Origin of the sequence: Bacillus sp. N13C7, from assembly GCF_026790065.1 — a bacterium.
In the GTDB taxonomy this organism is placed as follows: Bacteria; Bacillota; Bacilli; order Bacillales; family Bacillaceae; genus Bacillus.
Map to the genome: position 1 here is coordinate 115,344 of NZ_JALAMO010000004.1, position 57,671 is coordinate 173,014.

Below are 57,671 nucleotides of genomic sequence, written 5' to 3' on the forward strand. Positions count from 1 at the left end.
ATGGTGGAAATGTGGGAGCTTCGCCATCGGAAAATCGGCGACTTATCAGGCGGACAAAAGCAGAAAATCTGTATTGCCAGAATGCTTGCCAGCAATCCGGACCTGTTGATGCTGGACGAACCGACAACAGCCGTTGACTACGACAGCAGAAAAGGATTTTACGAATTTATGCACCATCTCGTGAAAAACCACAACCGCACCGTTGTGATGGTTACCCACGAACAAAACGAAGTACAGCAATTTTTAGATAAAGTGATTCGACTAGAGAGAGGAGAAAAAGGCGGATGGAAATGTTTGACTTGGAATTCATGCGACGAGCTTTTCTAGCAGGCGGCATGATCGCCGTCATGGCCCCGATATTAGGGGTGTATCTCGTTCTCAGAAGACAGGCCTTAATGGCTGACACACTTTCACATATTTCATTGTCAGGTGTTGCCATCGGCTTTTTTCTCAGCACCAATATTACGGCGGCGAGCATAGTCGTCGTGACGGTCGGCGCAATTGGAATTGAATACATGCGGCGGGCATACCGGACGTATTCAGAAGTATCCATTGCCATCTTAATGGCGGCCGGCCTGTCCTTCGCGATGTTTTTAATCAGCCTGTCAAAAGGCACCGCCAATATGAGCATCGATCAATACCTATTTGGATCGCTCGTGACAGTAAACCAGCAGCAGGTGTATATTATCGCCATTATTACACTGCTGATTCTGCTTTACTTTATCGTACTGAGAAGACCGCTCTACCTGCTGACGTTTGATGAAGCAACGGCAAAAACGTCTGGAATCAATACGAACGTTCTGTCGATGTCGTTCAGTATCGTCACAGGCCTTGCGATCTCAGTCATTATTCCGATCATTGGGGTTCTTCTTGTATCAGCCCTGCTCGTATTGCCGGCAGCATTCGCCATCAGAATTGCAAAGGGCTTTAACATGGTTTTTATCACCGCCATACTCATTTCGTTATTCAGCGTATTTATGGGACTGACATCATCCTATCAGCTCGGAACGCCGCCAGGGCCGTCCATTACCCTGCTGTTGATCGTTCTGCTTTTGATTGGATTTGCAGTTCAGGGAGTTTGGATGTTTATCAAAAAAGAAGCTCAGCGTAAAAAAGGGCGCCGCTAACATGAAAAGCAGTTTTCCCCTGGGGAAAACTGCTTTTTTTATAGAAACAATCCGGCAAGACGTTCATAAGTTTCTTTTTTCGCCTCAAAATCAAATACATTGCACAGAACCATGATTTCATTTGTTTCGTAGCGCTCTGTGAGTGATAAAAGCTGCTGTTTGACTGTGCTTGGAGAACCGATCACCATCCGCTCTCTGTTTTCTTCTATGAGTTTTTTATCGGACGCTGTGTAAGGATGCGCTTTTGCTTCCTCGATGCTTGGCACGCGGCTGTCCAAGCCTTTTCCGACACGAAGAAGCCATAAATCCTGGCTTAACGCGAGCTCTTCAGCCTCTTCATCTGTTTTTGCGCAAATGACAAAAATCGTAAACAGTGCAGCCGGAGACGAAAAATGGGCGGACGGCCGGAAGCTCTCCCGGTAGACGCGAACTGCATTTTCTCCTCGCTCAGGATTAATGAAATGCCCAAATACATACCCAATGCCCTGATGCGCCGCGCGTCTTGCGCTGTTTTCACCGAGACCGAGCACCCACAGCTCCGGTGCAGTGTCAATAAGGGGCGCCGCTTTGATTCCGGCATACGGATGGTCGGGAGGAAGGGAATCTGTAAGAAAATAAGAGACATCCTGCAGCTGTCTGTTAAATTCGGTTAAGCTTTTTTTCACCCCGTCCGTTAATGCAAGCCTAGTTTTTGTCGTGCCGCCGGGGGAACGGCCGACGCCAAGGTCAATCCGGTTGGGATACAGGGCCTCAAGCTGGCGAAAGGTTTCGGCCACTTTAAACGGGCTGTATTGGGGCAGGAGCACGCCGCCTGATCCGACACGAATCGTGTTTGTCTGTGCTGCGATGCGGGCGATCATGATTTCAGGCGCTGTGCTTGCCAGTCCTTTCGTGCTGTGGTGCTCGGCAAACCAATACCGCTTATAGCCCCACTGTTCGCTTAATTGAGCAAGCTCAACCGAATGCTGAAGAGTTGTCACAGGGCTTTCTCCTTTAGAAACTGGTGCCTGGTCAAGTATGCTTAAATGAATCAAAGGGCCGCTTCCTTTCTGTCTGTTTTTAGAATGTGACACAAGAATAGGCAAAATGACTCGCTCACGTCAAATGGTTTGTTTAAGAAGTGCACTTTATAGCTTTTGCAAATCATATATCAAATATGGAAGTTTTTTTCGAGGTTTTTCGTCAATTATTCTTAACTTTTACGAAACTTTGATATAATAATAAACGTATATATTAGTAATTTACGGCTTATTTTCCTTATGAGCGTAAAAATAAATGTGACTATCTTCACATTTTGATGAGTAGGAGTGAATCGTGTGGCAATTTCTTTAGAAAAAGGTCAACGAATTGATTTAACAAAAGGAAAAGCCGGCCTGTCTAAATTGATGGTCGGTCTCGGCTGGGACCCGGTGTCCTCAGGCGGAGGTTTTTTCAGCAAACTGCTTGGCGGAGGCGGCGCGAATATCGACTGTGATGCTTCAGTGCTGATGCTGGAAAACGGAAAATTCACCGATAAGAAAAATGTAATTTATTTCGGCAACCTGAAAAGCCGCTGCGGCGGTGTACAGCACACAGGCGACAACCTGACAGGCGACGGTGCGGGCGATGACGAGCAAATTATGATAGATTTAGATAAAGTGCCTGGAAACATCGATAAGCTTGTATTTGTAGTGAACATTTATGATTGTGTCAGAAGAAAACAAGATTTCGGCATGATTCAAAATGCGTTTATCCGCGTAGTTGATCAATCAAATCGTGAGGAAATGCTCAAATACAATCTGAGAGACAATTATGCCGGCAGAACAAGCCTGATTACAGCAGAAATCTACCGCAGCGGCAATGAGTGGAAGTTTGCGGCGATCGGTGAAGGCACAAATGATACGAGATTAGAAGATATTATCAGCCGTTACGCATAAAAGAAAAAGGAGTGGATGAAACATGGCAATTTCATTGGCAAAAGGACAGAAAGTAGATTTGACAAAAACAAATCCGGGTCTTTCAAAGGTTGTTGTCGGTTTAGGCTGGGATACAAATAAATATGACGGCGGACACGACTTTGACCTTGACTCAAGCGTGTTTCTGTTAGACGCTGCAGGCAAATGCGCGTCACCAAACGACTTTATTTTCTACAACCAGCTTGAGGGCGGCAATGGTTCAGTCGTCCATTCAGGCGACAACCTGACAGGCTTAGGCGAAGGCGACGATGAGAATGTGAAAGTGAATCTCAGCGCTGTGCCGGCGAACATTGATAAAATCTCATTTGTTATCACAATCCACGAAGCAGAAGCGCGCAGCCAAAACTTTGGACAAGTATCAAACGCGTTCGTTCGCATCGTAAATGAAGAAACAAATGAAGAGCTCATCCGTTACGATCTTGCAGAAGATTTCTCTATTGAAACGGCAATCATTGCAGGAGAGCTTTACAGACATAACGGCGAGTGGAAATTCTCCGCTATCGGCTCAGGCTACCAAGGCGGCCTTGCCCGCATCGCAACGGACTATGGCTTGCAAGTCGGTTAAGAAAAAGGAAGAGCAGAAAGGAGAGAGGCAGTATGGCCATTCAATTATCAAAAGGACAGCGTATTGATTTAACGAAAACAAATCCGGGACTCACAAAAGCAGTGATCGGCTTAGGCTGGGATACAAACAAGTACTCCGGCGGACACGATTTTGACCTGGATGCTTCAGCCTTTTTAGTTGATGCGCATGATAACTGCGTGAATGATCTCGATTTCGTCTTCTACAATAACCTTGAACATCCGAGCGGCGGTGTCATCCATACGGGTGACAACCGCACGGGTGAGGGCGACGGAGATGATGAGCAGATTATTGTTGATTTTTCGAAAATCCCTGCTCACATTGAGAAAATCGGCATCACAGTGACCATTCACGATGCTGAAGCACGCAGCCAAAACTTTGGACAAGTTTCCAATGCGTTTGTGCGCGTTGTGGATGAAGAGACGCAGGATGAGCTTCTTCGCTTCGATTTGGGAGAAGACTTTTCCATAGAAACAGCTGTTGTTGTTTGTGAGCTTTACAGACACGGCGGCGAGTGGAAATTCAATGCAATCGGCAGCGGTTTTTCCGGCGGGCTGGCTGCATTGTGCCGGAACTACGGTTTGCAAGTGTAAGCGAGTGACAAATAGAGAAGTCACCGTTTCAAATTAATAGGAGGAAAAAACTTGGACTTTTTACATCATATCATGTCTACGTATGCTTCATTTTTCGATTGGAAAATGTGGGGGGAAGTGCTTTCTGATCCCGTTTCATGGGGTTTGATCGGCTCCCTTGTTGTTTTGGAAGGCCTTTTATCGGCCGATAACGCGCTTGTTCTTGCGGTCATGGTCAAACACCTGCCGGAAAAACAGCGGAAAAAAGCGTTAACGTATGGTTTGTTTGGAGCTTATATTTTCAGATTTATTTTCATCGGGCTTGGCATGCTCCTCATTAAGTTTTGGTGGATCAAGGTGCTTGGCGCGCTTTATCTCGCTTGGCTCGTCATTAAGCACTTCTGGATTGGCGAGAAAGAAGAGGAAACGGACGGCATCAAGAAAAACTCTTGGATGGTCCGCACGTTCGGTATCTTCTGGGCGACTGTTATTTCAGTTGAATTAATGGACCTTGCCTTCTCAGTGGACAGCATCCTGGCCGCATTTGCGGTATCTGAAAAAGTATGGGTGCTTCTGATCGGCGGTATGCTTGGTATTCTAATGATGCGTACAGTGGCAAAAGTTTTCCTTGTCCTGATTGATAAAATTCCTGAGCTGGAAAACACAGCATTCGTGTTAATCGGAATTATCGCGCTGAAAATGGCGGCGAGCGCTTTCCATTACGAAATGCCGCACTCTGTATTCTTCATTATCATAATCGCTGCATTTGCGGTCACATTGATCATTCACTACATCAATAAACAAAAGCAGGTGCGCGAACAAACAGCCGCTTCAAAAGAAGAATAAAACAAAACAAGGAGGGAGGTTCAATTTCCTTCCTTTTTTGTTACCGAAATATCGTCCGATGACAAACCGGAAAGGAGGAAATGATGAGACAAGAAGAATTAACCATTCATAAAGCGGTTCCGGCTGATGGAGATTGGAAAAGCCTGCTGTTCCAGCCATTGCCCGAGCGGGAACACTATGAAACAGAACAAGGCCTTTCTTTTTCTCGTCTTGCCGGGCAGGTATTGGGTACGCCTATTGATGAAACGGATTACTATAACGAGCTGTATGAGCTGTCTGTAAACGATCGCATTACCATTTTGAGTGAAACGCTTGATAAAACAATCGAGCCGGAAACATTTCAAAAGCTCCAGCATATTCATTCCATCAATCAGCAGGAAAAAGGGCTGTCAGTCAGCCGCTTCGTTGCCTTTCTGGACGGGGAAAGACTGATTGCGAAGCACTCGAACCCCTTGATGCACCGCCATTTAAGAAAAGCGCTGATGACGCTTTTACATACCTTTGCAGACCAGCATGAGCAGGGGCTGAATCATCCGGATTTTCGCAGAGTGCTGCTGGATGTCTCGAAGTTTTCTTTGAATCACCTGAATCCTTGGCTGGAAAAAACCGATATAGAGCGGGAGATGCCTAAGGTTGTTTGGTACGGGGATGCGACGAAAAGCCAGCTCTATTTCTTATATTATCTGATGTTAGTGGGCTGCGATGTCCTATTGTTCCATCCTGCGGGAATCGATCAGCTGGCGCTTGTTGACCCGAAGCAGGAGCTCAGTTTTACGGAAAAGCTCCCGGATGTTTCGGAGCTTCAGCCGTTTCCGAAAGAAAAACCAGACCGGAAATCAACGGTTGCCTACCGCTCAACAAAAGAAATTGAACATGTGCTGAATCACGAGGAATCCATGCTGTACAAGCCGTGGCAGTTCAGAGATCATACACCGATGTCTGTAACGCTGAAAACGACCTATGATGAACTGTTTTTAATCACGAAAGAGCGTGCCTTTATTCGTCCGAATTTCAAAGCCGATAAACATTCCATCGAGATACCGAATGTATTCGCAAAGATAATGGGTGTGTCGAAAGACAATAAGGAATATTGGAACAGGCTCCATACATTAGCGGATTATCAGGAAACAGAGATGGTAAGACGCTTTCCGTTTACAGAAGAAATAAAATCGAACTATCAATTTCACTACAGCCACGCGCTCGACCATGAAGGGAACATTGATCCGGATAAGCTGATGGCAAGCAATATATGGCAGTATAAGCAGCTTCCTGCGGGCGTTCAGACGGCTATTGCCAAGACGATTTCGAGAATGTGCAGGCACCCGCGGCTTAAGGCTTTGCATCAGGAACAAGTCAAGGATGTTCAAATCTACTTGTTTAAACAAACCACAAACCTGCCTGTTAACCTGCTGAAGTTAATTCAAATGTTCGACTATGCCCAGACTGTTCCGAAACTTGTTTTATATCATACGGAAATGAGCGGCGGACTCACGCGTTCAGATGCTGCTGCCCTGCTGTTCCTGAATGAAATCGGAATCGATATCATCATTTATAATCCTCCCGGCCATCAGGATATTGAGCCGTTTATTGAAGAGGACCAGTATGATATCCATTGGCTGGACGACATGGTGTTTCAGCAGGACTATAAAGAGCCTTCCCTTGTGAAAAGGCTGTTCAGAACGATTACTCAAAAGTAAGGAGAGAAGAAAAGCATGACCACAGAAAATCAAAACCCGCTTGTTCTCGATAAAAACGAAGAAATTTCCCAGCAAAAGGCTGACGATATCCGTCTCCAGCTCCGTCAGGAACCAGAGGTAAAGCGGCTTGCACAGCAGATTGACGTCAAAAACCAAATGGAGCTGCTTGAGTACGGAAAGGAGCCGGCCGTTGAAATTTCCAAGTTCTCTGACCGTATCTTAGGGATGATGAAAACAACAAGCGTGACAGACTCCGGCACAATGCTGACTCAGCTTGGGAAGATCATGGACCGCTTCGACAAAAATGATTTTGATGAGCCAAAGGGATTGATGGCGAAAATTTTCAAACGCGGCGGCAGCATGATTGAAAAAATCTTTAAAAAGTATCAGACGCTTGGCGGAGAGATTGAAAAAATCCACGTTGAGATTTCGAAATACAAAGATGAGATGACGAAGACGAACTACACGCTCGATGAAATGTATGAAAACAATATCAAGTATTATATGGAGCTTGAAAAATACGTCGTTGCCGGACAAATGAAGCTGGAAGAGATGCAGTCAATCCTTCCTTCGTATGAAGAAAAAGCGGCAAGCGGAAACCAGCTGGCGCAAATGCAGCTCGATACACTGCGCAACGGCATTCAGGCCCTTGAGGAACGGGTATATGATTTGGACATGGCACGAATGGTGGCTCTTCAAACGGCACCTCAAATCCGTCTCCTGCAGCGCGGTAATGCAAAGCTGATCGGGAAGATCAACTCCGCGTTTATCATTACCATTCCAATTTTCAAAAACGGCATCATTCAAGCTGTTACCGTCAAACGCCAAAAGCTTGTGGCTGACTCCATGAGCGAGCTTGACCGCCGGACAAACGAAATGCTGAGACGAAATGCCGAAAACATCTCGAGCCAAAGTGTTGAAATTGCCAGAATGGCCGGCAGACCGAGCATAGATATTGAAACGATCGAATCGTCCTGGAACACGATCGTCAGCGGCATGCAGGAAACCAAACAAATTGAAGAAGAAAATAAACGCCTCCGTGAAGACGGCGCAAGACGAATTGCCCAGCTTCAGGATAATATTAAAAAAGCAGCCTTGCAGCAATAAAAAGATCCCCGCTTGTGAAACATAAGCGGGGTTTTTCATTTACATGAATTAGCTAATGACAATGTGTAAAGACAGGTGTAAACTTAAACGGTAATCATTTTGTATATCAGAGGTGTTGGCAATGGGAAAACAACAGCCTATATCCCAGCGTAAACTGCTGGGCGTCGCCGGTTTGGGGTGGCTGTTTGACGCAATGGATGTCGGAATATTATCGTTTATTATCGCCGCGCTCCATGTCGAGTGGAATCTATCGCCTGAAGAAATGAAATGGATCGGAAGCGTTAATTCCATCGGCATGGCTGCGGGTGCGTTTTTGTTTGGTCTGCTGGCTGATCGAATAGGCCGCAAAAAAGTGTTTATCATTACCCTTTTATGCTTTTCGATCGGAAGCGGCATTTCAGCTTTTGTGACGAGCTTATCAGCATTTCTTATGCTTCGTTTCGTGATCGGGATGGGGCTTGGCGGCGAGCTTCCAGTCGCTTCAACACTTGTTTCGGAAGCGGTTGTGCCTGAAAAGCGGGGAAGAGTGATTGTGCTTCTGGAAAGCTTTTGGGCCGTAGGCTGGCTCGTGGCGGCACTGATTTCTTACTTTGTGATACCGAGCTTCGGCTGGCAGGCTGCTTTGCTGTTAACCGCACTGACTGCTTTTTATGCGCTATACCTGCGGACGAGTCTGCCTGATTCGCCGAAATATGAGGCGCTTTCTGACAACAAGAAATCGGTGTGGGAGAATGTAAAAAGCGTCTGGGCAAGACAGTATCTGCGGCCGACAGTGATGCTGTCGATCGTGTGGTTCTGCGTGGTGTTTTCTTATTACGGCATGTTCCTATGGCTCCCGAGTGTCATGCTGCTGAAAGGCTTTAGCATGATTCAAAGCTTTGAATACGTTCTTCTGATGACGCTTGCTCAGCTTCCCGGCTATTTTTCTGCCGCGTGGCTGATCGAAAAAGCGGGCCGGAAGTGGATACTCTTCATTTACCTGATGGGTACGGCAGGGAGCGCCTATTTCTTCGGATCGGCGGATTCCTTAGGCCTTCTGCTTACAGCTGGAATGCTGTTATCGTTTTTCAACCTTGGCGCGTGGGGCGTGCTGTATGCCTATACACCGGAGCAATACCCGACAGCGATTCGCGCGACAGGTTCAGGAACGACAGCAGCGTTTGGAAGAATTGGCGGCATCTTCGGGCCTCTGCTCGTCGGAACGCTCGCAGCCCGTCATATTTCGTTTTCAGTCATCTTTTCAATCTTTTGCATTGCCATCCTGCTTGCGGTAGCGTGTATTTTGATTATGGGAAAAGAAACGAAACAAACGGAACTGGAATAGGAAAAGCACCTCATTCAAGAGGTGCTTTTTTACATTTGCACTCGGGCTTTGGTTTGTCGTTTACCGGTTTTGCTGATTGACTGGTAGAGCGTCATGGAAAGGATGAACAGAACGGCAGTAAATCCTGTAACAGCTCCGAAATGCTGCGTGCTCTGATATAAAAAACCTGCAATACTTGTGCCGATAATGGTTCCGGCATACATAGCGGCATTGGAAAGGGAAGCGATGGTTCCTCGTGCGTTTGGTGAAATGGATTGAAAGACCCCATCATTAACGGAAAGATGATGCCGGCTGTAAAGAAAGTGAGAAAAAGCTTGTTTCTACTAAAAACAAGGTAGGAAAGAAGGGAAGACAGCAATAGAGAGCACCCATCAGCAGCATGCCGCCGATCAAGGTCTTAAATATGCCCAGTTTTGCTGAAATCCGGCTACCGATAAGGCTTCCGAGCATATTTCCCAGACTGAGTACAAGCATCGCGGCCCCGATCTCGACACGTTTAAATGAAAATCCGCAGAAAGCCACGTACCGAGAAAGCTGAACGAAGCAAAATTTCCGGTTTGAAAGAGAAAATAGGCAAGCAGGATAAATGATGTTTTCGGCAGTGAAAACAGCTCACGATATGGTTTGAATATGGACGGACGGTGTGCAAAATCAGAAGGGCGAATATCAGGCATAACGGCCGCCAGCATCAATAGAAGAATAAGAGAACAGGCCGACAGAACAAAAAAGGGTGTATGCCATGTAAAGGAAGCCAAAAATCCTCCGATAGGCAGTCCGAGCATCTGTGAAGCGGCCAATCCTGCTGTCGCAATCCCCATGCTTTTAATGATCTGAGAGGGCTGGACGATGACAGGGATGGACGCCCAAACTTGAGGTGTCACAAATGCAGCACTAACGCCTGCAGCAAAACGGAACAGGCACATGGCGGCAAAAGAGGGAGCCATGCCGCATAAAAACGTGGATACAATAAAGCCTGCAAGTCCCCACAGCATGACTGTTTTCCTATTAAGCCGGTCTGAGAACGGGCCCGCGATCAAAGCGAACAGCGCATAACCGAGCGCATAAGCACTAACCATCCAGCCTGACAAATCGGTAGAGACACCAAACTGATTCTGTAAAAGCGGGAGAAGCGGCGAAAGCAAAAAGGTATCCGTGCCGATAACAAACATCACGCTGAAAAAAGCCAAATACGTCTCAAATAAAATCACTCCTATAGTTTTATAATTTTGAAACTATGAAACAGATAAGTATAGAGAAAACCCTTTGTTAGAGGGTTTCCAAAAAGCCAGGCAGGTATGTTTGAAATGTGTCTTCACGCAGACTGACATATTTTGTCCGCGAATCTCCGGGTTGCCGTTAACCCCGCTTCACGCAGCGTTTTAAAATGATAAGATGCTGTGGTTTTGACAATATTGCATTTTTCACCTACTTCACCGCAGCTGAGTTCTTTTCCGCTGACATAAAGCGTACGAATAATGTAAATATTTTCCAGTCGAGAGCAGGAAGTCATAACATGAAGGAGGAATTCAGTTCCATTTAAAGCGTTTTCAACTAAAGATGGGCGAAATATCACCCGTAAAATACAATTATAAAGGAGGATTACAGAGCATTTAGAAGCATAAATAAGGTCATGTGGTCACATGGATGTTTATAATGAAATGGTACAGAATAAAAGAGAATATGCTGTTTGTGTGGGATGTTACATAAATGTTACGGTAATAAAGATTGCTTAATATGGAGGGAAAATATGAGTGTAGATGAGAAACCAATTAAGATAAAAGTCGAAAAAGTCTCTAAGATTTTTGGGAAACATACAAAGAAAGCAGTTCAAATGCTTGCCAACGGAAAGACAAAAAAAGAGATCCTGAAAGCGACCGGATCAACCGTTGGGGTAAATCAGGCAGATTTTGATGTATATGATGGTGAGATATTTGTCATCATGGGTCTATCAGGGAGCGGTAAATCAACTTTAGTACGGATGTTAAACCGGCTTATTGAACCGACTGCCGGAAATATTTACATTGATGGTGACATGATAACAAATATGTCTAAAGACCAGCTCCGGGAAGTCCGCCGGAAGAAAATCAGCATGGTCTTCCAAAAGTTCGCTCTGTTTCCGCACAGAACGATACTTGAAAACACAGAATACGGACTTGAGCTTCAAGGTGTAGACAAACAAGTGCGGCAGCAAAAAGCGCTTGAGTCCCTAAAACTTGTCGGACTTGAAGGATTTGAACACCAATATCCTGACCAGCTTTCCGGCGGGATGCAGCAGCGCGTCGGCCTTGCCCGCGCGTTGACGAATGATCCAGACATCCTTCTGATGGACGAAGCGTTCAGTGCGCTCGATCCATTGATTCGTAAAGATATGCAGGATGAGCTTCTTGATCTTCACGATAATGTCGGAAAAACAATCATCTTTATTACGCACGACTTGGATGAAGCGTTGCGGATCGGTGACAGAATTGTTTTAATGAAGGACGGTAACATCGTTCAAATCGGCACGCCTGAAGAAATCCTGATGAATCCATCTAACGAATATGTTGAAAAGTTCGTCGAGGATGTTGATTTGTCTAAAGTCCTCACAGCAGGCCACATTATGAAACGCGCTGAAACAGTGCGGATTGATAAAGGGCCTCGCGTAGCATTGACATTGATGAAAAACCTTGGAATTTCTTCAATTTACGCAGTGGATAAACAAAAGAAATTGTTAGGTGTTATCTATGCGTCTGACGCGAAAAAAGCGGCTGAGTCTGATTTGTCACTTCAAGACATCTTGAATACAGAATTTACGACTGTACCAGAGAATACGTATCTGACAGAGATTTTTGACGTTGTATCTGATGCGAATATTCCAATTGCGGTTGTAGATGAGAAGCAAAGAATGAAAGGGATTGTCGTGAGAGGCGCACTGATTGGCGCACTTGCCGGCAATAACGAGTATATCAATGCTGAAGGCACCGACGGACAAACACAAGATCCTTCTGCACAGGAGGTGAAATAAGATGGATAGACTGCCTAGAATACCTTTAGCAGATATCATTGACCGTTTTGTTGACTGGATTACAATGACGTTTGGCGGATTCTTCGATGGAATCGCAAACGGTTTGGCCGCTTTTGTAAATGGAATTGTCAGCGGACTTGGATTTATCCCATCTATTTTGTTAACAATTATTTTCGCTGCACTTGCGTGGTGGATCAGTACAAGGGGAATTGCGTTATTTACGTTGATTGGTTTCCTCCTGATTGATTATTTAGGATATTGGGATCCGATGCTGCAAACATTGGCGCTTGTTTTGACTTCTGTCATTATTTCGATTGTGGTCGGTGTTCCGATCGGAATTTGGGCGTCCCAGAAAGAGACGGTTCGCCGTATTGTAACGCCTATTCTTGATTTAATGCAGACAATGCCTGCTTTCGTATATCTATTGCCGGCGATTTTCTTCTTTAACATCGGTGTTGTGCCGGGGGTTGTTGCATCTGTTATCTTTGCGATGCCGCCGACAATCCGCATGACTGTTCTCGGTATTAAACAAGTGCCGGCGGATCTGATTGAAGCGACTGAGGCGTTCGGTTCTACGACAGCTCAGCGTTTGTTTAAGGTTCAGCTCCCGCTTGCGACAAAAACCATTTTGGCCGGGATTAACCAGAGCATCATGCTTGCGTTATCAATGGTTGTTATCGCCGCAATGGTCGGTGCACCGGGACTTGGTTCTGAAGTATACAGCGCCGTTACACAGCTGAAAACCGGGGTCGGCGTAGAGGCCGGTATCGCTATCGTTATCGTTGCCATTACGCTGGACCGCATTACTCAAAATATTAAAGTGAAGAAGAAAAGCAGGGGGAATGCCTGATGCTTAAAAAAATCATCGGTATCGGCGTTTCCGCCATGCTGGCGCTCTCACTTGCGGCTTGCGGTTCAGAAAACGATGAAAATGCATCCGCAGCAGAACAGGTGAATAAGACCATCATCGGGATTGACCCCGGTTCAGGGATTATGTCCCTAACCGATAAAGCGATGAAGGATTATGACCTAGATGACTGGACGTTGGTTTCGGCGTCAAGCGCCGCGATGACTGCAACGCTTAAAAAGTCATACGACCGTAAGAAACCGATTATCATTACAGGATGGACTCCGCACTGGATGTTCTCCAGATATAAGCTGAAGTATCTCGATGATCCGAAACAATCTTATGGCAGCGCAGAGGAAATCCATACGATTACACGCAAAGGCTTCAGCAAAGAACAGCCGAATGCCGTAAAGCTACTGAGCCAGTTTAAATGGTCGCAAGACGACATGGGCGAAGTCATGATCAAGGTGGAAGAAGGCGAAAAGCCTGCAAAAGCCGCCGCTGAGTATGTGAAGAAGCACAAGGATCAGATTGCGGAGTGGACAAAAGGCGTTCAAAAGGTGAAGGGAGACAAAATCAACCTTGCCTATGTGGCGTGGGACAGTGAGATTGCAAGTACAAACGTTGTTGGCAAAGTCTTAGAAGACTTGGGCTATGACGTAACGCTTACTCAGGTAGAGGCCGGTCCAATGTGGACCGCGGTAGCGACGGGAAGCGCCGACGTATCCCTTTCCGCATGGCTGCCAAACACCCATAAAGCATACGCCGCCAAATATAAAGGCAAATATGACGATATTGGCACCAGTATGACTGGCGTGAAGATGGGGCTTGTTGTGCCTCAATACATGAAAAACGTCAACTCAATTGAAGATTTGAAGAAATAATGAAGAAAGCAGCCTGTAGCCAGGCTGCTTTTTTTGCGTTAAGAAGCGTTAGTGGCAGCAAGTGATTCCGCCTTCTGAAATGTTTTGAGCACGGCGTTCGCTAAAATGTGAATGCCGTTGAACATCGCATTTCTATCAAAGGTCATGTGCGGATGGTGGAGCCCCGGCTGGAGCCCGCAGCCTAGTCCGAGCATCGTTGTTTTCAGATTCGGCACCTTCACGGCGTAAAAATGAAAATCCTCGCCTCCAGTGGTGACAAGCGGTTCATCGAGCTGCTCAGCCCCGATGATATCTGTGATTGCTTCTGCCATGATTGCTTCAGCTTCTTTGTTTTGTGTTGCCGCAGGAAGGCTGTGCTCCTTTTGCAGCTCGATCTTTGCGCCGAATGCCGCAGCGGCCGCTTCACATGCTCTTTCTGTTTCGACGATTAACGTCTCCATGGCTTCATTGGTCTGTGCGCGCAAATCAAGGCTGAACGACGCTTTCCCAGGAATAATATTGGAGCTTTCCCCGCCGGCTTGAAGTTTGGTCATTTTGACGGTATGCGGGATTTTCGGGTCAATATGAATGAGCCCGAGCTTATGTACAAGAAAGGCCGCAACTTCAATGCTGTTTTTTCCAAGATGCGGACGCGCGCCATGGGCCTCCTCTCCGATAATTGTTCCCTCAATATGCTGGCTTGACCCGTGCAGAATAGACGGAGCACAGCGGCCGTTCTGTGTTTCCTGAATCGGACGGACGTGAACGCCGTACAGGTAGTCAACATCATCAAGCACGCCTTCTTCTATCATTTTCAAGGCGCCGCCGCCTTTTTCTTCTGCCGGCTGAAAGATAAAACGGATTGTGCCCTTCGGAAGCTCGGGCTGTTTTTTCAGCAGCATTAACGTGCCCAGCGCCATTGTCATATGTGAATCGTGTCCGCAGGAATGGTTGGCGCGGAATGTGCCATTGACCTCCTGCCACAGCGCATCAATATCGGCGCGTACCGCTACAACCGGTGAGCCTGAACCGATTTCGCCGACAACTCCGGTGCAGTCTGAAAAAGTCCGCGTCCGGCATCCTAAATCCTCCAGCTTTTGTTTAAGAAATGCAGTTGTCTCATATTCCTTCCAGCTGACTTCAGGGTTCGCGTGCAGGTGTTCGAAGATGTCCATAACAGCTTGTTTCATGTCATCGGAAAGCTTTTGCATGGGAAGAAGTACCTCCTTCTATCAAAATGAATTTCTCTTCTTTCCTTTATTTATATTGAAACAGGAAGATAGGCTGTATATAATATAGCACATATTGCAACTTTTCAGAATAATGATTATATTCAAACAGAGGGGATGGATCGAACATGAGTATGCCAGCAGCCGAAGCACAGCCTAAGAAAAAACGAACGACATTTAAAATGCCTGACGCCTATGTCCTCTTATTTATCATTGCTTTCATTTGCGCCGTTGCTTCATATGTTGTGCCGGCGGGAGAATTTGACCGCGTAACAAAGGGGGATGTCACGACTGCTGTTCCGGGAAGCTATCATTCAATTGAACAGTCTCCGGTCAGCCTGATCAGCTTTTTTACTTCTCTTCAGGATGGAATGGTCGGATCAGCGCCAATCATCTTTCTGATTTTATTTACAGGCGGCACCATTGCCATTTTAGAAAAAACGGGTGCCATCAACGGCCTGATTTACAATGTCATCAGCAAATTCCGCACCAAGCAATTATTATTTATTTGTATTGTCGGCGCATTGTTCTCCATTCTCGGAACAACCGGGATTGTCGTGAATTCAGTTATCGGTTTTATTCCCATCGGTATCATTGTTGCACGATCCTTAAAATGGGACGCGGTCGCTGGCGCCGCTGTTATTTACATCGGCTGCTACGCTGGATTTAACTCTACTATTTTATCACCGTCCCCCCTCGGTTTATCGCAATCCATCGCGGAGCTGCCGCTTTTTTCGGGGATTGGCCTGCGTGTTGTGATATACATATGCTTTTTGCTGTCTTCTATTATTTATATCTATCTTTATACAAGAAAATTAAAAAAATCAAAGGATGCCAGTGTGTTGGGGACAAATTGGTTTCCGGCGGCAGGAATGGGTCAAGCTGATCCAGAAGAAGATCAGTCAGTGCCGTTTACTGTTCGACATAAGCTGATTTTGGCTGTCGCGGGATTGTCGCTGATCGGGTTTTTATACGGCGCTTTAAAGCTGGGCTGGTCTGATTCCCAAATGGCTGCGACGTTTATTTTTATTTCTGTCCTTGCCGGTTTAATAGGCGGGCTTGCGGCAAACGATATTGCCAAAACCTTCATTACGGGCTGCCAAAGCCTTGTATATGGGGCACTGATTGTCGGGATGGCACGAAGCATTTCTGTCATTCTTGAAAATGGCAAGCTCCTCGATACAGTCGTGAATGCTTTGGCATCGCTTCTGGATGGATTCAGCCCGGTTGCCGGGGCGATCGGCATGTATATCGCCAGTGCGCTGCTTCATTTTCTCATCTCTTCAGGGTCTGGAGAAGCCGTTGTATTTATTCCCATCCTGGCACCGCTCGCTGATTTGATGGGAATTACGAGACAGGTTGCAGTGGAAGCGGTTATGCTTGGAGAAGGAGTCGTCAACTGTGTGAACCCGACATCCGGCGTCCTCATGGCGGTGCTTGCCGCCAGCGGCATTCCGTATATCAAGTGGCTGCGGTTTATGGTGCCGCTTGCTCTGATTTGGTTTTTGATCGGGCTTGTCTTTATTGTGATTGGCGTCTTGATCAATTGGGGGCCGTTTTAACGATTGCTGCCCGCCGGCTTGTACGGCGGGCTTTTGAGTTATTCATTGCAGAAGCGCAGGCTGTTATTGTAACATGTAAGCCATAAGCCATTCGTAAAATTGCGGGAGGAAGGTCATGAATAATCTGCGTAATAGACTTTCAGGCGTGAATGGGAAAAATAAGAGAGTAAAAGAAAAAGAACAAAAAATCTGGTCGGAGATTGGGATGATAGCGGGTGCTTTTGCGCTTCTTGATGTGATGATCCGCGGCATTATGTTTGAATTTCCGTTTAAAGAATGGGCTGCAAGCCTTGTGTTTTTGTTCATGATCATCTTATATTACTGCATCAGGGCAGCGGCATCTGGAATGCTCATGCCGAGAATAGACACCGAAGAAGAACTGCAAAAACGGGTGAAGCAGCAGCGAATAGAATCAATTGCGGTCGCCTTTGCAGTAGTGGTGCTTACGATGTACGACAGGGGGATTCCCCATACATTCTTCGCTTGGCTGAAAATGATCCTTCTTTTTATCGTCTGCGGCGGCGCTCTGTTTCTGCTTCGGTATGTGATTGTGAAGCTGGCTTACAGAAGGGCGATAAAAGAAGAAGCAGAGAAGAAATCATCTTAGTGAGATGGTTTCTTTTTTTTGTTTGTGAGGGGAACGTCTCACAGTTCGGGGGCAGCGTTTTCTATTTGGATAGGAATATAGATTTGAATTCTCTCTATCAAGTTGTTTTGCTGGGATGAATGTGATAATTTGAAATGTAAGCGTTAACAAAATTCTCCAGACTTCACATTCGTTTGAAAGGAGGAAGCGGAAGAATTAGTAAGAGGGATTTTTGACTCCACAGTAAGTTTTTAAAAATCAAATAAGGAGTGTCAAGAATGCTTGGAAAACGTTTTAAAACCTCTTTACTGCCGTTATTCGCTGGGCTTTTATTGCTGTTTCATTTGGTTCTGGCAGGACCGGCGGCTGCGGGTGCTGAAACGGCGAACAAATCGAATGAGCTTACAGCACCGTCGATCAAAAGCGGAACCATTCTCCATGCATGGAATTGGTCGTTCAATACGTTAAAACACAATATGAAGGATATTCATGATGCAGGATATACAGCCATTCAGACGTCTCCGATTAACCAAGTCAAGGAAGGGAACCAAGGGAATAAAAGCATGTCAAACTGGTACTGGCTGTATCAGCCGACATCGTACCAGATTGGCAACCGTTACTTAGGGACCGAGCAAGAATTTAAAGACATGTGTGAAGCCGCTGAAGAGTATGGCGTAAAGGTCATTGTTGATGCGGTCATCAATCATACCACCAGTGATTATGCTGCCATTTCCAATGAGATTAAGAGTATTCCAAACTGGACCCATGGAAACACACAAATTAAAAACTGGTCTGACCGATGGGATGTCACGCAGAATTCATTGCTGGGGCTGTATGATTGGAATACACAAAATACACAAGTGCAGTCCTATCTGAAACATTTCTTAGAAAGAGCATTGAATGACGGCGCAGACGGATTTCGATTTGATGCGGCCAAACATATAGAGCTTCCGGATGATGGGAATTACGGCAGTCAGTTTTGGCCGAATATCACAAATACATCTGCGGAGTTCCAATACGGAGAAATCCTGCAAGATAGTGCCTCCAGAGATGCTGCATATGCGAATTATATGAATGTGACAGCATCTAACTACGGCCATTCCATAAGATCTGCTTTAAAGAATCGCAATCTGAGCGTGTCAAATATCTCCCATTATGCATCTGATGTGTCTGCGGACAAGCTAGTCACATGGGTGGAATCGCATGATACGTATGCCAATGATGAGGAAGAGTCTACATGGATGAGTGATGACGATATTCGGTTAGGCTGGGCAGTGATTGCTTCTCGGTCAGGCAGTACGCCTCTCTTCTTTTCCAGGCCTGAGGGCGGCGGAAATGGTGTGAGATTCCCAGGGATAAGCCAAATAGGCGAGCGAGGAAGCGAGCTATTTAAAGATCAGGCCATCACTGCGGTCAACACATTTCACAATGTAATGGCTGGCCAGCCTGAGGAACTCTCGAATCCGAATGGAAATAACCAGATATTCATGAATCAGCGCGGGTCACATGGCGTTGTGCTGGCAAATGCAGGTTCATCCTCTGTCACCATCAATACGTCAACGAAATTACCTGATGGCAGGTATGCTAATAATGCTGGTGCCGGTGCATTTCAAGTAACGGATGGCAAACTGACAGGCACGATCAATGCCAGATCTGTGGTTGTTCTATATCCTGACGATATTGCAAATGCGCCTCACGTCTTCCTTGAGAATGTCAAAACAGGAGTCACCCATTTTTTCAATGATCAACTGACGATTACCCTGCGTGCAGATGGGAATACAGCAAAAGCTGTGTATCAAATCAATAAAGGGCAAGAGACAGCGTTTAAGGATGGAGACCAACTAACGATAGGAAAAGGAGATCCATTTGGAAAAGCATACACCATCACATTAAAAGGAACGAACAGTGAGGGCGTAATGAGGACTCAGGAATACAGCTTTGTAAAAAGAGATCCGTCTTCGGCCAAAACAATTGGCTATCAAAATCCAAACCATTGGGGCCAAGTAAATGCTTATATCTATAAACATGATGGGGGCAGGGCGATAGAATTAACCGGATCCTGGCCCGGAAAACCTATGGCTAAAAATGCAGATGGAATTTACACGCTGACGCTGCCTGCGGATACGGATACAACGAACGCCAAAGTGATTTTTAATAATGGCAGCGCCCAAGTGCCCGGTCAGAATCAGCCCGGCTTTGATTACGTGCAAAACGGGTTATATAATGACTCAGGCTTAAGCGGTTCACTTCCTTATTGAGGGCAAGCGATCAGAGGAAAAAACCAAAAGAAACCATCCTAGATGGTTTCTTTTTTGTTCATAAATCAGACAAAACTTTTCTCTTGCAATAGTTTGTGAAATGTTGCACAATATAAATGTGAAATACTTCACAAACAACATCAGAGAAAAACATACCCTGGAAGGATGATTAATGATGAACAAACATGTAAATAAAGTAGCTTTAATCGGAGCGGGTTTTGTTGGAAGCAGTTATGCATTTGCGTTAATTAACCAAGGGATCACAGATGAGCTTGTGGTCATTGATGTAAATAAAGAAAAAGCAATGGGCGATGTGATGGATTTAAACCACGGAAAGGCATTTGCGCCGCAACCGGTCAAAACATCTTTCGGAACATATGAAGACTGCAAGGATGCTGATATTGTCTGCATCTGCGCCGGTGCAAATCAAAAGCCTGGTGAGACACGCCTTGAATTAGTAGAAAAGAACTTAAAGATTTTCAAAGGCATCGTCAGTGAAGTCATGGCGAGCGGATTTGACGGCATTTTCTTAATCGCGACAAATCCTGTTGATATTCTGACTTACGCTACATGGAAATTCAGCGGCCTGCCAAAAGAGAGAGTGATCGGAAGCGGCACAACACTGGATTCTGCGAGATTCCGTTACATGCTGAGCGAATACTTTGGCGCAGCGCCTCAAAACGTGCACGCGCATATTATCGGAGAGCACGGTGATACTGAGCTCCCTGTCTGGAGCCACGCGAATGTCGGCGGTGTGCCTGTCAGTGAACTCGTTGAGAAAAACGATGCGTACAAACAAGAGGAGCTAGACCAAATTGTAGATGACGTGAAAAACGCAGCTTACCATATCATTGAGAAAAAAGGTGCGACTTATTATGGCGTTGCGATGAGCCTAGCCCGCATAACAAAAGCCATTCTTCATAATGAAAACAGCATTTTAACTGTCAGCACATATTTGGACGGGCAATACGGCGCAGATGACGTGTACATCGGCGTTCCGGCTGTCGTAAATCGCGGAGGTATTGCAGGCATTACTGAGCTGAGCTTAAATGAGAAAGAAAAAGAACAGTTCCTTCACAGCGCAGGCGTCCTTAAAAACATTTTAAAGCCTCATTTTGCAGAACAACAAGTCAACTAAAAATGCAACTATAGAGTAAAGGGCTGATTGTCAATGTGGGAGCAGTTGTATGATCCGTTTGGAAACGAGTATGTGAGCGCACTCGTGGCGCTCACTCCGATTCTCTTTTTTCTATTGGCTTTAACTGTTTTTAAAATGAAAGGCATTCTTGCGGCATTTCTTTCCCTAGCCGTCAGTTTCTTCGTCTCTGTTTTGGCATTTCATATGCCGGTTGAAAAAGCAATTTCTTCTGTTTTACTTGGAATCGGGAGCGGGCTATGGCCGATTGGCTACATCGTCCTGATGGCGGTGTGGCTGTATAAAATCGCAGTGAAAACCGGTAAATTTACCATTATTCGTTCCAGCATTGCCGGCATTTCGCCTGACCAACGATTACAGCTATTATTAATTGGTTTTTGTTTTAACGCGTTTTTGGAAGGCGCGGCCGGTTTTGGTGTTCCGATTGCGATTAGTGCGGCACTGCTCGTCGAACTTGGATTTAAACCGTTAAAAGCGGCGGCGCTCTGCTTGATTGCCAACGCAGCCTCCGGAGCCTTTGGGGCGATCGGGATTCCTGTGATCACAGGGGCGCAGATTGGTGATTTGTCTGCTCTTGAGCTGTCACGGACTTTGATGTGGACGCTGCCGATGATCTCATTTTTCATACCGTTTCTGCTTGTTTTCCTATTAGACCGAATGAAAGGAATCAAACAGACATGGCCTGCCCTGTTGGTTGTGAGCGGTATCTATACAGCGGTTCAGACGCTGACAATGGCGGTGCTCGGGCCGGAATTAGCAAACATTTTGGCGGCCTTATTCAGTATGGGCGGGCTTGCGCTCTTCCTCCGCAAGTGGCAGCCGAAAGAGATCTACCGTGAGGAAGAGGCCGGCGATGCTGGTGAGAAAAAGGCATACAGTGCCGCTGACATTGCGAAAGCGTGGTCTCCCTTCTACATTTTAACTGCGGCGATCACCATCTGGAGCCTTCCTGCCTTCAAAGCGCTTTTCCAAGAAGGCGGACTGTTATATCAGACAACCCTTCTATTGAAAATTCCTTTTCTGCATCAGCAAATTATGAAAATGCCGCCGATTGCGCCATCTGCCATGCCGTTAGATGCAGTCTTTAAAGTCGACCTGCTGTCAGCGACTGGTACAGCAATTTTAGCGGCAGTCATCGTGACAGGGCTGTTCAGCCAAAACTTCTCTTATCGGGATGCCTTTGCTTCCTTGAAGGAGACTGGAAAAGAGCTGTGGGTGCCGATTATGACGATCTGCTTCGTGATGGGATTTGCCAATCTGGCCAACTTCGCAGGGCTCAGCTCTTCAATTGGGTTGGCACTGGCGAAAACAGGAGACTTGTTCCCGTTTGTCAGTCCAGTTCTCGGCTGGATCGGAGTGTTCATTACGGGTTCTGTTGTCAGCAATAACGCTTTGTTCGGACATTTGCAGGTTGTCACCGGAGCGCAGATCGGTGCGGGTTCTGATTTATTGTTAGCTGCAAATACAGCGGGCGGGGTGATCGCGAAACTTGTTTCTCCTCAGTCTATCGCCATTGCCGCCGCAGCGGTAGGCCAGACTGGCAAGGAATCTAAACTGTTTAAACGGACAGTGGCGTACAGCCTGATTCTGTTATTGATCATTTGTATATGGACGTTTATTCTAGCCAAATTAGGAGTGTAATAAAAAAAGCAGTACATGCCAGCCATGTACTGCTTTTTTGTTAATTTGCTTTCTTCTCCATTTCCGCTGTTGTTTTTACTCTGGCTTTACCCATAAACAAAACGGTAACTGCCGCGAGGACAATCGGAATCAAAGCGAGCAAAAAGACATATGTGATGCTTGATGACATCGCGTCAATGATGCGATTGAGGATCGCCTCAGGAATTTGGGAGCGTGTTCCTGCTTGGAAAATCTCCTGCGGGTCGCCGATATTTTGCGCGGCGCCAGAGCCCGCTGAGCCTTTCATGCCGCTGAAGGCGTCGCTCAGCTTGTTTGTGAATACGTTTGTTTGCACCGTTCCGAAAATAGTGACGCCCAGGGTCATCCCGAATGACCGCAAAAATGAATTTGTAGAGTTTGCCGACCCCCGAAAACGAGGTTCAAGATCATTCATTGATGCTGCCGGAAGCAGGGAGAAGTTAAAGCCTACCCCAAATCCTGAAATCATCATAAAGACGGTCAGCCAAACCCGTGCTGTGTCAGGCGTCATGTTGGATAGAAGCAGCATGCCGATAAAGAAAGCCGTTACAGATATCAGCATCAAATTGCGGAAGCTTGCCTTCGTTTGGAAGATCCCGCCGATCATGCTCCCGATGACTGACCCAATCATCATCGGCGTCAAAATGAAGCCAGCGCTCGTCGCTGAGCTGCCGTATACCGCCTGAACGAAAATCGGAATAAATACCGCTAAAATAATGAATGTTCCGCCATACAGGAATGCGAGAATCTGCGCTGTGGCAAACAAACGGTTTTTAAACATCCAGAAAGAAATAATCGGCTCTTCCGCTTTTCTCTCCACAATAAAAAAGGCAATGAAGAAAACGGCGAATACAATAAACAGGCCAATGATCTGAATGGAATTCCAATCGTATGTTTTGCCGCCAAGCTCAAGGGCGAACATCAGGCATACAATAGATACGACTAATGTAATCGCACCGCCCCAGTCAATTTTCTGTTTTCTGTGCTCCAAAGATTCTTTGTAGTAGCGAATAATGAAAAACAATGACAATGCACCGATCGGCACATTAATGTAAAACACCCAGTGCCAGCTGATCGCATCTGTAATGATCGCGCCTAACAGCGGCCCAAGAACACTTGATAATCCGAATACAGCACCGAACATGCCGGACATTTTTCCGCGTTTTTCCGGCGGGAACAAATCAAAGATAATGGTAAAGGCAATCGGCAGGAGCGCCCCGCCTCCAATCCCTTGAATGGCCCGGTAAATGATCAGCTGATTCATCGTCTGTGCAATTCCGCATAAAGCCGACCCGATTAAGAAAAAAATAAGTCCAAACAGGAAAAAGCGTTTTCGGCCGTACATATCGGAAAGCTTTCCGTAAATCGGCATTCCAGCCATGACCGCCACCATATAGGATGCCGTCACCCAAGCGAATTTATCAAAGCTCCCAAGATCCGCTACGATGCTGCCCATTGCGGTCGCAACAATCGTATTGTCCATTGCAGACATCAAGATGCCCAGCAGGAGACCGAGGACCACAAATTTAGTGGAAGCCTGTTTTGCTGATGTGGTGTCCATTTGCTCTACCTCCTCTTACTTTTCTATGTAAGTTCTGCTATCATGATAATAGTTTGATCGTTAAATATCTCGATTATCAAGATAAATTTGATTCTATAGGGAGGACTGTCAGTTGTCAACAAGAAATTCCAGAAGTGAGTTGGAAAAGACTGCCGTTCAGCTTTTTCGGAAATTGGGCACGAGAACGGTTCTGTTTCATCAGGCAGCCGCTCAGGCTCTCGGTCTATTTCCCACCGATTTGAAATCAGCTGACATCTTAAATGAAGCGGGACCGATGACGGCCGGAGAGCTGGGGAAAAAGACGGGCCTCAGCACGGGTTCAGTCACGGCGCTTGTTGACCGGCTGGAAAAAGCGGGGTATGTGGCTCGTGAAAAGGACCCGAACGACCGCAGAAGAGTTATCATCGTTCCGTTGACAGCCTCGAAAAAACATGTGAAGGATTTGTTCCGCTCTCTGTCAGAGTCGACGATGGATTTGTGCCGCGAGTATACGGAAGAGGAACTGGAACTCATTTTCAGCTTCGTAGGCAAAGCTGCCGATATTATGGAGGAAGAGCTTAAACGTCTGAAACAGTAACAAAATTGTGCATAGCTTGGCCCGTTCCCGAATAAATTGTACAAGTTACGTAAGAGAAGGGAGTACGGGCCGGTGAACATTTTTTTGAGCTATATTGTGCTGGGACTGTCCTTGTCTGCGCCTGTGGGACCAGTGAATGCGGCGCAAATAGACAAAGGAATTAAAAACGGTTTTTGGCATGCATGGATTTTTGGTTTAGGCGCCATGACAGCGGACGGACTGTACATGCTTTTTATCTATTTCGGGCTGTCACAGTTTTTGACCGCTCCATTCGTGAAAACATTTTTGTGGCTCTTCGGCTTTTTTGTTCTGACCTATACCGGAATTGAAACACTGAAAAATGTTAGAGAACCGATGGATGTGCGAAGCTCGCGGGGAAAACCGTCATACAGGAAAACGTTCACTTCGGGTTTTCTTATTTCACTCTCAAATCCTTTGAGCATCCTTTTTTGGCTTGGAATTTACGGAAGCATTCTTGCGAAAACAGCAGAGGCCTACAATATGAATGAGCTTCTGATCTATAGCTCCGGCATCATGATCGGCATATTAATTTGGGATTTTTGCATGGCTATTACAGCCAGCATGTTCAGAAATCTGCTTCATGAGAAGCTCTTGAGAGGATTAACCGGAATTGCAGGTATATCCCTTCTTGTATTCGGCTTTTACTTCGGTTATCAGGGCATCAAACAGTTATTGGGCTGATTCATGAAGGACAGTCACCCGACGCCTCCAGTTTTAATATAGTATTCAGACGATACTGGAGGTGGATCAATGGTGAAGGGGATTTACACCAAAAGTTTTCTGGAACGTATGCAAGAAGAGCTTCCTGAATGGCAAAGAATCGCTTTTGAGCTGCTGGCAGAAACTCTGGCGGACGACGCGGATACATTTCCGTGCATTCCCGGACGCCAGGCGTTTCTGACTGATCAGCTTCGGATTGCTTTTGCCGGAGATCCGCGGGAAAACCGTACAGCGGAGGAACTGGCTCCGTTGCTTGCGGAGTACGGCAGGATATCGCGGGACACGGGAAAATACGCATCCCTCGTTGTGTTGTTTGATACTCCGGAAGACTTGGCGGAGCATTATTCGATTGAAGCATATGAAGAGCTGTTTTGGAGCTTTTTAAATAAACTGAGTCATCAAGACAAAAAAGAGTGGCCGGAAGACATTCCGGCCGATCCCGAGCATTATAAATGGGAGTTTTGTTTTGACGGTGAGCCGTACTTTATTCTGTGTGCTACACCGGGGCATGAGGCGAGACGAAGCCGTAGCTTTCCCTATTTTATGATCACGTTTCAGCCAAGATGGGTGTTTGATGACTTAAATGGATCAACCGCATTTGGCCGCAACATGAGCAGGCTGATCCGCTCCCGGTTAAAAGCCTACGATCAAGCCCCTGTTCATCCGCATTTAGGCTGGTATGGAGGAAAGGATAACCGTGAATGGAAACAGTATTTCCTCCGTGACGACGAACAACAGGTATCAAAGTGCCCGTTTTCTTATTTAAAAAACATGTTCAACAAAATGAAATAAATCACGGGCTTGCAGGGCTGTCTTTATGTCCCTGCTTTTTTTGATAAATCATGGTAACGATGGCAATGACCACGAGAAAACCAATGCTCACAAAAAAACCGGGCCGGCTTGATTTTTCAAACAGTGTACCGGATACAGCCGCTGCAATCAGAACCATCGCTAAATATATTTGCGTTTTTCCCATTCCTTCAGGATCAGTCAGCTTTTTGCTGGAGAACAGGATAAACAGCCAAGTGTATAAAAGCATAAGCCCCGCAGCAGTCGTCATGTGCTCATAAATGTTTTTGGGCAGCACTAAAGACAGAATGATGGATAGGACAAGCCCCGCAAACGTCAGTCCCAGTGCCGGCCAGCATATTTTTTTGCCTTCCTTTAAGGTAAAGCATTTTGGCGCGTCACCGTCATCAGCCATCGTACAAAGCAATGTCGTAACGGCAAAAAGCGAAGCAACGAGGGTCGAGAATCCGGCGATGATAAAAATCCCATTAAATATATCAAGGATGATCTCAAGGTTATATCCTTTTAATGACGTAATGAACGGGCTGTCCTGCTCAGTAAACCTGTGTAATGGAACAAGCAGCAAGGCCAGTCCAATCGAAATAATATAAATAATCGCCAGCGTCGCCAGCATCAGTTTTCCTGATTTAGACGCTTCTTCTGGTTTTTTTAAGTGAACCGCCATCAGCCCCATGACTTCAATTCCGCCAAATGCGTAAAACGCGTAGATTAAGCCTGTCCACAGCCCCATGGCACCATATGGGAAAAACTCACTCGTCTTATTTGGAACCTGTACATCGGGCCTTCCGCCGGACAGGATGCCGCATAATGCCAGGATGGCAATGACAATGAACATAAAAATAGCGGCTGTTTTGATGACCGCCAGCACGTTTTCTGTCTTCTCAAAAACAGACAGCCCGGTAAAGATAATCAGTAGCCCAAGTACCGCGTAGATTGAAGCAAATACCCATAGCGGCACCTGAGGAAACCAGTGCTTCGTAAATAACGAAATGGCTGTCAGCTGGCTTCCGGTAATCAGCATTTCTGATGACCAGTACACCCAGCCGTTGCTGAAGCCGGCCCACCTGCCAAACGCTTTTCGCGCATACGCACAAAACGAGCCTTTTTCAGGCTGCTTTGCCGACAGCTTGGCAAGCTGCTCGAATACAAAATACGTGCCGATCGCCCCAATTAGAAATGAAAGCAGAACGGAAAAGCCGCTTTTGACTATTGCAATGCTGGAACCGAGAAAAAATCCTGTTCCGATTGTGCATCCTATCCCGATTAATGACAGCTGCCACCAGGCTAGATTTCCTTTTTGCTGATCTTTTTTTGTTTGACTCATAATCATTTCAACCCCTTTTATCTAAGGTTAGATTGCGACCCGCCCGAAGCTTATATACATCGGATTTTTGCCTCTTTTTACATGGAGAAGGCGGAGGACGCTCATACTAATGAAAAAAGGAGCGAGCCGATGACACAGCAATATATCGTGGAGCCGAAGAAAGGGCTTGGGCTGAAACTGAAAAAGGGGCAGATTTTGAAGGTGGTTGATGTTGAAGGGCAGCAGGTTGCTGATTTTGTCGCGTACCATGCCAAGGATTTTTATGAGCACCTCGATCAGGGCGCGACAATTGATGCAAATCACTCCATTCATGTGAAAGTCAACGATCATATCTACTCGAATCTGTACAAACCGATGCTGACGCTGATTGAGGATACGGTCGGCAAGCATGATCTGCTACTTCCCGCCTGCCGTCCTGACATGAACAGGCTCTTATACGGCAAGCAAAAGGATGAGTTTCAGGATACGTGCTATGACAATATGAACCGTGCGCTTGAGCAGTTTGGCGTGCCGAAGCCTCACATGCATTATCCGTTTGCGATTTTTATGAATACTGTCCTTGATGAGAAAGGGAACTTGTCTGTGGAAACGCCGCTTTCGAATGCCGGTGATTATGTAAGGCTTCGGGCAGAAATGGATTTGGTTGTCGCGTTTTCTTCCTGCCCAATCGAAAAAGGAAAGTGCAATGGCGAAAGTGTCACGTCTATACGCGTGGAAGTCAGCTGATCTCTCTTGTTCACTGTGAATGAAGACCTGTGCTATATTTAATAGGGATACATAACTGGCATGATTCATTTTCATCAATTAGGGGAAATGATCAAATAAGTAACAGCGAAACTGTACAGGAGGAATGATTGGGATGAGCATGCAGGAAAAGATTATGCGTGAATTACATGTAAAGCCCTCAATTGATCCAAAGCAAGAAATTGAGGACCGAATCAATTTTTTAAAACAATATGTAAAGAAAACCGGCGCTAAAGGCTTTGTATTGGGAATCAGCGGCGGACAGGATTCAACTCTTGCGGGGCGCCTTGCCCAGCTTGCGGTGGAACGCATTCGCGAGGAGGGCGGAGACGCTCAATTTATCGCGGTCCGTCTTCCGCATGGCACACAGCAGGATGAAGACGATGCCCAGCTTGCTTTGAAGTTCATTAAGCCGGACAAATCATGGAAGTTCGATATTAAATCGACCGTCAGCGCTTTTTCTGATCAATATGAGCAGGAAACGGGCGATAAGCTGACTGACTTTAATAAAGGAAACGTAAAAGCAAGAACAAGAATGATCGCTCAATACGCGATCGGCGGACAAGAAGGCCTTCTTGTCATTGGCACTGACCATGCCGCTGAGGCTGTGACTGGTTTCTTTACGAAGTACGGTGACGGCGGAGCGGACCTCCTGCCGCTGACTGGATTGACGAAGCGTCAGGGAAGAAGCCTGCTGAAAGAGCTGGGTGCACCGGAACGCTTATACTTAAAAGAACCAACTGCCGATCTGCTCGACGATAAACCGCAGCAGGCGGATGAAACAGAGCTTGGCATTTCCTACGAGGAGATTGACGATTATCTCGAAGGGAAAGAAGTATCAGCGACAGTGTCAGAAGCGCTGGAAAAACGCTACAGCATAACTGAACATAAACGTCAGGTTCCGGCGTCTATGTTTGATGACTGGTGGAAATAAGATAAAGAAAGCCCGCTCTCAGAGCGGGCTTTTGTGTGTGCAGTCTTTATTTGAAGCGGATATGATTCAGCTTTATCAGTAATCTGTCAGTGAACCTTTGGAGACTGCCCCTCTTGTCAGGGTCTAATGGAAGATTGGCTCTCGCGGCAATGGCTTCTGCCGCATCCTGAATCGACAGGCTGTCTGTTTCAATGTGGTCCGCAAAGATTGGTGATGATAATCCCTCAATACAGCGGTCAATTTGTTTGGCTGCCCATGAGTTTTTTCCTTCCGCTCTTGTGCGCAGCCGTTTTAACAAGGTTTCCTTTGAAGCCATCAGCGTAAAATGGTGAACGGTTCTGCCGTCCTGTCTGAGTCTGCCGATGATCTCATTGAAGTATTCAGGATGTACAATCGTCATGGGCACAATAATGATCCCGCGGTATGTATCGGTCAGGGAGGCAAGCAGGCTGTAATTGAACGTCCGCCATAAGGGATAGCTTTGAAAATCGTCCTCCGCGATCTCCGGCGGTATCATGGAGCGCATCGCAAAACCCATTTTCTCAGGATCATACACGTAGGATGGTTTCAGCCTTCTATGCAGTTCGAAAGCTGTTTGTGTTTTTCCGGAACCAAAAGCCCCGTTTATCCATATAATCATCGCCATCTCTCCCTTCCTATTTATCATACAAAAAAAGGCCCTTCCAACGAAGAGCCAGCGGCAAAAACATAAAGGCAGAAGATTTTAATGCTTTTTTGCGTCGAAGTATTAAAATATCTGCCGGAATGTTGTACAATGAATGTCATTCAGGCAAAAACGGTTGAACGGCAAAGCGAAGATGATAGGCTTGAACAGTAAAGGGCGGGAAAGCCGCTATCTATATAAATATTCGCTAATTAAGCATATAATGAATATAAAATTTCATTCCTTAGGAGGATTTCGCCGAAGATGAACGCTAAACGAGCCATCCCAGTAAGAGAAAGAAATATCGTCCTGATCGGATTCATGGGTGTAGGAAAAACAACAATCGGCCAATTGGTCGCGAAAAAATTATATAGAGATTTTATCGATATTGACCAAGAGATCGAAAAGGATTTCAATATGTCAATTCCTGAGATGTTTGAGAAAAAGGGAGAAGACTTTTTCCGGAAAACGGAGAAGGAATATATTTTAGACATCTGCCATCATAAACGATTCAAAATCGTATCTCTGGGCGGCGGATCTTTTAAACAAGAGGAAATTAGAAAGTGCTGTCTGGAAAACTGTCTCGTGCTTCATCTGGACCTGTCATGGGAGAACTGGAAGCAGCGCGCGGATTTATTGATCGAGAGCCGTCCTGTACTGCATAACCGTTCAATGGATGAAATGGAACAGCTGTTTAATGAAAGAAAAGTCATTTATGACAAGCACAATTCAAAAGTGGCAACAGACAACCTCTCCCCGGAAGAGGTTGCCGATTACATTGTTGAGACATTAAAAATTGGCTGGGATCTTTATCAGCCGATGTAAAAAGCCGTGCGCTGCGCACGGCTTTTTATCGTTTTATCCCTTGTATCAAAATCGCTTTTAAACAAAAAGAGTGGGGCTCTCCGTTTCGGTTTAATGTAATACAGAACGTGTCGCGTGCTTCGTCTGATGCGTGATTCAAGTGGGCAATGATTTGTTTTTCCCGGACAGCGGGGGTTCCACCCCGTTTGATCCAGTTTTTGTATTGAATCGGCAAATTCCACTTTTGGATGTCTTGATAGGCCAGCTGATTAGCGATGAACATCGACTGCCATTCAGATAGGGAGCTCTCCCGCACGTGGGATGGATCTCGGAGCCGGTTCAAATGATTGACAAACTCATCAAGATTGGGATCTTCAGGCGCGTAATGGTCAACCAAGAGAAAACGTCCGTCCTTCTTCAGCACGCGTGCAACTTCAGTGATGGCTTTGCGAACATCTGAAAAATGGTGGGCCGCGTATCGGCAGGTGACGATATCAAATGAATCGTCGGGGAAGGGGAGTGACTCAGCCGTTCCTTGCCGAAAGCTTATGTTTTCCGCTCCTTTTTCTTGCGCAAACGAGGATGCAACCTCGACCATTTCCTTCGTCGCATCAACGCCGATGCATTCCTGTACATATGGGGAAAAAGCCAGCGCCGTATGGCCGGCACCCGCTCCGATATCCAGCACCCGCTGCTCTGCCCGGCATTCCGCCGTTTTGATCATCAACCCCAAATCTTCCCCCTCGGCAAATACCTTCTCATCCCGATACATCTCGGCGTTTTTAGAAAAGGGTGTTTCATTTGTCATCAAAACCATCTCCTTTTTTTTGCAAATGTTAATATGGATTATGTTAGCAACTTCTGTTATGATTCGTCCAAGATATAAAAATGATAAAAACGATAGGTTCAACCTATGGAGGCTGTATGGATATTAAAGTGATGGAATACGCAGCGGAAATCGCCAGGCACCAAAGCTTTACAAAGGCAGCGGAGCATCTTCATATCGCTCAGCCATCTCTCAGCCAGCAAATCAAAAAGCTTGAGGCTGAGCTGGGGCTTACTCTCTTTCACAGATCCCACGGCTCTGTTACGCTGACACCTCACGGCAGGCGTTTCATTGAAAAAGCCGAGAACATCATTCGTTCCAGAGATGACTTGCTCCGGGAAATGCAGGAGCGGTCGCAGGGGCTCGGGCACAAGCTCTCCATTGGAATTCCCGCTGTAACGGGGAGATATATCTTTCCTCCTTTGCTGAAGCAATTTTTGGCGCGCTATCCGCATGTGGAGGTTCAGCTAGTTGAAAAAGATCCAGTTTCTTTAGAGGAGATGACGGCAAAGGGAGAGGTTGATCTATCTGTATTATCTTTGCCGATTGAGGATGAGCGGCTATCTATTACACCCTTGCTCACGGAGCCGATTGTGCTGGCAGTGCCGAGAGAAAAACAAAGGTGGATGCCGCCGGAAATGATCACGCTGATTGATAAGGCGCTTGAAGAAGAGGAAGGCCGTCAGCCGTGTGTGCCGCTTGAAATGGTGAGACACGTTCCTTTTATTCTCTTAAAAGAAGGCTTTGGTTTTCGCAGGACAGTTCTCGACCTCTGTGCGGAAAGCGGCTTTAAGCCGAATACAGCTTTTAAGACGAGCCATATTGAAACCGCGCAATCCCTTGTGGCCAATGGGTTAGGCGTGACAATGGCGCCGAATATGGTCAGAAGGGATAAAGATCCGGGAGTAATCTATTTATCTATACAATCCGCGCCATCACGCACCCTCGTCTTTGTATTTTTAAAGAACCGCTACGTCAGCCTGACAGCTCAGGCCTTTATGGTACTGAGCCAGGAAAGTCTTAAACAAACGTTTGATGAGGACAGCCTGGAAAACAAGAGTGAAAATATTTAGAAAATTATACGGGAACGTGGTAGTATAAGAATACAAATTAAATCTTATAAAACAAAGGAGAATAATCGGAAATGCAACTATTCGATATGCCGCTCGACCAATTGCAAACGTATAAGCCTGAAAAAACAGCTCCGAACGATTTTTCTGAGTTTTGGAAATCATCTTTGGATGAACTTGCGAAAGTCCAAGCAGCACCTGATTTACAGCTGGTTGATTATCCTGCTGACGGAGTAAAAGTGTACCGCCTCACATATAAAAGCTTTGGAAACGCCCGCATTGCCGGATGGTACGCGGTGCCTGACAAGAAAGGCCCGCATCCGGCGATCGTCAAATATCACGGTTACAACGCAAGCTATGACGGTGAGATTCATGAAATGGTGAACTGGGCGCTCCACGGTTACGCCGCATTTGGCATGCTTGTCCGCGGTCAGCAGAGCAGCGAGGATACGAGTATTTCTCCGCACGGTCATGCTTTGGGCTGGATGACGAAAGGAATTCTTGATAAAGATACATACTATTACCGGGGAGTTTATCTGGATGCCGTCCGCGCGCTTGAAGTCATCAGCAGCTTTGAGGAAGTCGACGAAACAAGAATCGGTGTGACAGGCGGAAGCCAGGGCGGCGGCTTGACGATTGCCGCAGCGGCTCTGTCAGACATTCCGAAAGCCGCGGTTGCCGATTATCCTTACTTAAGCAACTTTGAACGGGCTATTGATGTGGCGCTTGAACAGCCATACCTTGAAATCAATTCCTTCTTTAGAAGAAATGGCAGCCCGGAAACAGAAGAACAGGCGATGAAGACACTTTCATATTTCGATATTATGAATCTCGCTGACCGAGTGAAGGTGCCTGTCCTGATGTCGATCGGACTGATTGACAAGGTCACGCCGCCTTCTACCGTGTTTGCCGCCTACAACCATTTGGAGACAGAGAAAGAGCTGAAGGTGTACCGCTATTTCGGACATGAGTATATCCCTGCCTTTCAAACAGAAAAGCTTGCTTTCTTTAAGCACCATCTTAAAGGCTGATAAATGTGAAAAGCCGCCGCACATCATCAGGCGGTTTTTTTCTGCAAACTGCCGGAATGAGAACAGACTGGAGACGAATAGATATGAAACAAAGGATCATTGATGAATTGAAACGAATCGAGCGATCATACGGAGTTAAAATCGTATACGCCGTTGAGTCAGGAAGCCGCGCATGGGGATTCCCGTCGCAGGATAGTGATTATGATGTCCGCTTTATCTATGTGCCGAAAAAGGAGTGGTATTTTTCAATTGTGCAGGAGCGGGATGTCATTGAGGAACCGATTCACGATTTACTGGATATCAGCGGCTGGGAGCTGAGAAAGACGCTGCGTCTCTTTAAAAAGTCAAACCCCCCGCTCCTTGAATGGCTGTCCTCAGATATCGTGTATTACGAAGCTTTTACGACCGCAGAGCAGTTAAGAAAGCTGCGGACGGAGGCATTTAAGCCTGAAGCAAGCGTGTATCACTATATCAACATGGCGAGGAGGAACGTTAAGGATTACCTTCAAGGGCAAGAGGTCAAAATCAAAAAGTATTTCTACGTGCTTCGGCCTATTTTGGCCTGTAAATGGATTGAAAAGCACGGAACCATTCCGCCAATGGACTTTACGGTTTTGATGGATGAACTTGTTGCTGAACCCGAACTGAAGGCAGAAATGGAAACCTTGCTTGAACGGAAAAGAAGAGGCGAGGAGCTTGACCTCGAAGCAAGAATCGATGTCATTCACCAATTCATTGAAACAGAAATCGAAAGAATCATGGAAGTGGCAAAAACGCTGAAGGCAGAAAAAAAGGATATCACAACCGAATTGAATCGTTTGTTAATGAATACGGTTGAAGAAGTGTGGAAGGATGGAGGAAGCTGATGTTTTTTGTCGCTTCCTTTTCTCCTTTATTCGACAAGATGTCCCCCGACTTTCTAACTATCTGATTGTGGCAAACCCACAAAAATTATCAGAATCTTTGTATTTTGGGAATATTGTGAACCGAGGTTTTGTCCATTTACAATAAACTCATACAAATACTTCTTAGATTGCGGGGTGTTGAGGTTGGAAGTGATCACAAGAGATTTTTTCTTATTTTTATCCAAAAGCGGCTTTCTCAATAAAATGGCGAGGAACTGGGGAAGCCGGGTAGCAGCGGGTAAAATTATCGGCGGCAATGATTTTAACAGTTCAATCCCGACTATTCGACAGCTTAACAGCCAAGGCTTGTCAGTTACTGTCGATCATTTAGGCGAGTTTGTGAACAGCGCCGATGTCGCAAGGGAGCGTACGGAAGAGTGCATTCAAACCATTGCGACGATTGCGGATCAGCAGCTGAACTCACACGTTTCTTTAAAAATGACGTCTTTAGGTCTCGATATAGATATGGATCTAGTGTATGAAAACATGACGAAAATTCTCCAAACGGCGGAGAAGCATAAAATCATGGTCACCATTGACATGGAAGATGAAGTCAGATGCCAGAAAACACTTGATATTTTCAAAGATTTCAGAAAGAAATACGAGTATGTGAGCACAGTGCTTCAAGCCTATCTGTACCGGACGGAAAAAGACATTGACGATCTGGATTCTTTACACCCGTTCCTTCGCCTTGTAAAAGGAGCTTATAAAGAATCAGAAAAAGTAGCCTTCCCGGAGAAAAGCGATGTCGATGAAAATTACAAAAAAATCATCCGAAAGCAGCTCTTAAACGGTCACTATACAGCGATTGCCACACATGACGACAAAATGATCGACTTTACAAAGCAGCTTGCCAAGGAGCATGGCATAGCCAATGACAAGTTTGAATTTCAAATGCTGTACGGCATGCGGTCGCAAACCCAGCTCAGCCTCGTAAAAGAAGGTTATAACATGAGAGTCTACCTGCCATACGGCGAAGATTGGTACGGCTATTTTATGAGACGCCTTGCAGAACGTCCGTCAAACATTGCATTTGCTTTCAAAGGAATGACAAAGAAGTAAAAAGGAGAGATTAACATGACAACACCTTACAAACACGAACCATTCACAAATTTCCAAGATCCAAACAACGTGGAAGCGTTTAAAAAAGCGCTTGCGACCGTAAGCGAATATTTAGGAAAAGACTATCCGCTTATCATTAACGGTGAGAGAGTGGAAACAGAAGCGAAAATTGTTTCCATCAACCCGGCTGATAAAGAAGAAGTTGTCGGCAGAGTGTCAAAAGCTTCCCAAGAGCACGCCGAGCAAGCGATTGAAGCAGCTGCGAAGGCGTTTGAAGAGTGGCGCTACACGTCTCCTGAGGAAAGAGCGGCTGTCCTATTCCGCGCTGCTGCCAAGGTCCGCAGCAGAAAGCATGAATTCTCCGCTCTGCTTGTAAAAGAAGCAGGGAAGCCTTGGAACGAGGCGGATGCTGATACGGCTGAAGCGATCGACTTCATGGAGTATTATGCGCGCCAAATGATCGAACTGGCAAAAGGCAAACCGGTTAACAGCCGTGAAGGCGAGAGAAACCAATATGTGTACACGCCGACTGGCGTAACAGTCGTTATCCCGCCTTGGAACTTCTTGTTCGCGATCATGGCAGGAACAACAGTGGCGCCAATCGTTACTGGAAACACAGTGGTTCTGAAACCTGCCAGCGCAACACCTGTCATCGCTGCAAAATTTGTTGAGGTGCTTGAAGAGTCAGGGTTACCGAAGGGCGTAGTCAACTTTGTTCCAGGAAGCGGAGCGGAAGTCGGAGACTACCTTGTTGACCATCCGAAAACAAGCCTTATCACATTTACGGGATCAAGAGAAGTTGGTACGAGAATTTTCGAACGTGCGGCGAAAGTTCAGCCGGGCCAGCAGCACTTAAAGCGTGTCATCGCTGAAATGGGCGGTAAAGATACGGTTGTTGTCGATGAGGATGCGGACATTGAATTAGCGGCTCAATCCATCTTTACATCAGCGTTTGGCTTTGCGGGACAAAAATGTTCTGCAGGTTCACGTGCAGTAGTCCATGAAAAAGTGTATGATCAAGTATTAGAGCGTGTCATTGAAATTACAGAATCAAAAGTAACAGCAAAACCTGACAGTGCGGATGTTTATATGGGACCTGTCATCGACCAAGGTTCTTATGATAAAATTATGAGCTATATTGAGATCGGAAAACAGGAAGGGCGTTTAGTAAGCGGCGGCACTGGTGACGATTCGAAAGGATACTTCATCAAACCGACGATCTTCGCTGACCTTGATCCGAAAGCAAGACTCATGCAGGAAGAAATTTTCGGACCTGTCGTTGCATTTTCTAAAGTGTCAAACTTTGATGAAGCTTTAGAAGTGGCAAACAATACTGAATATGGTTTGACAGGCGCGGTCATCACAAACAACCGCAAACACATCGAGCGTGCGAAACAGGAATTCCATGTCGGAAACCTGTACTTCAACCGCAACTGTACAGGCGCTATCGTCGGCTACCATCCGTTTGGAGGCTTCAAATTGTCCGGCACGGATTCAAAAGCAGGCGGACCGGATTACTTGGCACTGCACATGCAAGCAAAAACAATCAGTGAAATGTTCTAAAGCGGGACTAAATGGGCATCCTCCCTGCGGGGATGTCCATTTCATCCATATACTATAAAAAAGAGGAGGAAGTGCCATAGAAAACACACAGCTGATTATCTCGATTTGTATTTATATGGCTGGGATGCTGCTGATTGGCTACTTTGCCTATAAGCGCACGTCGAATCTGACGGATTACATGCTGGGAGGACGTTCTTTAGGTCCAGCTGTAACCGCTCTCAGTGCGGGTGCTGCCGATATGAGCGGCTGGCTGCTGATGGGGCTCCCTGGCGCCATGTTTTCAACGGGTCTGAGCGGAGTTTGGATTGTTTTCGGGCTTTGTCTTGGGGCGTGGGCGAACTGGCTCTATGTTGCGCCGCGGCTGAGAACCTATACTGAAAAAGCGGGGAATTCTATTACAATTCCCGGATTTCTGGAAAATCGCTTTGGAGATCAAACAAAGCTTCTCAGACTGTTTTCAGGAATTGTCATTTTAGTCTTTTTCACGTTTTATGTATCGTCCGGAATGGTATCCGGCGGCGTCTTATTCAACAGTATCTTGGGGATGGATTATCACACCGGCCTCTGGATCGTGACGGGTGTTGTTGTGGCATATACCCTGTTTGGCGGCTTTTTGGCAGTCAGCTGGACAGATTTTGTTCAGGGGATCATTATGTTTGCCGCACTCATTCTCGTTCCGATCGTTACGCTTTTCCACACAGGAGGAGCAGGTGAAACAGTTACTGAAATCCGCTCTGTTGATCCAGATATGTTTAATATTTTCAAAGGAACAAGCGTCCTTGGCATTATTTCTTTGTTTGCCTGGGGGTTGGGCTACTTTGGCCAGCCGCATATCATTGTGCGTTTTATGGCGATAACGTCTGTTAAAGAAATCAAAAGAGCGCGCAGAATCGGAATGGGCTGGATGATTTTGTCTGCAGTCGGCGCAGTGCTGACCGGTTTGGGCGGAATCGCTTATTACCATCAGCGCGGTATGACATTAAAGGACCCAGAGACGATTTTTATTCAATTAGGGAATATTTTGTTCCATCCAATTATCACAGGTTTTCTGATTTCAGCGATTTTGGCTGCGATTATGAGTACCATTTCTTCTCAGCTGCTTGTGACGTCAAGCTCACTGGTAGAAGATTTGTATAAGTCGATGTTCAGACGCTCAGCTTCTGATAAAGAACTGGTATTTTTGGGCCGTCTGGCTGTTCTGGCTGTTTCAATTGTTGCGTTACTGCTGGCTTGGGAGAAAAACAATACGATCCTTGGATTGGTCAGCTACGCATGGGCGGGCTTCGGTGCATCATTTGGGCCTGTTGTACTGCTCAGTCTGTTTTGGAAACGAATGACCAAATGGGGGGCACTCGCCGGCATGATTGTGGGAGCAGCAACTGTAATCATTTGGGCGAATGCCGGTCTTTCGGACTTTCTGTATGAAATGATACCTGGTTTTGCTGCGAGTCTATTATCTGTTTTTGTTGTCAGTGTATTGACGCAGGCTCCGTCACAAGCTGTCACAGACCAGTTCAATGACTACCAAGATACAATGTCACAATAAAGATCGAAAGGAGGAGGAAGGGGTTGTCCCTTTTTCCTCTTTTCTCCTTTTTAACGGCTGTTTTTTCTTTTGGAAACAAACGTATTTTTTTCTATACAAAAAGACCCCGTATGGATATGATTAAAGTAAAAAAAGTATAGGAGAAAAAGGTATGGAAGAGCTTTTAGAGAGAGTTTTTTCATTTTCAGATGTTGATAAGCTGATTGATTTTATCAGCTATGAACTGCAAAAACCAGTGATACTGGAAAGCGCGGATTTCTTTTTGTTAGCCTATAATTCTTACTATATTAACCATTTTGATTCTGCCAACCAGCAGACTATTTTTTCGAAAAAATGTCCGGTTCAGATCTTTGAGAGGTTTCTGAAGGACGGAATCATTGAAAAGCTGAAAACAGAACCTGAGCCTTTTCGCGTCAATAAAATTGAAAGCATTGGGTTAAACCAGAGGGTGGTCGTGAGTGCGAAGCACAAAGGGGAAGTCATGGGCTACATCTGGATTCAGGAGCTGGATCAAAATCTGACAGACGAAGAGCTTGATTTTTTATACGAGACCTCCTTCCATGTCGGGAAAATCATTTATAAAACGAACAAGCTGAAACAGGAAAAGGAAGAAAAAGCAGAGGATCTCATCAAACGGGCGATCTATCAGCAATTCACCTCTGAGAAGGAACTTAGGCGGGAGGCTGAAAAGATCAACACCGTGCTGCCTTCCATGTTTTCGGTTGTCATCCTGCACGCCGCGAATGGGGATGGGGAAGCGGTTGAGGATTTAAAGGAAAATATCAGGTCGTATCTGAATTTACGGGATAAAGTCAGTCATGTCTTAACGATCGAATCAAATATTGTCATCGTCGTAGCGAGTTTTTCCCAAAAAAGCTCCGTCTCCTCGGCAGCTTCAGAATTCATAAACAAGCTGTTAACACATTTTCACTTTCAAAAAATACCTACACCTATTTATATCGGTATCGGAAACGAATATGATCACCTATTAAAACTTGGCAAGAGCTACACAGAAGCACTTGAGGTCATCAAAGCCGCAGAAATCACCGGCAATCAGGAAAACATTCCATATGAATATGCCAAACTCGGCATTTACCGCTACTTAGAAAGCATTGAACAGAAAAATGAATTTTTAGAATACGAGAATAAGGACTTGGCTTTATTAAAAGCGAAGGACGAAGAAAGCAGCACTGAGCTGCTCAAAACCTTGGAAGTCTATCTCCTCAACAACTGCAAAACAAAACCAGCAGCAGAACAGCTGTTTATTCACCAAAATACATTGAATTACCGCATCAAACAGATTACTGAAATGACGTCCATCGATTTAAGCGATTTCAGGACACGATGCCAGCTCTATCTTGATTTGATGCTGATGAAAAAGAAATAAAAAAGAAACCAGTACTTGTACTGGTTTCATCTTCACTTAAAAACCTCTGTAAACATACGGATCATCAGGTTTTTTAATGGTGTTCCAGTCGGTTACTTTCACGACAGGAAGCGTTGATTTGAATGGCTGATAATATTCTGAGGCCAGAGTCCCCTTAATATGAATCCATTCATCATCCTTGATGTTCATGTCCTTCGGAAACTCCACAAGCATTCCATAAACGCCGGAATCAGCGATACAGTGAATGATGCCAAACCTCAACACGAACAGCTGGTTTTTGTTAATTGCATTTCCTTTGTACGCAAATCCATGAAACTCAATTGTCCGTCCGAGAAATTCACCCGGATAATTATAGATGGTTTCCATTCCTTTTAGGAAATCATCGTCGGTCAGAGAGATCTCTTTTTTGCTGGAATACTTATCAAACAGCTGTTTCATCTGTTTGTCATAGCTGTCTTGCGCGTAATAAAGGCTGGCGTCAGGCCGCAAATATTGTGTTTGGGAGTAATGATCTCCGCTTTCCATCGCCTTAAATGAAAACCCTTTTGTTTTGACAATAGATGAGTCAAGCGTCGCAATCGGGAAGAAGATGCCAGACACCAAAGGAAAAAGAAAAACAAGATAAATCAAATACCGCTGATAAAACGGCTTGTTTTGTTCATGCTCGTGATCATGGCCGCACCCGCAATCATGATCATGGTGATGCCTTCCTTTTTCAGGCGACTTGATAAATAGATACGCTTGAACGGCTGTCAAAATGGCCAGCAGGAAGATCGCAATAAAGGATAGATAGGCATATTTCATATTGATATATTTTGTTAGGTTTCCTGAGGCATGCAGATGATAAAAGAAAAACGTAAATCCCATCAGCACCAATAAACGAAACATCCAATCACCCCTTTACCAGTAGTGATCCCGCTAAGACAAGCACGACAATGTACGTAATCAGCAGGAAAACAAAACGTTTTTTGAAGGCCGCGAGCATCATCAATAGATTCTTAATATCCACCATTGCACCAAAGACGAGAAAGGCGATTAATGATCCTAATGAAAATGTGCTGCTGAAGGAAGATGCGATGAACGCATCGACTTCCGAACAAAGCGATAAGACAAACGCCAGACCCATCATCACGAGGGAAGAAGATACATCATTCTGCCCGATCGCAAGCAGAGTGGATGTTTTGACATACGTCTGCATCGCGGCGGCGATAAAGGCGCCGATGATTAAATATTTCCCCACGGAGAAAAATTCATCAATGGCATGCTGCAAGGTCCCGCCCAGTTTTTGGAGCAAGGTACCGTGATGATGATGGTGGTGCCCGGGTTCATCAGGCTTTAACAGCTGATTATCCTTAAATTGATAGGATAAGATGACCCCGATGAGCACCGAAACGGCGAGCGCCAGACCGCCCCTGTAAAAGACAACGCTCCATCTGTTCCCGAACGCAATATAAGTAGAAAATAAAACGATAGGATTAATGATAGGCGCGGTCAGCATGAAAGCAACGCCCGCATGCAGAGGAACTCCCTTTAACAGAAGCCGCCTCGTAATCGGGATGATGCCGCATTCGCAGGCGGGAAATAAAACGCCGGCCAGCGCACCGAATAAAACGGCGAGAAAACGGTTTTTCGGCATGATTCTTGCAATCATTTCTTCAGAAACAAACATTTGAATGATTCCAGAAAGGATGACGCCAATCAGAATAAACGGAATGGCTTCTATTAAAATGCTGATAAAAATAGAATTCAGCTGAAGAAAAGATGATTGTGCTGTCACAATAAAACCTCCGCTCATGGTAAGCTGCCTCTAATGATACCAGAAAATAAGGCACTGCTTGTTTGACGGAGGAGGGGGAGGGATCGTTTCACTTTGTTTAGGATTCTAAAAATTCGAGTATGATGCTGTCTGTTTGAGCCGCTTCTTTCCCTAGCCAGATCAAGTGCCCCCACGTGTGAAGCAAACAGAGTGCAGCGTCTGGAATGTGTTCTTTTGCATGATGTGCATGTGACAAGTCAACAAATCCATCATAAACACTTTGCATAATCAGTACGGGGCATGAGATGGCCTGCAGTCTTTTCGAAGAGAAATCGGCGGTTTGTGACAAGTCCAGCAGAAATCCTTCACCTGAGCGCTGCCGGCTGTTCATTTTCCGAAATGCTTCTATATCTTTTTCGTCCATCAGGGTCTTGATTCGCTGAAACGAAAGCGTGCTGAATTGCGGGCTTAAGGCTTGAAACATTAAACGCGGGAAGGCGTTATTCAGGGAAGAAGTCAGCTTCCATATCCACTTTTCCACAGGCGGGCGGAAGAGAAGCCTCCCAACTTTGTATTCCGTGTCTTTTGGGGTGAGCCATTCTTTGGTGACAGCGGATTGCAGGGTCAGAGTGTTAACTCTTTCCGGGGCATATGAGGCAAAGTATATGCCGCTTGGGCCTCCTGCTGAGATGGCAATCAGATGGGCCCTGTCGATTTGTAAATGATCTAATAGCTTCACATAGAAACGGCAGGCGCTGGCAAGACTTTGCCCAATCTCTTTTGATGTTCGTCCGTAACCGGGCCGTGAAGGCGTGATGATGGAATACCCATGCTCCAAAAGCGCCGTGTATCCGAATTCTTCGTAACAATTTGAATGCCCGCCATGCATGACAAGAATGGGGGCACCCTTTCCAGCCACAGAATATTCTAGTGTATGTCCTTCGAAGGTGATCGTTTCGACTCGTCTTTTCATCTGTTACTCCCATTTGTTTTCTGCCTATTATAGGGTTTTCAACAATTGATCACAAGGTGAAGAAATGAATAAACACAGGCTCGTGAAATATGATATACTTTGTATTGATATTCATTCTCAATTAAAATGATTTGATATAGGTGTGAACGGGAGGCAGGACGGATGGCTGAGAATCAAGAGATATATGACGTTACGATAATAGGGGGCGGGCCGATCGGACTGTTTACGGCTTTTTACTGCGGGATGCGCGAGCTAAAAACGAAAGTGATCGAATTTTTGCCGCGGCTTGGAGGGAAGGTGTCTTTATTCTTTCCTGAGAAAATCATTCGCGATATCGGAGGGATACCGGGGATTGCGGGAAAACAGCTCATCGAACAGCTGAAAGAGCAGGCCGCAACGTTTGATCCTGATATCGTGCTGAATCAGCGTGTGACCGGCTTTGAACGCCTGAATGACGGCACGATTGTGCTGACAGGTTCTGAAGGCGAAAAGCACTATACAAAAACGGTGATTTTGGCTTGCGGCATGGGAACGCTTGAGGTCAATGAGTTTGACAGTGAGGATGCAACCCGGTACGCGGGCAAAAATCTTCATTATGGAGTAGAAAAGCTTGATGGATTTAAAGGCAAGCGGGTCGTGATCTCAGGCGGCGGAGATACTGCGGTCGATTGGGCCAATGAGCTGGAACCGATTGCGGCATCCGTAACTCTCGTTCATCGGCGCGAGGAATTCAGCGGAATGGAAAGCAGCGTGACGAAAATGAAGCAATCATCGGTGCGGGTGCTTACTCCCTATCGGCTGGAGCAGCTGACCGGCGATGAAGAGGGCATCCAAAGCGTGACCGTTTGTCATACTGAGTCTGGCCAGAGGGAAGACATAGAAATTGATGAGCTGATCATCAATCATGGGTTCAAAATTGATCTTGGGCCGATGAAGGAGTGGGGACTGGAGATTGAAGAAGGCAGGGTGAAAGCTGACAGACATATGCGGACGAATCTTCCTGGCGTGTTTGTAGCGGGTGACGCGGCTTTTTATGAAAGCAAGCTGAGATTGATTGCCGGCGGATTTACGGAAGGCCCGACAGCGGTCAACAGTGCCAAGGCTTATCTGGACCCTAAGGCCGAGAATATGGCGATGTATTCCACCCATCATAAAAAATTGGTGCATAAATAAAACAGCCCTTGAAAAAAGGGCTGCCAGCCATCAGCTGTGAAGGAGCTTTTTCTGCGTCTGTTGATTCTGAATAAAAGCTAGCAATTCATCCTGTTCTTGTACAGCTGTGAATCCATAAGCTTCGGCAGCTGAGTCATCGCCTATGCAGACGATAGGGGGGCGGCTTGCTGACGGTTCCGGCGAGAGGCCAATTTGTTCACCACCACTGATCAATTGCTGAACGGACAGCTTGTTCGGGCAAATGACCATGTGCAGCGAGGATTCACTGATAGTACGCTGAATCATGTGGGTGAACCGGTCATCTATGACGTTTTCATGAGTGATATAAAACGAACAGGATTCATGCTTTGGCATGTTTTCCACTGCATGGCGGCTCCCGACAACCAGAGTTTTTTCTGAATCAGGCTGAATGGCGGAGACGAGAAACCCCCGTTTTTTAAGCTCCGTCTCTGCATATTCAGATGCTGCACACAGTCGGGCTGCCAGCTGGCGGATGTCGATGTTCCTGGAAGCCAGCGCTTGGAAAAATTCACAAACCGCACGGCGCGATGTGAAGAACATGTATTCAAAGGTGCCGATCTTTTGAAGAATCTCTTCATTGACAGGCATGTTTTCAGTTCGCCATTTCGGCCATTCAATGACATCAGCACCGGAATCACGCAGCCTGTCAGCCAGCGGATCTTCATCATCGCCATGCGTGACAACCATCATGTGCCGGCCAATGAGTGGTTTGCTTTCAAACCAGCTGTGTGTCTGAAAGTTGACGATATCTCCGATGACGATAATGGCAGGGTTTGAGATCTGGTGCTCCTGAACTTTTTGCTGAATGTTCTCAAGTGATCCTTTCACGCTCCGCTGGCGGCCCCATGTTCCCCATTGGACCACAATGACAGGGACGGAAGGGGATTTTCCGTACGCAATGAGCTGCTGGCAAATATAAGACAAATTCTTGACACCCATGTAAAAGACAAGGGTTTGAACACTTCGGGCAAGCCCTTCCCAGTCGAGATTCGGCGTGCCTTTTAATGATTTATCATGCGCGGTGATCATGGCAAAAGATGATGCGAAATCCCGATGTGTGACGGGGATGCCCGCATATAGCGGCGCTGCAATTCCAGAGGTGATCCCCGGCACCATTTCATAGCGGATGCCGTGCTCATGGAGAGCATCTGCTTCCTCGCCGACTCTGCCGAATACGCTCGGATCTCCGCCTTTCAAACGGACAACGGTTAGGCCCTTTAGTGCTTTTTCAACCAGCAGGGCGTTAATTTCTCTTTGTTTCATAAAATGGCGGTCTGGCAGTTTTCCGCAATAAATAAACTGGCAGTCCGGTGATGCAAATTCGAGCAGCTTCGGATTGGCGAGCCGGTCATATAAAATGACATCTGCTTTCTCAAGCGCCTGTTTTCCTTTGATGGTGAGCAGCCCTGGATCGCCGGGGCCGGCTCCCACGAAATATACGATTCCGTTCTTCATGATCATGTCATCCTTCCGTCACTGTAAAAAATGAAGGATCACTTGAAAAGTGATCTACAGCGTGTCGACAAACCTTCACATTCGTTTTCAGTCCTGCGCTTCGGTGCTCACGAATTTCACATTCACTTTGCTCCGATGCTCGGCCTTCCTATACTTCAAGCTTTTCTATCACGCTGAAAGATGACAAAATCCTAAAACCATAACCCGTTTTAGGATTTTGCCAACAATCTGGGTGTCACTTAAAAAAGTGATCCGGTCTTTTGATTAATATACGAGATAAACATGTTCTCCTTCGATCAGCGTTTCGTATGTTTTGGCGCATCCGTGATCCGGCTCTTGGACAATTCCGTCTTCTAAGGAGATTTTCCAGTCGTGCATCGGGCAGAAAACATATTCGCCGCTGACGATGCCTTCTGCCAAAACGCCGCCCTTGTGCGGACAGCGGTTTTCGATGGCGCGGATGCTTCCGTTTGAAAGCTTGAAGACTGCAAGCTCCTTATCTTCAATATACACTGTTTTGCCTAATTGTTCAGGCAATTCTCCAATTTTTCCGATACATACTTTTGTTACGTCTTTGTTTACCATGTCCATTCCTCCTCAATGATTGTTTTTTTGCCATTATGATGTCGTTACGACATTTTCGAATAATTCTTTAGAGGTTTGTTTGTTTTCCAGGAAGTTCTTCCAAGGATCCTTGTGGACAGAGAGTGTTTCATTCATTCGGTCGTTCAGCTCCTGCCGTTTTTCCGGATCGTTTAACACGGATTGGACATGGGATAAACCGACGCGCTCAAGCCACGCGGACGTACGCTCCAGATAGTTTGCGGTTTCCCGGTAATATTGCAGGTAAGCGCCTGCGTATTCTAACACTTCTTCATTTGTTTTCACCTTCATCAGCAAATCGCCGGCGCGCAAATGTGTTCCGCCGTTTCCGCCGACATAAAGCTCCCAGCCTCCGTCAATGCCGACAACGCCAAGGTCCTTAATGCCGGATTCCGCACAGTTCCGCGGGCAGGCAGACACGGCCATTTTGACTTTATGAGGCGTGTTCAGCCCTTCGAATTTTTTCTCAAGCGCAATGCCCAGTGCCATGGAGTCTTGTGTGCCGAAACGGCAGAATTGCTCGCCTACGCACGTTTTTACTGTGCGCAGTGTCTTTCCGTATGCGTAGCCTGATGGCATATCAAGATCTTCCCATACCTTCGGAAGGTCTTCTTTTTTCACGCCGATGAGGTCAATTCGCTGGCCGCCAGTCATTTTAACGAGAGGGATCTCATATTTGTCGACGACATCGGCGATCTTGCGCAAATCTGTAGAGTTGGTCACGCCGCCGTACATCCGAGGCACGACTGAGTATGTTCCGTCTTTTTGAATATTGGCGTGCATTCGTTCATTCACAAAGCGGGATGTCCGTTCATCCTCGTATTTGGTTGGATTGATCATGCCTAAGTAGTAGTTCAGAGCCGGCCGGCATTTGGAGCAGCCTTCTGGCGTTTTCCAGCCGAGCACGTTCATGATTTCTCTTGTATGTGACAGCCCTTTGGCTTTGATTTCTTCTACGACTTCATCTCTCGACAATGTGGTGCAGCTGCAAATCGCTTCTTTTTGCGCTGACGCATCAAAGTCTGATCCGAGCGTATGCTGGAGGATTTCTTCTACGAGCGGCTTACAGCCTCCGCATGAACGGGATGCACCGGTGCATGCTTTGATCTCGTCCGTTGACGAGCACCCCTTTTCCTGTATGGCCTGAATGATGTCACCTTTTGACACGCCGTTGCAGCCGCAGATGATTTCATCGTCACTCATCGCTGCGGTGATGCTTGTGCCTGCTTCTTGGTTCAGAGGCTGTAAGATTGATATTTTAGAGGTTTCAGAGATATCGGCTTCTTTTTGAATCATAGAAAACAGGCGGTTGCCCTCGCTGCTGTCGCCGAATAAAACAGCACCGACAATTTGGTTGCCTCTCAGGACGATTTTTTTATAGATGCCGTCCTGCTCATCGAATACTTTAATCGCTTTTTTGTCCTCTGATTCATCAAAGTCTCCGGCAGAAAAGACCTCGACGCCTGATACCTTTAACTGGGTGGAGAGAACGGAGCCTTCATACGGTTTTGTTTCGATGCCGCAAATATGCTTCGCCAGCACTTTTGCCTGTTCGTAGAGCGGCGCCACAAGACCGTAGGCAATTCCGCGGTGCTCTGCACATTCGCCGACCGCATAAATGTGCGGGATTTCAGTTTGCATATAATCGTTAACAATGATGCCGCGGTTGACCGGAATGCCGCTTTCTGTGCCGAGCAGTGTATTCGGGCGGATGCCGACAGCCATGACAACTAAATCAGCTTCAATGCTTGTGCCGTCTTTGAAACGGAGGCCTTCAACACGGCCATCACCGACAATTTCTTCGGTTTGCTTTTCAAGTAAAAAGGTCATCCCTTGTTTTTCCAACTCGTTTTGCAGCAGGCGCCCTGCTGTTGCATCAAGCTGGCGTTCCATCAGGTATGGGGCGAGATGGATGACAGATACGTCCATGCCGAGATTCAGCAGTCCGCGTGCTGCTTCCAAACCAAGCAGTCCTCCGCCGATGACGGCTGCTTTTTTATATTTTTTTGATGCGGCAAGCATTGTGTCTGTATCTTTTATGTCCCGGAAGGCCGTAACGCCTTTTTTGTCTGCACCCGGAATCGGAAGAATAAAAGGAACAGAGCCTGTCGCCAGAATTAATTCGTCGTAAGGCTGGATTCGGTCAGCGTCTGTGATGACCGTTTTGTTTTCCGTGTCCACTTTGATGACTGTTTCATTTGTATACAATTGAATATTGTTTTCTTCGTACCAGTCCCAATCATTTAACGTAATATCTTTGATGTCTGTATCGCCTTGAAGCACTTTTGACAAAAGGATTCGGTTGTAGTTGGGATGCGGTTCGGCACCGAAAATTGTGATCTGAAACTCGTCTTTTGAAACACTCAGTATCTCTTCAATGGCCCTTACCCCGGCCATTCCATTTCCAACAAGAACTAGCTGTTTTTTTCCCATCAGATGATCCGCTCCTTATCAATGTTTTTTCCAGCGTAGCACAGCAAAAAGAAATATTTAAGATACATGTTATAAAATGTAACAAAATATACGAAAAGTTCTAAAAATTTTATGAAAAATTTAAATAGGTCTGATTCGGACGGCGCATACCTTAAAACCAGGCATTTTAGAGGCTGGATCTAAGGCTCCTCCGATTACATCATTCACATTTTGAGCGTCTGCCCAATGGATGGGAATAAAAACGGTGTCTTTTCTGATTTGTTCCGATAATTTGCTGCGGACCGTGATGCTTCCACGCGGCGATTCTACTGTTACCAGCACACGGTCCTCAATATTGTAAATCGCTGCTGTTTGCGGATGGATTTCCATAAACGATTCAAAATATCTCGCGGCAAGGGCGGCGCTTTTTCTCGTTTGGACGCCTGTTAAGTAATGGGACATGACTCTTCCTGTCGTTAAATACAGCGGATAATCGGCTGTCGGTTTCTCTTTTGGAACGGACGGTTCGTTTGGGATCACACTTAATGCCGCTTTTTGGTCCGGATGTGCAAATGTGTCCGAAAACAAGCGCCCGGTTCCGGGATGATCAGGTTCCGGACACGGCCAGTGAATCCCGCCTTCACGTCTGAGCCTGTCGTATGTGATGCCTGAATAATCGGCAAGTCCGCCTCGGCTTGCCTCTCTTAATTCATTAAAAATCTCCTCTGCTGACGTATAAGAAAAATAATGGCCTTTTCCAAGAGCAGATGCGATGTCACAAATGATCTGCCAATCGTGCTTTGCTTCTCCGGGACACGGCCGGCTTGCTTCTCTTAATGTCACGCGGCCTTCAACATTTGTCATAGTGCCCTCATCTTCTAAGTAAGAGGAGGCGGGCAAAATCACATCTGCGTATGCCGCTGACTCAGAAATAAACAAATCGATTGCGACAAAGAGTGTCAGTTTACTTAAAGCTTTTTTGACGAGATTCGCATTTGGGCTGGAAACAGCAGGGTTGGAGCACATGAGAAACAGTCCTTTGATGTCGCCGCCGTTGATTTTTTCCATCATTTCATAGGCTGAGACACCTTTTCGCGGGAGTTCGTCCTGATGGATTCCCCACACTTTCGCAATATGCGCCCGGTGTTGTTCGTTTTCAATAGAGCGGTACCCTGGAAGCTGATCGGCTTTTTGGCCATGCTCTCTGGCACCTTGCCCGTTTCCTTGTCCGGTGATCGCCCCGTAGCCCGAGTAAGGTTTGCCGATCTTTCCTGTGATCAGCACCATGTTTAAGAAGGCTTTCACAGCCGCAGTTCCATCGGTTTGCTGTTCAATCCCGCGGGCGGTAAACAGCATGCCGGACGTTTCCTTGGCAAACTTTACGGCCGCTTTTCTTATGTGCGCCAGCGGGACACTCGTCTGTTCGGCGATGTCATGCAGGCTCAGCGCGTCTGTATGCTGCTTCAGCTCTTCAAATCCATTTGTTCGCGATCGAATGAAATCCTCGTTTATGAGCTGTTCGTCGATGATGATTTTGACCAGACCATTGGCTAGGGCGGCGTCTGTGCCGGGTTTAATTTTTAGATGAAGATCGGCGATTTTCGTTGTCGCTGTTTCGCGGGGGTCAATGGCAATGATGTAAGCTCCATTTTCTTTCGCTTTTTCAAAATACGGCATTATCGTAGGCTGGCATTCCGCAATGTTGGTGCCGGCCAGAATGATCACACGGGTGTGGGGGATGTCTGATAAGGGATTTGTTAAGCCTCTGTCCGCGCCGAATGTTTGGTTGGCTGCGGTTGCTGCGGCGGACATACAAAGTCTCCCGTTGTAGTCGATGTATTTTGTCTGTAAGCCCACCCGTGCGAACTTTCCTAGCAAGTACGCCTCTTCATTCGTAATCGATGCGCTTCCGTATACAGCCATGGCATCACGGCCGTGCTCGTTATGAATCAGAGTCACTCGGTCTTTGATGTAATTCAGTGCTTCTTCCCAGGAAACAGGCGTAAATTCGCCGTTTTTCTTCAGCAGCGGCCGGGTGATCCGGGAGGCGTTCAGGGCATGCTGATGGGCGTTCATACCTTTCATGCATAAACGGCCCTGTGTGGTAGGGTTGTCAATTCCAATTGCTGTGTATTTTTTCCGTGTGACGATGGTTTGTTCCACGAGCTGCATTTTGCACTGCATGCTGCAAAACGGGCATTGGGTGTCATACGTTTTTTCTGATTGGATGTCTTGCTGTTTCTCACGGAAATATCTAAGCAGTCGTTCAGTCAAAATGCCTCATCCTTTCTTGTGTGCGCCTGTTTCTAGGGGCAGTTTTTGAATCAGTGACAGGTCGGATTGGAGGCTTTCCAGCAGCTGTGTCCTTAGCTCCTCTTCAAATAGTACTTCTCTGATATGCACGATCCCGAGACGGTCCATCCACTGATGTACGGTTTCTACGTAATGAGCCGTTTCCCGGTAATACTGGATTAGTCCTTTGATCATGCGGGCAGTGCTGTCTGCGGTGTCTGTCACGCAAAACAGAGTTCCGCTCCGGGCATGGGTTCCCCGGATGCCGCCGATGTAAATGTCCCAGCCAGCTGGCGTCCGAACCGCACCGAAATCTTGTATGGCAGCATCGGTGCAGTCTGTTTCACATGATAAGCTGACAGAAATATAGGCAGGCATGGAAAGCAACTCAAGCTGTCTCTCAATCCGGGCTGCCAGCTCCTGAATCGATCGGTTTTGTCCGCATGTACATGCGCTGACACTTTGCAGCGTGCGGCGGTGTTCATTGGAGCAAATGGGCATTTTCAGGTCCTTTTTAATGTTCGGGAGATCCGCAGGCTTAATCCCGGAAAGCTTCAGTCTTTGGCCGTGAGTGATGGATACATCAGGAATGCTGTATGCCTCGACGATGTCAGCGATGTTTCTTAGCTGCTCCGCATCCGTCCGCCCGCCGTACATTTGCGGAATCAGGATGTATGTATCTTCGGCGGCTGATTCAGGCTGAACAAAACCAGGGTGCAGCATTTCCAGATAGTATTGAATCGCAGGGACACACTTGCTGCATCCGTTCTTCGTTTTCCAGCCAAGCTGGCTCATCGCTTCTGCCGGACCAGAGAATGGCCTGCGCTGAAGCTCAGCGATAATGCCGTCTTCTGTAAAATCGGTGCAGCCGCAAAACGAAGGCGTGCGTGCGGGCCCTGTATATTCGCCGCTGGTCATGTGCTTCAAAAGATCTTCAACGAGCGGCTTACATCCTCCGCAGGAGCCGGATGCTTTGGTGCAGTGCCTGACTTCCGTAACAGTTGTTAAGCCTTTTGTGTGTACCGCTTCTTCAATTGCGCCTTTCGTCACTGAGTTGCATTGGCAAATCGTTTCACTGGAGGGTATGGATTCAAAAAATGTGCCGGTTTTCTCTGGTGTAAAGATCTGCTTTTTGACAATGGAGATGTCTCGTTGTTTAAGCAGGCTGTCGAGAAATCGCTGCCTGTCACGCGTGTCTCCGAATAAAATAACGCCGGCCAGTTTGTCATCCTCAAAGAGTGCTTTTTTATAGATGCCTGCTTGTTCATCGCAGATGCTGATGCTCGTCGTGTGTTCGTCTTCGTGAACCTTTCCGGCTGACCACACATCAATACCGGCTATTTTTAAAGCTGCAGATGGCGCTGAGCCTTCATATCCCTCACATGGAATGCCGCAAATATGTTTGGCGAGAACTTTTCCCTGCTCATAAAGGGGTGCAGCCAATCCGTACACTGTTCCGTTGTGCTCGGCGCATTCGCCAACGGCATAGATATTCGGTTTGCTTGTCTGCATGTAGTCATTCACGATGATCCCGCGGTTTACTGCGATTCCGGCTGATACAGCCAATTCAATATTCGGTCTCACGCCAGCAGCCATTACAATCAAGTCTGCCTTCAGTGAAGATCCGTCTTTAAAACGGATGCCGTCTGCCCGAGAGATGCCAGAAATGGATACGGTGTCTTTCTCCAAAAGAAAGGTTAAGCCTTTCCGTTCCAGTTCCGTTTGCAGCAGCCGCGATGCCGTATGATCAAGCTGTTTTTGCATGATGCCGGCGGAGTGGTGAATGACGCTGACATCCATGCCGAGATGCTGTAAACCAACAGCTGCTTCCAGTCCTAATAAGCCGGCTCCGATCACTGCTGCCTTTTGATAGTGCTCAGCCATGCTCATCAACGCTTGGCAGTCTTCTATTGTTCGAAATCCATAGACACCTTCTTTGTCCGCCCCGGAGATGGGGAGAATATGAGGGGAGGAGCCTGTTGCCACTATTAATTTGTCATACGACAGAGTGCGTTTCCGATCTGTGATGACCTGCTGCTGATCTGCATTGATTTGAATAACTGTTTCGCCCATGTAAAGCGTAATTCCGTGCTTGTCGTACCAATCCTTGCTGTTCAGTGTAATGTCATCGAGTGACGCCTCACCTTGCAATACAGAGGATAAAAGAATGCGATTGTAGTTGGGATGCGGTTCGCTTCCGAAAATGACAATCTCAAACATGTGGCGATTCAGCTTTAATACTTCTTCAATACAGCGGATTCCGGCCATTCCGTTTCCGGCTAACACCAATCTTTGCTTCTTCATGTGCCAGACCTCCTTTGACTCTCCTATTAAAAAATATGTCACAATGCATTGTTAACGCATTAAACATGTCACAAAAACTTACACATGTCTTTTCCAGAAAAAAATGGTCATATATCCTTGATTCAGAAAATGTAAAATAATTGAGGGTCAAGAAAGGGGAATCTTATGAAGCTGTCGGAACTGAAAACTAGCGGTCATCCACTTACTTTGCTCTGTTCCTTTTTATACTTTGATGTGAGCTTTATGATATGGGTTATGCTTGGGGCGCTGGGGGTTTATATTTCTCAGGATTTTGGCCTGTCTCCTTTTGAGAAAGGGCTTATCGTGGCTGTGCCGATCTTATCAGGGTCTGTTTTTCGCATCATTTTAGGTATTTTAACGGACAGAATCGGACCGAAAAAAACAGCTGTAATCGGAATGCTCGTGACAATGATTCCGCTGTTATGGGGGACATTTGGCGGCCGGTCGCTGTCTGAGCTGTATGCCATCGGGATTCTGCTTGGTGTGGCGGGGGCGAGTTTTGCTGTGGCGCTCCCTATGGCCAGCAGGTGGTATCCGCCTCATTTGCAGGGGCTTGCGATGGGAATTGCCGGTGCGGGGAACAGCGGCACGTTGTTTGCAACCCTGTTTGGCCCGCGTCTGGCAGAGCAGTTCGGCTGGCACATTGTCATGGGAATTGCGCTTATTCCTTTATTGATCGTCTTCGTTCTTTTTGTATCCATGGCAAAGGATTCTCCTGCACAGCCAGCGCCGCAGCCGCTCAAAAACTATCTGCATGTGTTCGGGCAAAAGGAAACATGGTTTTTCTGCCTGCTGTACAGCGTTACATTTGGAGGATTTGTCGGACTATCAAGCTTTTTATCTATTTTCTTCGTCGATCAATACCAGCTGTCAAAAATTCACGCAGGTGATTTTGTCACATTATGTGTGGCGGCGGGGAGCTTTTTCCGGCCTGTCGGCGGCTGGATTTCAGATCGTGTCGGCGGCACAAAGGTGCTTTCTGTCTTGTTTGTCATCGTGGCTCTGTGTATGGCCGGGGTCAGCAGCCTGCCGTCGCTCTCAATGGTCATCGTTCTTTTGTTTGTCGGAATGATGGGGCTCGGAATGGGCAACGGAGCCGTATTCCAGCTCGTACCGCAGCGCTTCCGCAAAGAAATCGGCATGGTGACGGGAATCGTCGGTGCGGCCGGAGGCATCGGAGGTTTTTTCCTGCCTAATATCTTAGGATCTTTAAAGCAGATGACAGGCACATATGCTATCGGTTTTATCACGTTTTCTTGTATCGCGCTGCTGGCATTTGCACTCGTGCTTGCCGCAGGCTATTACTGGAGAAAAAGCTGGAGCGCGGAAAGCAGCCCGGCGGATGTTTAGGTTGTGACGGACACGCATTTGTGCGTGTCTTTTTTATTTTCTCTTGATTTTAATCAGTGAACCGATCAAAATAAATAGTAATTATTACGATTTATCTAACGAGAGGAGTTTTCTGATTGAAACAACACACGCTGCTTCCGGGAAAACCGGAGCGCCTTCGATACTTTGGGTCGGTCAGTCCGATGAAAGGCGAGAAGCCTGTAGAAAAAGAGAAAATGAAGGATCTGCAAAATATCAGGAAGGATTATTTTTTTGACATTCAGCAGGTAGGTGTTGCTAATGTGTCCCATCCAGTCACAATCACTTCTGCCATGATGCCAGCTGAGCAAACAACGGCTGCGAATTTTACAATGACTTGTGATTTGCAAAGACATCAGAAGGGGATAAACATGAGCCGGTTAACAGAGCTGCTGCAAATCTATCATCAAAACGGCTGGATTCTCTCATTTTCCTCTCTGCAGCAATTTACAAAAGAGCTTGCAGAAAACATGGGCCAGACCTCTGCTTCAGTCGACGTGCGGTTTCCATGGTTTTTTGAACGGAAAAGCCCGAAGCTTGAGAAAGCGGGTCTGATGCATGCTGACATATTGATGTCTGTCACCTATCGCGAAGATGAGCCGTTTGAACAGCGTGCCGGCATCTCAGCGAAAGTAACGACGCTGTGCCCTTGCTCCAAGGAAATCAGTGAGTATAGTGCCCATAATCAGAGGGGAACGGTCAGCATTTTGGCGGATATTCGTCCGGCCTCATCGCTACCAAGCGATTTTAAAGCCGATTTGCTTCACACCGCAGAATCAAATGCATCCGCGAGACTGCATCCGGTGCTGAAGCGCCCTGATGAAAAAGCCGTGACGGAAACGGCATATGAAAACCCGAGATTTGTTGAGGATCTCGCCCGGCTGATTGCCGCGGATTTGTATGAGCTTGAATGGGTGTCAGCCTTTGAGATAGAATGCCGCAATGAAGAGTCAATCCATCTCCACGATGCCTATGCGAAGCTGCGTTTTTTGAAACAGGTGGATAAAATATGAAATGCTCATTATTAATTAGTACAGTTCTTATGTCGGCCAGCCTGCTGTCAGCATGTTCTCATCATGAGGAAGAACCCGCAAGTTCAAATACGAAGAAAACGGACGAGCACATAACGCCCGCCCGAAAGCCAGAAAAAACAAGCATTGATTGGACTAAGCCTTCTGGCGGTGAATTTCCGAATATCAAGCAGAAGAAGGTCTGGATTGATGTGAACGTGAAAGAACAGAAGGCTTACATCAAAGAAGGAAGCAATACCATCTATACAATGATAGTTTCGTCAGGACTTGATCAAACAAAGGATGACGCTACGCCAAAGGGCACCTTTTATGTAGAGCCTGAACGGGGAGAATGGTTCTTCTCCGAAGGATACCAGGAAGGTGCGGAGTACTGGGTCTCATGGAAAAACCATGGCGAATTTTTATTTCACAGTGTGCCAATGACAAAGGATAAAAAAGTCATCGAAAAAGAAGCAGAAAAGCTAGGAATGCAAGCATCACATGGCTGCATCAGGCTGACCATCCCAGATGCAAAATGGATATATGAAAACATCCCTGAACATACAAAGGTTGTGATCAGCTGAACGAAAAAGCGGTTGACAAAAAGGAAAAAAGAACATACGATTTAAATCGTAACAATTACGCTTTGTAGAGAGGAGATTCTCCCATGTATAAATGGCTGATCATCGGCGGCGGCATCCAAGGCACAACCTTGGCTGTGCATCTGGTGAAAAGCGGAAAGGCATCGATTAAGGATCTTGCTGTCATTGATCCCCATGAACGGCCGCTTGAATGCTGGAAACGAAACACGGGCCGCATTCAGATGAAATACTTGCGCTCTCCATCAGTTCATCACGTGGACACAGAGCCATTCAGCCTGCAAATGTATGCGGATAAAAGCCAATGGCCGGACGTGTTCTTTGGAAGGTATAAGAGGCCTTCGCTGTCACTCTTTAATCAGCACTGCGAGACTGTGCTGGATGAGATACATATTGAACAAGCATGGAAAACAGGCACAGTGACAGATTTGAGGAGGAAAAATGGGTTGTGGGAAGCAGAGACAGATGCCGCCGGAATAATCACAGGTGAACGAGTGGTTTTAGCCATGAGCTTTTCTCATCAGCCTTCTTGGCCGGAGTGGGCAAAACCATTTCAGAATGACGGCATTTATCATGTGTTTGATAGAAAGGTGCATGATGTAAGTAATGAAAGTGTACAAATGGCAGTTGTAGGCGGAGGGATAACGGCGGCTCATTACGCCATAAAACTCGCCGATGACGGCCATGATGTCACGATGCTGGTGAGGCATCCGTTCCGAATCTATGACTTTGACAGTGATCCGGGGTGGCTTGGTCCGAAATATATGAAAGCATTCAGTAAAACGTCAAACTATCAAAAGAGAAGGCAATGGATCACAAGCGCGAGACATCGCGGCTCTTTTCCAAAGGACATTTCAAGAACGCTTGCTGTCTATAGGGAAGAGGGCAGAATAAAAGTTATTCACGATGAAATGGACGCTTGCCAAAAAACAGATGACGGCAAGTTGCAGATACATGGCAGGTACAGCGAATCGCCATACGAATTCGAGCGTATCGCATTGGCAACAGGTTTTACCTCGGACATCAGCCGGTTCAAGTGGGTGCAGCGAGCGGCAGAAGCGGAGCAGCTGCCATGTGCAGGATGCGGTTTTCCGATTGTCGGCAAGGATTTGCAATGGGGAAAAGGATTATATGTGATGGGAGCCTTTGCTGAGTTGGAAATCGGGCCGACAGCGAGGAATATTTCCGGAGCGCGAAAAGCTGCCTACACCATTACACATACGGCGAAGCATACGATTTAAATCGTAATCATTCTATTTTATAAGGAGGAACATTATCATGAAAAAAATTCCGGTTACCGTACTGAGCGGTTATCTTGGCGCAGGAAAAACAACATTGCTGAACAGCATTCTGCAAAATCGTGAAGGCTTAAAAATAGCAGTCATCGTCAACGATATGAGCGAGGTGAACATTGACGCGGGATTGGTTAAGCAGGAAGGCGGCCTTTCCAGAACAGATGAAAAACTAGTGGAAATGTCAAACGGCTGCATTTGCTGTACGCTTCGCGAAGACTTATTAATTGAAGTCGAGAAGCTGGCAAAAGACGGGCGGTTTGATTATATCGTAATCGAATCGACAGGAATCAGTGAACCGATCCCAGTAGCCCAGACTTTTTCTTATATTGACGAAGAGATGGGGATCGACCTTACAAAGTTCTGTCAGCTGGATACGATGGTGACAGTGGTTGATGCCAACCGTTTTTGGCATGATTACCAGTCAGGCGATAGTCTTTTGGACCGCAAAGAAGCACTGGGGGAAGA

At 46.5% G+C, this 57,671-nt stretch carries 50 protein-coding genes and 2 pseudogenes (2 of these 52 cut by a window edge); 36 read left to right on the forward strand and 16 right to left on the reverse strand.

Going from position 1 to position 57,671, the window contains the following annotated elements; all coding sequences use genetic code 11:
• Positions 1-327, forward strand: the 3' end of a protein-coding gene (gene znuC / locus MOB98_RS04410; protein ID WP_003241253.1) for a zinc ABC transporter ATP-binding protein ZnuC. Its footprint begins 369 nt before the window's first position; 327 of the gene's 696 nt are visible here — the last part of the coding sequence; its start codon lies off the left edge, out of view; it ends in the stop codon at positions 325-327.
• Positions 285-1,127 carry a zinc ABC transporter permease ZnuB gene (znuB, locus tag MOB98_RS04415; protein ID WP_268360111.1) on the forward strand — a complete coding sequence of 281 codons (843 nt, stop codon included), beginning with the start codon at positions 285-287 and terminating at the stop codon, positions 1,125-1,127. Before znuC ends, znuB begins: the two co-directional genes overlap by 43 nt.
• A gap of 38 nt (positions 1,128-1,165) precedes the next feature.
• On the opposite strand, the gene MOB98_RS04420 is transcribed toward znuB, so the two are convergent.
• Positions 1,166-2,161, reverse strand: a complete 996-nt coding sequence (locus tag MOB98_RS04420; protein WP_268360110.1) for an LLM class flavin-dependent oxidoreductase — start codon at positions 2,159-2,161, stop codon at positions 1,166-1,168.
• Between the two features lie 282 nt (positions 2,162-2,443).
• On the opposite strand from MOB98_RS04420, the gene MOB98_RS04425 reads away from it, so the two are divergent.
• From MOB98_RS04425 to niaP, 7 genes are all read left to right on the forward strand, one after another.
• Positions 2,444-3,043 carry a TerD family protein gene (locus MOB98_RS04425; RefSeq protein WP_268360109.1) on the forward strand — a complete coding sequence of 200 codons (600 nt, stop codon included), beginning with the start codon at positions 2,444-2,446 and terminating at the stop codon, positions 3,041-3,043.
• A 22-nt stretch (positions 3,044-3,065) separates the two neighbouring features.
• Positions 3,066-3,647 carry a TerD family protein gene (locus MOB98_RS04430; RefSeq protein ID WP_003241245.1) on the forward strand — a complete coding sequence of 194 codons (582 nt, stop codon included), beginning with the start codon at positions 3,066-3,068 and terminating at the stop codon, positions 3,645-3,647.
• A gap of 32 nt (positions 3,648-3,679) precedes the next feature.
• Positions 3,680-4,258 (forward strand): TerD family protein, encoded by a 579-nt coding sequence (locus MOB98_RS04435; RefSeq protein WP_268360108.1) that lies wholly within the window; start codon positions 3,680-3,682, stop codon positions 4,256-4,258.
• A gap of 51 nt (positions 4,259-4,309) precedes the next feature.
• Positions 4,310-5,083: a TerC family protein gene (locus MOB98_RS04440; RefSeq protein ID WP_268360107.1), complete on the forward strand. Its 774-nt coding sequence runs from the start codon at positions 4,310-4,312 to the stop codon at positions 5,081-5,083.
• 83 nt (positions 5,084-5,166) lie between these two features.
• On the forward strand, positions 5,167-6,780 hold the full coding sequence (locus tag MOB98_RS04445; protein WP_268360106.1) for a YceG family protein: 1,614 nt from the start codon (positions 5,167-5,169) through the stop codon (positions 6,778-6,780).
• Positions 6,781-6,795: 15 nt separating this feature from the next.
• Entirely contained in the window at positions 6,796-7,887 is a 1,092-nt protein-coding gene (locus MOB98_RS04450) for a toxic anion resistance protein (protein ID WP_268360105.1), read from the forward strand.
• Positions 7,888-8,008: 121 nt separating this feature from the next.
• On the forward strand, positions 8,009-9,211 hold the full coding sequence (gene niaP, locus MOB98_RS04455) for a niacin permease NiaP (protein WP_268360104.1): 1,203 nt from the start codon (positions 8,009-8,011) through the stop codon (positions 9,209-9,211).
• A gap of 29 nt (positions 9,212-9,240) precedes the next feature.
• Here niaP and MOB98_RS04460 read toward each other — a convergent pair.
• Both MOB98_RS04460 and MOB98_RS04465 read right to left on the reverse strand, forming a co-directional pair.
• Positions 9,241-10,409, reverse strand: a pseudogene (locus MOB98_RS04460) (MFS transporter).
• Between the two features lie 68 nt (positions 10,410-10,477).
• Positions 10,478-10,691, reverse strand: a pseudogene (locus MOB98_RS04465) (helix-turn-helix domain-containing protein); the annotation flags it as partial.
• 267 nt (positions 10,692-10,958) lie between these two features.
• On the opposite strand from MOB98_RS04465, the gene opuAA reads away from it, so the two are divergent.
• From opuAA to opuAC, 3 genes are read left to right on the forward strand one after another with little or no spacing between them, the layout of a single operon-like run.
• The gene (gene opuAA, locus MOB98_RS04470; RefSeq protein ID WP_268360103.1) at positions 10,959-12,215 is read left to right on the forward strand and encodes a glycine/proline betaine ABC transporter ATP-binding protein OpuAA; all 1,257 of its coding nucleotides are present in this window, start codon (positions 10,959-10,961) and stop codon (positions 12,213-12,215) included.
• 1 nt (position 12,216) lies between these two features.
• Positions 12,217-13,065, forward strand: a complete 849-nt coding sequence (gene opuAB, locus MOB98_RS04475) for a glycine/proline betaine ABC transporter permease subunit OpuAB (RefSeq protein WP_003241221.1) — start codon at positions 12,217-12,219, stop codon at positions 13,063-13,065.
• Positions 13,065-13,946 (forward strand): glycine/proline betaine ABC transporter substrate-binding protein OpuAC, encoded by an 882-nt coding sequence (gene opuAC, locus MOB98_RS04480; protein WP_268360102.1) that lies wholly within the window; start codon positions 13,065-13,067, stop codon positions 13,944-13,946. Before opuAB ends, opuAC begins: the two co-directional genes overlap by 1 nt.
• A 38-nt stretch (positions 13,947-13,984) precedes the next feature.
• Here the strand turns inward: opuAC and MOB98_RS04485 are convergent, their stop codons facing one another.
• Positions 13,985-15,136 (reverse strand): M20 peptidase aminoacylase family protein, encoded by a 1,152-nt coding sequence (locus MOB98_RS04485; protein WP_268360101.1) that lies wholly within the window; start codon positions 15,134-15,136, stop codon positions 13,985-13,987.
• A 146-nt stretch (positions 15,137-15,282) separates the two neighbouring features.
• Between MOB98_RS04485 and MOB98_RS04490 the strand changes: the two genes are divergently transcribed.
• The 5 genes from MOB98_RS04490 (at position 15,283) to MOB98_RS04510 (ending at position 22,357) form a co-directional block, all read left to right on the forward strand.
• Complete coding sequence (locus MOB98_RS04490) at positions 15,283-16,716, forward strand: YfcC family protein (protein WP_268360100.1); 1,434 nt, start codon at positions 15,283-15,285, stop codon at positions 16,714-16,716.
• Positions 16,717-16,831: 115 nt separating this feature from the next.
• Positions 16,832-17,323, forward strand: coding sequence for a DUF6773 family protein (locus tag MOB98_RS04495; RefSeq protein ID WP_419901008.1), 492 nt, complete (start codon positions 16,832-16,834; stop codon positions 17,321-17,323).
• Between the two features lie 257 nt (positions 17,324-17,580).
• Positions 17,581-19,560 (forward strand): alpha-amylase, encoded by a 1,980-nt coding sequence (gene amyE / locus MOB98_RS04500; RefSeq protein ID WP_268360099.1) that lies wholly within the window; start codon positions 17,581-17,583, stop codon positions 19,558-19,560.
• Positions 19,561-19,732: 172 nt separating this feature from the next.
• On the forward strand, positions 19,733-20,698 hold the full coding sequence (locus MOB98_RS04505; RefSeq protein ID WP_268360098.1) for an L-lactate dehydrogenase: 966 nt from the start codon (positions 19,733-19,735) through the stop codon (positions 20,696-20,698).
• Between the two features lie 33 nt (positions 20,699-20,731).
• On the forward strand, positions 20,732-22,357 hold the full coding sequence (locus tag MOB98_RS04510; protein ID WP_268360097.1) for an L-lactate permease: 1,626 nt from the start codon (positions 20,732-20,734) through the stop codon (positions 22,355-22,357).
• 40 nt (positions 22,358-22,397) lie between these two features.
• On the opposite strand, the gene bmr3 is transcribed toward MOB98_RS04510, so the two are convergent.
• Positions 22,398-23,936 (reverse strand): multidrug efflux MFS transporter Bmr3, encoded by a 1,539-nt coding sequence (gene bmr3 / locus MOB98_RS04515; RefSeq protein WP_268360096.1) that lies wholly within the window; start codon positions 23,934-23,936, stop codon positions 22,398-22,400.
• A 112-nt stretch (positions 23,937-24,048) separates the two neighbouring features.
• Between bmr3 and MOB98_RS04520 the strand changes: the two genes are divergently transcribed.
• From MOB98_RS04520 to MOB98_RS04530, 3 genes are all read left to right on the forward strand, one after another.
• Positions 24,049-24,513, forward strand: a complete 465-nt coding sequence (locus MOB98_RS04520) for a MarR family transcriptional regulator (protein WP_268360095.1) — start codon at positions 24,049-24,051, stop codon at positions 24,511-24,513.
• 72 nt (positions 24,514-24,585) lie between these two features.
• Complete coding sequence (locus MOB98_RS04525; RefSeq protein ID WP_268360094.1) at positions 24,586-25,215, forward strand: LysE family translocator; 630 nt, start codon at positions 24,586-24,588, stop codon at positions 25,213-25,215.
• A 69-nt stretch (positions 25,216-25,284) separates the two neighbouring features.
• Positions 25,285-26,046 carry a YqcI/YcgG family protein gene (locus MOB98_RS04530; protein WP_268360093.1) on the forward strand — a complete coding sequence of 254 codons (762 nt, stop codon included), beginning with the start codon at positions 25,285-25,287 and terminating at the stop codon, positions 26,044-26,046.
• Position 26,047: 1 nt separating this feature from the next.
• On the opposite strand, the gene MOB98_RS04535 is transcribed toward MOB98_RS04530, so the two are convergent.
• Positions 26,048-27,388, reverse strand: coding sequence for an amino acid permease (locus tag MOB98_RS04535; protein WP_268360092.1), 1,341 nt, complete (start codon positions 27,386-27,388; stop codon positions 26,048-26,050).
• Between the two features lie 129 nt (positions 27,389-27,517).
• Between MOB98_RS04535 and MOB98_RS04540 the strand changes: the two genes are divergently transcribed.
• Both MOB98_RS04540 and nadE read left to right on the forward strand, forming a co-directional pair.
• Entirely contained in the window at positions 27,518-28,114 is a 597-nt protein-coding gene (locus tag MOB98_RS04540) for a DUF1989 domain-containing protein (RefSeq protein ID WP_268360091.1), read from the forward strand.
• A gap of 133 nt (positions 28,115-28,247) precedes the next feature.
• A complete protein-coding gene (nadE, locus tag MOB98_RS04545; RefSeq protein ID WP_268360090.1) occupies positions 28,248-29,066 on the forward strand; it encodes an ammonia-dependent NAD(+) synthetase in 819 nt (272 codons plus the stop codon).
• 46 nt (positions 29,067-29,112) lie between these two features.
• On the opposite strand, the gene tmrB is transcribed toward nadE, so the two are convergent.
• Positions 29,113-29,706, reverse strand: coding sequence for a tunicamycin resistance ATP-binding TmrB (gene tmrB / locus MOB98_RS04550; RefSeq protein ID WP_268360089.1), 594 nt, complete (start codon positions 29,704-29,706; stop codon positions 29,113-29,115).
• 288 nt (positions 29,707-29,994) lie between these two features.
• Between tmrB and MOB98_RS04555 the strand changes: the two genes are divergently transcribed.
• On the forward strand, positions 29,995-30,555 hold the full coding sequence (locus MOB98_RS04555; protein ID WP_268360088.1) for a shikimate kinase: 561 nt from the start codon (positions 29,995-29,997) through the stop codon (positions 30,553-30,555).
• A gap of 25 nt (positions 30,556-30,580) precedes the next feature.
• Here MOB98_RS04555 and MOB98_RS04560 read toward each other — a convergent pair whose 3' ends face one another.
• Positions 30,581-31,342: a class I SAM-dependent methyltransferase gene (locus MOB98_RS04560; protein ID WP_268360087.1), complete on the reverse strand. Its 762-nt coding sequence runs from the start codon at positions 31,340-31,342 to the stop codon at positions 30,581-30,583.
• A 116-nt stretch (positions 31,343-31,458) separates the two neighbouring features.
• On the opposite strand from MOB98_RS04560, the gene MOB98_RS04565 reads away from it, so the two are divergent.
• The 7 genes from MOB98_RS04565 (at position 31,459) to putR (ending at position 39,924) form a co-directional block, all read left to right on the forward strand.
• Entirely contained in the window at positions 31,459-32,433 is a 975-nt protein-coding gene (locus MOB98_RS04565) for a LysR family transcriptional regulator (RefSeq protein WP_268360086.1), read from the forward strand.
• A gap of 71 nt (positions 32,434-32,504) precedes the next feature.
• Complete coding sequence (gene cah, locus MOB98_RS04570) at positions 32,505-33,461, forward strand: cephalosporin C deacetylase (protein ID WP_268360085.1); 957 nt, start codon at positions 32,505-32,507, stop codon at positions 33,459-33,461.
• Between the two features lie 83 nt (positions 33,462-33,544).
• Complete coding sequence (locus tag MOB98_RS04575) at positions 33,545-34,327, forward strand: nucleotidyltransferase domain-containing protein (protein WP_268360084.1); 783 nt, start codon at positions 33,545-33,547, stop codon at positions 34,325-34,327.
• A gap of 189 nt (positions 34,328-34,516) precedes the next feature.
• Positions 34,517-35,428 (forward strand): proline dehydrogenase PutB, encoded by a 912-nt coding sequence (gene putB, locus MOB98_RS04580; RefSeq protein WP_268360120.1) that lies wholly within the window; start codon positions 34,517-34,519, stop codon positions 35,426-35,428.
• Positions 35,429-35,443: 15 nt separating this feature from the next.
• Complete coding sequence (gene pruA, locus MOB98_RS04585) at positions 35,444-36,991, forward strand: L-glutamate gamma-semialdehyde dehydrogenase (protein ID WP_268360083.1); 1,548 nt, start codon at positions 35,444-35,446, stop codon at positions 36,989-36,991.
• Positions 36,992-37,082: 91 nt separating this feature from the next.
• Entirely contained in the window at positions 37,083-38,537 is a 1,455-nt protein-coding gene (gene putP / locus MOB98_RS04590) for a sodium/proline symporter PutP (protein ID WP_419900972.1), read from the forward strand.
• A 151-nt stretch (positions 38,538-38,688) separates the two neighbouring features.
• Positions 38,689-39,924, forward strand: coding sequence for a proline utilization transcriptional regulator PutR (gene putR, locus MOB98_RS04595; protein WP_268357953.1), 1,236 nt, complete (start codon positions 38,689-38,691; stop codon positions 39,922-39,924).
• 36 nt (positions 39,925-39,960) lie between these two features.
• Here putR and MOB98_RS04600 read toward each other — a convergent pair whose 3' ends face one another.
• From MOB98_RS04600 to MOB98_RS04610, 3 genes are all read right to left on the reverse strand, one after another.
• The gene (locus tag MOB98_RS04600; protein ID WP_268357954.1) at positions 39,961-40,812 is read right to left on the reverse strand and encodes a TIGR03943 family putative permease subunit; all 852 of its coding nucleotides are present in this window, start codon (positions 40,810-40,812) and stop codon (positions 39,961-39,963) included.
• A gap of 4 nt (positions 40,813-40,816) precedes the next feature.
• A complete protein-coding gene (locus MOB98_RS04605) occupies positions 40,817-41,701 on the reverse strand; it encodes a permease (protein ID WP_268357955.1) in 885 nt (294 codons plus the stop codon).
• 97 nt (positions 41,702-41,798) lie between these two features.
• Positions 41,799-42,653 carry an alpha/beta fold hydrolase gene (locus MOB98_RS04610; RefSeq protein WP_268357957.1) on the reverse strand — a complete coding sequence of 285 codons (855 nt, stop codon included), beginning with the start codon at positions 42,651-42,653 and terminating at the stop codon, positions 41,799-41,801.
• A gap of 162 nt (positions 42,654-42,815) precedes the next feature.
• Here MOB98_RS04610 and ffoR point away from each other — a divergent pair, with 162 nt between their 5' ends.
• The gene (gene ffoR, locus MOB98_RS04615; RefSeq protein ID WP_268357958.1) at positions 42,816-43,826 is read left to right on the forward strand and encodes a ferredoxin--NADP(+) reductase; all 1,011 of its coding nucleotides are present in this window, start codon (positions 42,816-42,818) and stop codon (positions 43,824-43,826) included.
• 30 nt (positions 43,827-43,856) lie between these two features.
• On the opposite strand, the gene cobA is transcribed toward ffoR, so the two are convergent.
• The 5 genes from cobA to nirB all read right to left on the reverse strand — a co-directional run bounded on the left by cobA (position 43,857) and on the right by nirB (position 52,913).
• Positions 43,857-45,308: a uroporphyrinogen-III C-methyltransferase gene (cobA, locus tag MOB98_RS04620; RefSeq protein WP_268357960.1), complete on the reverse strand. Its 1,452-nt coding sequence runs from the start codon at positions 45,306-45,308 to the stop codon at positions 43,857-43,859.
• A gap of 258 nt (positions 45,309-45,566) precedes the next feature.
• Positions 45,567-45,887 (reverse strand): nitrite reductase small subunit NirD, encoded by a 321-nt coding sequence (gene nirD / locus MOB98_RS04625; protein WP_268357962.1) that lies wholly within the window; start codon positions 45,885-45,887, stop codon positions 45,567-45,569.
• A 33-nt stretch (positions 45,888-45,920) separates the two neighbouring features.
• Positions 45,921-48,338, reverse strand: coding sequence for an NADPH-nitrite reductase (nasD, locus tag MOB98_RS04630; protein ID WP_268357964.1), 2,418 nt, complete (start codon positions 48,336-48,338; stop codon positions 45,921-45,923).
• A gap of 120 nt (positions 48,339-48,458) precedes the next feature.
• On the reverse strand, positions 48,459-50,591 hold the full coding sequence (nasC, locus tag MOB98_RS04635; RefSeq protein WP_268357965.1) for an assimilatory nitrate reductase catalytic subunit NasC: 2,133 nt from the start codon (positions 50,589-50,591) through the stop codon (positions 48,459-48,461).
• 6 nt (positions 50,592-50,597) lie between these two features.
• Positions 50,598-52,913 carry a nitrite reductase large subunit NirB gene (nirB, locus tag MOB98_RS04640; protein WP_268357966.1) on the reverse strand — a complete coding sequence of 772 codons (2,316 nt, stop codon included), beginning with the start codon at positions 52,911-52,913 and terminating at the stop codon, positions 50,598-50,600.
• A gap of 165 nt (positions 52,914-53,078) precedes the next feature.
• Here nirB and MOB98_RS04645 point away from each other — a divergent pair, with 165 nt between their 5' ends.
• From MOB98_RS04645 to zinU, 5 genes are all read left to right on the forward strand, one after another.
• The gene (locus MOB98_RS04645; protein WP_268357968.1) at positions 53,079-54,284 is read left to right on the forward strand and encodes an MFS transporter; all 1,206 of its coding nucleotides are present in this window, start codon (positions 53,079-53,081) and stop codon (positions 54,282-54,284) included.
• 116 nt (positions 54,285-54,400) lie between these two features.
• Positions 54,401-55,315: a GTP cyclohydrolase FolE2 gene (folE2, locus tag MOB98_RS04650; RefSeq protein ID WP_268357969.1), complete on the forward strand. Its 915-nt coding sequence runs from the start codon at positions 54,401-54,403 to the stop codon at positions 55,313-55,315.
• The gene (locus MOB98_RS04655) at positions 55,312-55,896 is read left to right on the forward strand and encodes a L,D-transpeptidase (RefSeq protein WP_268357971.1); all 585 of its coding nucleotides are present in this window, start codon (positions 55,312-55,314) and stop codon (positions 55,894-55,896) included. Before folE2 ends, MOB98_RS04655 begins: the two co-directional genes overlap by 4 nt.
• A gap of 83 nt (positions 55,897-55,979) precedes the next feature.
• On the forward strand, positions 55,980-57,152 hold the full coding sequence (locus tag MOB98_RS04660; protein ID WP_268357972.1) for an NAD(P)-binding domain-containing protein: 1,173 nt from the start codon (positions 55,980-55,982) through the stop codon (positions 57,150-57,152).
• Between the two features lie 37 nt (positions 57,153-57,189).
• Positions 57,190-57,671, forward strand: partial view of a zinc metallochaperone ZinU gene (zinU, locus tag MOB98_RS04665; RefSeq protein ID WP_268357973.1) — the 5' portion only. The gene runs 712 nt beyond the window's last position; the window shows 482 of its 1,194 coding nt (coding positions 1-482); the start codon lies at positions 57,190-57,192; its stop codon lies beyond the right edge, outside the window.

Excerpts from the sequence above, each read along its gene's own strand:
- ffoR (WP_268357958.1), top strand. The coding sequence starts at position 42,816 with ATGGCTGAGAATCAAGAGATATATGACGTTACGATAATAGGGGGCGGG.
- MOB98_RS04565 (WP_268360086.1), top strand. The coding sequence starts at position 31,459 with ATGGATATTAAAGTGATGGAATACGCAGCGGAAATCGCCAGGCACCAA.
- nadE (WP_268360090.1), top strand. The coding sequence starts at position 28,248 with ATGAGCATGCAGGAAAAGATTATGCGTGAATTACATGTAAAGCCCTCA.
- MOB98_RS04435 (WP_268360108.1), top strand. The coding sequence starts at position 3,680 with ATGGCCATTCAATTATCAAAAGGACAGCGTATTGATTTAACGAAAACA.
- nirB (WP_268357966.1), bottom strand. The coding sequence starts at position 52,913 with ATGAAGAAGCAAAGATTGGTGTTAGCCGGAAACGGAATGGCCGGAATC.
- amyE (WP_268360099.1), top strand. The coding sequence starts at position 17,581 with ATGCTTGGAAAACGTTTTAAAACCTCTTTACTGCCGTTATTCGCTGGG.
- MOB98_RS04535 (WP_268360092.1), bottom strand. The coding sequence starts at position 27,388 with ATGAGTCAAACAAAAAAAGATCAGCAAAAAGGAAATCTAGCCTGGTGG.
- bmr3 (WP_268360096.1), bottom strand. The coding sequence starts at position 23,936 with ATGGACACCACATCAGCAAAACAGGCTTCCACTAAATTTGTGGTCCTC.
- MOB98_RS04430 (WP_003241245.1), top strand. The coding sequence starts at position 3,066 with ATGGCAATTTCATTGGCAAAAGGACAGAAAGTAGATTTGACAAAAACA.
- MOB98_RS04560 (WP_268360087.1), bottom strand. The coding sequence starts at position 31,342 with ATGACAAATGAAACACCCTTTTCTAAAAACGCCGAGATGTATCGGGAT.
- MOB98_RS04450 (WP_268360105.1), top strand. The coding sequence starts at position 6,796 with ATGACCACAGAAAATCAAAACCCGCTTGTTCTCGATAAAAACGAAGAA.
- opuAB (WP_003241221.1), top strand. The coding sequence starts at position 12,217 with ATGGATAGACTGCCTAGAATACCTTTAGCAGATATCATTGACCGTTTT.
- opuAA (WP_268360103.1), top strand. The coding sequence starts at position 10,959 with ATGAGTGTAGATGAGAAACCAATTAAGATAAAAGTCGAAAAAGTCTCT.
- pruA (WP_268360083.1), top strand. The coding sequence starts at position 35,444 with ATGACAACACCTTACAAACACGAACCATTCACAAATTTCCAAGATCCA.
- MOB98_RS04540 (WP_268360091.1), top strand. The coding sequence starts at position 27,518 with ATGACACAGCAATATATCGTGGAGCCGAAGAAAGGGCTTGGGCTGAAA.
- cah (WP_268360085.1), top strand. The coding sequence starts at position 32,505 with ATGCAACTATTCGATATGCCGCTCGACCAATTGCAAACGTATAAGCCT.
- MOB98_RS04505 (WP_268360098.1), top strand. The coding sequence starts at position 19,733 with ATGATGAACAAACATGTAAATAAAGTAGCTTTAATCGGAGCGGGTTTT.
- MOB98_RS04445 (WP_268360106.1), top strand. The coding sequence starts at position 5,167 with ATGAGACAAGAAGAATTAACCATTCATAAAGCGGTTCCGGCTGATGGA.
- MOB98_RS04495 (WP_419901008.1), top strand. The coding sequence starts at position 16,832 with ATGAATAATCTGCGTAATAGACTTTCAGGCGTGAATGGGAAAAATAAG.
- tmrB (WP_268360089.1), bottom strand. The coding sequence starts at position 29,706 with ATGATTATATGGATAAACGGGGCTTTTGGTTCCGGAAAAACACAAACA.
- MOB98_RS04660 (WP_268357972.1), top strand. The coding sequence starts at position 55,980 with ATGTATAAATGGCTGATCATCGGCGGCGGCATCCAAGGCACAACCTTG.
- znuB (WP_268360111.1), top strand. The coding sequence starts at position 285 with ATGGAAATGTTTGACTTGGAATTCATGCGACGAGCTTTTCTAGCAGGC.
- MOB98_RS04610 (WP_268357957.1), bottom strand. The coding sequence starts at position 42,653 with ATGAAAAGACGAGTCGAAACGATCACCTTCGAAGGACATACACTAGAA.
- MOB98_RS04490 (WP_268360100.1), top strand. The coding sequence starts at position 15,283 with ATGAGTATGCCAGCAGCCGAAGCACAGCCTAAGAAAAAACGAACGACA.
- MOB98_RS04530 (WP_268360093.1), top strand. The coding sequence starts at position 25,285 with ATGGTGAAGGGGATTTACACCAAAAGTTTTCTGGAACGTATGCAAGAA.
- niaP (WP_268360104.1), top strand. The coding sequence starts at position 8,009 with ATGGGAAAACAACAGCCTATATCCCAGCGTAAACTGCTGGGCGTCGCC.
- MOB98_RS04600 (WP_268357954.1), bottom strand. The coding sequence starts at position 40,812 with ATGTTTCGTTTATTGGTGCTGATGGGATTTACGTTTTTCTTTTATCAT.
- putR (WP_268357953.1), top strand. The coding sequence starts at position 38,689 with ATGGAAGAGCTTTTAGAGAGAGTTTTTTCATTTTCAGATGTTGATAAG.
- opuAC (WP_268360102.1), top strand. The coding sequence starts at position 13,065 with ATGCTTAAAAAAATCATCGGTATCGGCGTTTCCGCCATGCTGGCGCTC.
- MOB98_RS04485 (WP_268360101.1), bottom strand. The coding sequence starts at position 15,136 with ATGCAAAAGCTTTCCGATGACATGAAACAAGCTGTTATGGACATCTTC.
- nirD (WP_268357962.1), bottom strand. The coding sequence starts at position 45,887 with ATGGTAAACAAAGACGTAACAAAAGTATGTATCGGAAAAATTGGAGAA.
- MOB98_RS04645 (WP_268357968.1), top strand. The coding sequence starts at position 53,079 with ATGAAGCTGTCGGAACTGAAAACTAGCGGTCATCCACTTACTTTGCTC.
- MOB98_RS04575 (WP_268360084.1), top strand. The coding sequence starts at position 33,545 with ATGAAACAAAGGATCATTGATGAATTGAAACGAATCGAGCGATCATAC.
- MOB98_RS04655 (WP_268357971.1), top strand. The coding sequence starts at position 55,312 with ATGAAATGCTCATTATTAATTAGTACAGTTCTTATGTCGGCCAGCCTG.
- MOB98_RS04555 (WP_268360088.1), top strand. The coding sequence starts at position 29,995 with ATGAACGCTAAACGAGCCATCCCAGTAAGAGAAAGAAATATCGTCCTG.
- MOB98_RS04510 (WP_268360097.1), top strand. The coding sequence starts at position 20,732 with ATGTGGGAGCAGTTGTATGATCCGTTTGGAAACGAGTATGTGAGCGCA.
- cobA (WP_268357960.1), bottom strand. The coding sequence starts at position 45,308 with ATGATCATGAAGAACGGAATCGTATATTTCGTGGGAGCCGGCCCCGGC.
- nasD (WP_268357964.1), bottom strand. The coding sequence starts at position 48,338 with ATGGGAAAAAAACAGCTAGTTCTTGTTGGAAATGGAATGGCCGGGGTA.